Genomic DNA, 57,671 nt, shown 5'->3' on the forward strand with positions numbered 1-57,671 from the left:
CGAGGACAAGTCGACGGTGATGTACCTGTGCTCCATCGAATACACCCCGTCCCTGGACCGCGACATCGACCCACTCGATCCCGACCTGGCCATCAACTGGCCCACGCATGGCCGCGACGGGTCCGCCCTCGAATACCAACTCTCGGACAAGGATCGCGCTGCGCCGTCGTTCGCGTCGCTCAGCGGATCTTGAAGATCACAGCCCGCTGGACGACGAAATTGATGATGGTCGCCGTCCCCTGGGCCACGACGAACGCGATGTTGGAGTACCAGAAACCGTCGGGCAACGCGTCGTACATCAGGCCGTAGATCCCGACCTGGACGGCGAACGTCACCGCGTACAGAATCACGACGGCGACGAACCGTGCCCGTGACGGCTCCGCCTTGAACGTCCAGCGCCTGTTGATCAGGTAGGCCGTCGTGGTGCCCAGGACGAATCCGACTGCCTTCGCAGGAATGACAGCGACCCCGAGCACGAAGTGCAGAAGCAGGTTGACGCCCTGATCGACGACCGCGCTCAGCGCTCCCGTCGCGACGAATCGCACGATCTGCGTCTTCAGATCCAGCGCGTCGTCGGCGATGTTCTCGGTGAGCGGTAGCTCGACCGGAAGCGGGACGTGCGGTTCCTGTTCTGACACGGTGCAGACACTAGTGCCCGCCCTGCGCCTCGCCCCGTACGGTACTCGAGTGCTGATCGCGGACCGTCCGACCACATCCGGCCGTCGCGGCCTGTTCTTCGCACTCGCGGCCCTCGGCGTCGTGCTGTTCGCACTGCGGGGACTGCCAAGACTGCGTGAACCCGGTCTGTTCGCCGAAGACGGTCAGATCTTCCTGGCCGACGCGCACAACCTCGGTCTGCGCGCATTCCTCGAGCCCTACGCCGGCTACCTGCACACGATTCCCCGAATCGTGGCAGCGGCCCTCGAACCGCTACCGATCACCGCGGCGCCGGTGGCGTACCTCCTCGCGGCGATGATTCTGCATCTGGCGATGCTGACCCCGGCGCTGTCACCACGACTGTCCGCGCTGCTGCCGCACGCGTGGCAACGCGCCGGTCTGTTCCTCACCTTGTGCGTGATGCCGGCGGTGTGGGAGGTGTACGGGAACGTCGCGAACGCGATCTTCGTCGCCGGCACCGCGCTGGTGCTGCTCGCGCTCAGCGCAGACCCGAGATCGTCCGCGGGCCGACTCGCCGAGGTCGTCGCCATCGCGCTGCTCGGTCTCAGCGGCCCGCTCGTCGTGCTGTTCCTCCCACTCGTTCTGTGGCGCTGGTGGCGCACCCGGACATCGCACGCCGCGATCGTGAGCGGAACCGCACTGGCTACTGCGCTGGTCCAGCTGACGGTGTATCTCACGTCCGCCCGGTCCACGCCGGGTGGCGGCACGGCCGTGCTGCTCGCCAAGACCGCCGGTGAACGCGTCGGCGGAAGTGCGTTGGCCGGCAAGTCCGACGTGTTCGCCGCTATGCCGCACCCCTGGCTGACCGTCGCCGCATACAGCTGGTTCGCGGTCGTGGTGCTGCTCAGCGTGTGGATCGTTCCCCGGATCGCGATTCCGCTGTGGATCACGGCGGCCGTCCTGCTGGCTGCCGCGGTCAACGCCTACGGACCGGCGATGGTCGCGTCGGGAATCGCCTTCCAGCGGCACGTCACCACACCCCTGGTTATCTGCCTCGTTCTCCTGTGGCTCGTGATCGGACGTGGGCGTGGCCGTGCGGCGACCTCCATCGCGGTTCTCGCCCTCGCGGCGTGCAGCTACGGCGTGGTGCACGACTTCGCTCCGGAGCCCTACCCGTCGCGTCCGGATCTCACGGAACTGCAGCGGTGCGTCTCGACGAACCAGCCCGTGTGTGACCAACCGATCTTCGGACCCGGGTGGACTGTGGAATTACGCAACCCTTAGCCAGGTAGCCTTTACGGCGATGTCCACGACCGAAACTCTCCCCACCTCCACCCGCACTCTGAGCGGCTGGGGACGCACCGCGCCCGCATCGTCCGAGGTGATCACGGCCACTGACGCCGAGATCATCGTCCGGGCGGTGGCGGAGGTCGCCGAGCACAACGCGAGCTCGCCGTCGCATCTGCAGCGCGGAATCATCCCTCGCGGGCTCGGCCGTTCCTACGGGGACAACGCCCAGAACGCGGGCGGTCTCGTCATCGACATGACGGGTCTCAACCGGATCTACAGCATCGACTCCGCCACCCACATCGTCGACGTCGACGGTGGCGTGAGCCTGGATCAACTGATGCGTGCCGCTCTCCCCTTCGGCCTGTGGGTTCCGGTATTGCCCGGCACGCGCCAGGTCACGATCGGCGGTGCCATCGGGTGCGACATCCACGGCAAGAACCACCACAGCGCCGGCAGCTTCGGCAACCACGTGCGGTCCATGGAACTCCTGACGGCCGACGGTACGGTGCGTCATCTGACGCCCGAGTCGCCGCTGTTCTGGGCCACGGTGGGCGGAAACGGCCTGACCGGCATCATCCTGCGGGCGACCATCGAGATGACACCGACCGAGACGGCCTACTTCATCGCCGACGGTGACGTCACCACGACGCTCGACGAGACCATCGCCATTCACAGCGACGGCAGCGAGAACAACTACGACTACTCGAGCGCATGGTTCGACGCGATCTCGGGCCCGCCCAAGCTCGGCCGCGCCGCTCTTTCCCGTGGGTCTCTCGCGACGCTCGACCAGCTTCCGGCGAAGTTGCAGAAGGACCCACTTCGGTTCAGCGCCAAGCCGTTGCTGACCTTCCCCGACGTGTTCCCGAACGGACTCGCCAACAAGTTCACCTTCGGTCCGATCGGCGAACTCTGGTACCGCAAGTCGGGTACCTACCGCGGCAAGGTGCAGAACCTGACGCAGTTCTATCACCCACTCGACATGTTCGGTGAGTGGAACCGCGCCTACGGTCAAGCCGGTTTCTTGCAGTACCAGTTCGTGGTGCCGCCGGAAGCGGTCGAGGAATTCAAGAAGATCATCACCGACATTCAGCGCTCCGGGCACTACTCCTTCCTGAACGTCTTCAAACTGTTCGGGCCGGGAAATCAAGCGCCACTGAGCTTTCCGATGGCCGGCTGGAACGTCTGCGTCGACTTCCCGATCAAGGCAGGGCTGAGCGAGTTCGTCACCGAACTCGACAAGCGGGTACTCGAATTCGGTGGACGCCTATACACGGCCAAGGATTCCCGGACCACCGCCGAGACCTTCCATGCGATGTACCCGCGGATCGACGAGTGGATCGACATCCGCCGATCCGTCGACCCCACAGGCGTTTTCGCCTCCGATATGGCCAGAAGGTTGGAACTGCTGTGACGATAGATGCCGTCGGTAATCCTCAGACGATCCTCGTGCTCGGCGGCACGAGCGAGATCGGTCTCGCGATCACCGAGGAGTACCTGTCGACGGCGCCGGCGCGTGTCGTTCTGGCAGCGCTGCCGAACGACCCCGGTCGCGACAAGGCCGTCGCCCAGCTGAAAGCCAAAGGCGCCAAGGCCGTCGACGTGATCGACTTCGACGCCCTCGACACGAAGTCACACCCCGCCGTCATCGACGAAGCGTGGTCCAAAGGTGACGTCGACGTGGCGATCGTCGCGTTCGCCGTCGACTTCGACCCGGAAGAGCTGTGGCAGAACCAGAACAAGGCCGTGCTGACGGCCAACATCAACTACACCGCCTCGGTCTCGGTGGGCGTGCTGCTCGGCGAGAAGATGAAGGCGCAGCGGTACGGCCGCATCATCGTGATGTCGTCCGTGGCAGGTGAGCGGGTCCGCAGATCCAACTTCGTCTACGGCTCCACCAAGGCCGGACTGGACGGGTTCTACCTCGGACTCGGAGAAGCCTTGCGCGAGTTCGGCCCTCGCGTCACCGTCATCCGTCCCGGCATGGTGCGGACACGGTTCAGCGAGCACGTCAAGGAAGCACCGCTGACGGTGAACAAGGAAGACGTCGCCAAGCTGGCCGTCGCCTCGTCGCGCAAGGGCAAGGACCTCGTGTGGGCACCGGGCCCCTTCCGATTCGTGATGATCGCGCTTCGTCACGTTCCGCGCCCGATCTTCCGCAAACTTCCCATCTGATCGTGCGCGCTGCTCGTTCTGCGCTGATCGAAGCCCTCGCCGCGGCGATCGTGACGATCGTCGTCGTGACGGTCGGCTTGTACGCGTTCTCGCTGGTCCAGTGGCCGTCGTTCAACGGCTCCCACGTCACGCGGGCCATCACGACGGTGGGGCAGGTGGCGTCGTTCGTCGTGATCGGGGTGTCGGTCTGGCTGACGCGGAAGTCCCACAGCTCGGGGTGGGTGGCGAAAACACTGTCCTGGGTGGGGCTCTCGTCGTTCGTCACCGTCACACTCGGCATGCCCCTCGCTGCGACGAAGCTGTATCTGTTCGGCGTTTCGGTTGACCAAGAGTTCCGTACGGAGTATTTGACCCGGCTCACCGATTCCTCTGCGCTGCGCGACATGACGTACGCCGATCTGCCTCCCTACTACCCCGCTGGGTGGTTCTGGATCGGTGGACGCGTGGCGAACCTTCTCGGACTGGACGGGTGGGAAGCCTTCAAGCCCTACGCCATCGGATCGCTCGCCGTCGCCTGCGTCGTGGCTCTGGTGTTGTGGAGTCACCTCGTGCGAAAGGATCTTGCCGTCCTGGCCGCCACCGCAGTGACGGCGCTCGCGCTGGCGTACGCGTCGCCCGAGTCGTACGGCGCCGTGGTGGCGGTGTTCGTTCCGCCGGTATTGATCCTGGCGTGGGGAGGGTTGGCGCGGCCGGGCAGGGGCGGCTGGGCCGCGGTGGTGGGTGTCGGCCTGTTCCTCGGCTTCGCCGCGTGTTTCTACACACTCTATTTCGGCTTCGCCGCGTTCACCGTCACGCTGATGGCTCTCACTGTGGCAACGATGACATACAGCCGAACTCGGAGTTGGCCTTCACTTCTCACTCCGCTGTACAAACTGATCACCATCGCAGCAATCGCCGGCCTGATCGCCCTCGTCGTATGGGCGCCCTATCTGAAAGCCTCGCTGACCGGGACGACCGCGGAATCCGGTACCGCCCTGCACTACCTCCCCGACTCCGGTGCGTCGCTTCCCTTCCCGATGCTGCAGGCATCGCTTCTCGGCGCACTCTGCATGATCGGCGCGATCTGGATCATCGTTCGCCTCAGAGACTCTCGTCGTGCGCAGGCCCTCGGAATCGGTGTGGTGGCGTCGTATCTGTGGGCTCTGTTGTCGATGGCCGTGACAGCCGTCGGAACCACGTTGCTCGGCTTCCGCCTGGAGCCGATCCTGCTGTTGATGCTGGGCGCGGCAGGCGTTTTCGGGTTCGTCGAGGGCGCACGCGCTCTCTATCTGGTCTCCAGTGAATCCTCCCGCGTTCGCACGGCGACCGTGGTGGTCGGGGTGGTCGGCGCACTCGCCTTCGCCCAGGACATCCCGCACGTGTTGCAGAACGAGATCGACGTCGCCTACACCGACACGGACGGCGACGGCGTGCGCGCCGATCAGCGGCCGCCCAGCGCCGTGTCCTACTACGCAGACGTCGACACGGCTCTCCAGACTGCCATTCCACGACGGCGTGACGACACCGTCGTTCTCACCGCCGACACCACCTTCCTGGCCTACTACCCGTACCTCGGGTTCCAGGGACTGACGTCGCACTACGCAAATCCGTTGGCGCAGTTCGATGCTCGGGCCGCAGCCATCGAGGACTGGTCCACGTCCGACAATTCCGCACAGTTGATCGACAAACTCGAGACAACCCCCTGGCGAGCACCCGACGCGTTCCTCTTCCGCCGCGGAGCCGACGGATACACCTTGAGGTTGGCCGAGGACGTGTACCCGAACGACCCCAACGTCCGCCGGTACACCGTCTCGTTTCCCGAATCCTTGTTTGACGACCCACGTTTCACCGTTCAGAACGTCGGACCCTTCGTTCTGATCACCCGAACGTAGCGCTACCGCAGCAGTGCACGCGCAACCAGCGCAACAGTCGCGTCGTCGTCGTGCGCCAGTCGGTCCAACTGTCGCCGCGCATCGGGCCCGGGAATCTCGACGAGCGCCTGCGCCACGCGAATTCGCACCGACGGTTCACGGTGGCGCGCCTCGTCGAACGCCGCCAACATCTCCGCTTTGCAGTCAGGGTCCTGCGACAGCACGCCGAGAATGTCCGATGCCTCGACGTCACTGCGCCCTTCCACCACCATCGTCACCAGAGTCGGCACCGCCGCGTGCACGCCGCGTCGCCCCAACGCCAACGCGGCATGGGCGTTCACCGTCGGATCGTCGTCCGTGAGAGCAGCGTCGAGCACCGCGAGCGCCTCGTCCCCCGGCAACTCCGCGATGGTGAGAATCGCCCGGCGCCGGACGTCGACGTCGTCGGACCCGAGACCGCGGGCCATGACACGAAGGGCGTCACCAGGCGCGCGATCGAGTGCCCATTGCAGCGCCCCCACGACGTTCGCGTTGTTCTCGGTGAGAATGGCTTCGGCCAGGACCTCGGCCGGCGCCTCAGCTTCCAAAGCAGTTCGCTGCCGGATCCCCGAGCTCGGAGAGGACAGCCCCTGCATCAGCTCCACGATCCGCAGGACGCCCTCCCAATCCGTCGGGGACAACGCGTCGACGGTTCTCAAGCGCGTCAGAAGCTCCTGCTCGCGAGCGATACGGTCCTCGGTCCGTCGCACGAGATCGTCGACCAGCGCCGACGGCGCGAAGTTCGGAGCGGCCAACGCATCACCGACCTGTCTGAGCGTCAGTCCGAGAGACCGCAGGCTCTCGACGTGGAAGATGCGCCGGATGTCGTCGTCGGAGTATTCGCGGTACCCACCGACGGTGCGCCCGGTGGGCCTGACCAAGCCTAGCGCGTCGTAATGCCGCAGCATGCGGGTACTGACCCCCGACCTGGCCCCGACCTCCCCGATCAGCACGACCGCAATGCCTCGTCGAGAAGTGAATCGAATCCGGCGTCCGGGTCGCGCAGCAGCATGTGCGTGGCACGTGCATGCGCTCTCGTCTGCGGGTCGTCACTGGTCGTCGCCGTGCTCACGGCCGGCTCGGCAACGTCGCCGAGCGATACCAGCGCCCGGCTCAGACTGCGATGCACCTCTCGGTTTCCGCGACCGAGCTGCGACGCGAGGTCGTCGGCGAGCTGCTGATGGCCTGCGGCGGGAGCCAAGGCCACTGCGGCGCGCCACGCGGCGCGGGCCACCTCGTCGTCCTCGTCGTGCAGCAGCGTCCGTGTGATGGCGGGCCACGCGCTCGTCTCACCGATCTTCGACAGCGAGTGCAGCGCCTGGCTGCGGGCCTGAGCGTGGTGCGATCGGAGTTCCGCGACGAGGAGGGGAACTGTCGTCTCGGTGGGGAACCGCGTCAGCGCCCACGTCAACATGTCGCGCACGAAGAAGTCCGGTTCCGTTCCGCAGCGCTCGACCAGCGGAACCACGATCGCGGGATCGGGATCGGTCCCGGCGGCCAGCGCCGCCCGCAGTCGGACGGACGAATCCGGGGCACTCAACGCCTGCACCAAGGTCACGGTGACCACCTCCTCCCCACGATTGAAAACCTTGACACTGTGTCGAGGTCAAGTGCTCACGTACCCTCGCCGAGATGAGTTCCGGCACCGCCTTGCTACCGAAGACGGGACACGACTCGGTCACGGTCGTCCCGGAGCGGTCGCGAGACTGGTCGGTGGCAGCGGCGTTCACGGTCCTTGCCGTCGCAGTCATGCACAACCAATGGCAGCATCTGGGCGACGGCTACCTCCGCAACAGCGGCCAGGACCAGACCATGTGGGAATGGTTCTTCGCGGTGGCCGCCCACTCGGTGACTCACCTCGACAACCCCGTGTTCAGCAATCTGCAGAACACCCCGCTCGGGGTCAACCTGATGGCGAACACGGCCATGCTGGGCCTGTCCATCCCGCTCGCGCCGATCACACTGCTGTTCGGACCGACCGCGACGTTCACTCTCGCCCTCACCCTCGGCCTCGCGACAACCGCGTTCGGTTGGTACTTCCTGTTCTCGCGCACCGTCGTGCAGTCGCGCGTTGCTGCCGCACTCGGCGGACTGCTGTGCGGCTTCGGGCCGGGCATGATCTCGCACGCCAACGCCCACCCCAATTTCGTGTTTCTCGGTGTGCTGCCTCTGATCACCTTGCTGCTGGTGCGAATCACGCAAGGTCTGCGAATCAAGCGCAACGCCGTCTTCGTCGGCTTGCTCACGGCGTGGCAAGTGATGATGGGCGAGGAACCTCTGCTGATCTTCGCCATCACGCTTGCGGTGTTCGGTGTGGTGTTCTACCTCGGGCATCCTCGCGCGATCGTGCCGGCGATGCGTCGGCTGATCCCCGCCGGTCTGGTGGCCGCAGTCATCACTGCCGCCCTGATCGCGGTGCCGCTGTGGTGGCAGTTCTACGGTCCGCAGAGTTACAAGTTCCTCGACCACAACCTGCGGGCCAACGACCTGAAATCCATCACGTCGCTCCCACCGCAATCCCTGGGTGGACGGATCTGGCCGGGCCCCGACTACTCCATCAACCTCACCGAGCAGAACGCGTACTTCGGAGTCCCGCTCCTCGTGCTGAGCGCCGTCTGCGCGGTCTACCTGTGGCGCAGCTCGGCCGCACGCGCCGCAACGATCACCGCCCTCGTGGTCGGCGTCCTGTCCTTGGGGCCCGTCCTCACCGTCGACGGCGTCGCCACCGACGTCACCCTGCCCGGCAAGAAGCTGCACACGTACCCGTTGCTCGAGTCGGTACTGGAGACGCGCTACGCCCTGGCCGCGGTTCCGGTCCTCGCCTTGCTCGTTGCACTGGCGACCGACCGGGTTCTCCGCCGCGGCGCCGCATCGAAGGCACTGTGGACGGTGGCGCTCCTCGTCGCCCTGGTTCCTCTCGTTCCCGTCCCGCCGCCGGTCGCGGCCAAGGATCCGGCGCCGGCGTTCTTCGCCGACGGGGCGTGGCGTGATTACGTGAGCGACGGAAGCGTCGTCACTGTGCCGCTCCCCGGCACCAGCGACGCGTCTCCCCTGCGTTGGCAGTACGAGTCGAACTTCGATTTCCCCATCGCGGCAGGATATTTCGTCGGCCCCGGCGCCAAGGACCCCGAAGAAGCGAAATACGGTGCCGTCGATCGTCAGACCGCCATTCTCCTCGGAGGTGTGGCCGACTCCGGCGACGTCGTCGCCCCGACCCCCGAGCAAATGGCCACGGCGCGGACGGACCTGGAGTTCTGGAACGCCGACGTCGTCGTTCTGCCGCCGGGCAAGAACGTCGGGGCATTGCGAGAGACGCTGAACGACCTCCTGGGATTCGCCGGAGCGCATGTCGACGGTTCGTGGGTGTGGGACGTGCGCGGTCGCTGACCACCGGTTTTCGCTTCGGTCGATGTCACAACTTCGAGCCGGTACGAGTTGTGGCGTGCCGGGACACTCGCCGACCGATAGCTGGAAACCGATCACGGTCGCATAACATCGGTAATCGTGCCCGACGTCGTGACCTCTCCACCAGCCGTACCCGCTTCTCCTCCATCGGGCCCACGAGCTGCGGATCTGCGCTCGCACTACAAGACCGCACGGATGATCGCTATCGTCACCGGGCTCCTCGGAGTCCTCTTCGCCGTTCTCACGCCCTTCCTGCCCGTCACGCAGACCACCGCGTCCGTCTCGTGGCCGCAGAACGGCCAAATTTCCGACGTCGAAGCCCCTCTGGTCTCGCAGGTACCCGTCGACCTGACGGTGTCCATTCCCTGCACCGCCGTCAACGCTCTGCCGGCGGGCGGCGGGATTCTGCTCTCGACAGCACCTGCTCGTGGTGAAGGCGCGCCGCTCAACGCAATGTTCGTCCGCGTCGGAGCGGACACCGTCGACGTTCTGGACCGCAACGTCGTCGTCGCGTCGGCGCCGCGCAGCCAGGTTGTCGGTGGGCAGTGCAACGCCATCGAATTCTCGTCGACGATCGATCGCACCACCGCCGAATTCGTCGGGCTCACCGACGCCCGGGGCAACCCCAGGTCCGGTCAACTCGACGGTGATCTCCGCCCGCAGGTCGTCGGGGTCTTCAGCGACCTCAGCGGAGCGGCGACGTCGCAGCCCGGCCTGTCCTTCGAGATGACCGTCGACTCCCGTTTCTCGACGAGTCCGACGATCCTCAAGCTGCTCGTGATGATCTTCGCCGTCGTCTTCACTCTCGTCTCGCTCGGCGCCCTGAACCGTCTCGACGGCGTCGACGGCCGCGGACACCGCAACATCTTCCCGTCGAAGTGGTGGAAGTTCACCGGAGTCGACGTCACGGTCCTCGCAACGCTCGTCGGATGGCACTTCGTCGGCGCGAACACCTCGGACGACGGCTACCTGCTGACCATGGCCCGCGCGTCGGAGAAGTCCGGGTACATGGCCAACTACTTCCGGTGGTTCGGAGTGCCCGAGGCTCCGTTCGGCTGGTACTACGACGTGCTGGCCCTGTTCGCGAAGGTCTCCACCGCCAGTCCGTGGATGCGCCTACCCGCCTTGGTCGCCGCCGTCCTGTGTTGGATGGTCATCAGCCGCGAGGTGGTGCCACGTCTGGGCCGGGCCGTGCGCAACAGCAACGTAGCGCTGTGGACCGGCGGGCTCGTGTTCCTCGCGTTCTGGCTGCCCTACAACAACGGACTGCGCCCGGAACCGATCGTCGCGCTCGGTGCGCTGCTGACGTGGTGCTCCATCGAACGAGCCATCGCCACGGGTCGACTGCTTCCGGCTGCGATGGCCGCGATCATCGGCGCCTTCACCCTCGCCGCCGCGCCCACCGGATTGATGTGTGTCGCAGCCATTCTCACGGGAATCCGGCCACTCACCCGCATTGTCGTCAAACGACACCGCCAGGTCGGCACGCTTGCCCTTCTCGCCCCGATCGCGGCCGCGGGCACCCTGGTGTTGATCGTGGTCTACGGCGACCAGACCTGGGCCGCGGTCATGGAATCGACCCGCGTCCGCACACTCGTCGGCCCGAACGAGCCCTGGTACAACGACTTCCTGCGTTACTACTACCTCTTCGTGCAGACGGTCGACGGGTCGCTCTCGCGCCGCTTCGCGTTCCTGACCATGCTGCTGTGCCTGTTCACCACGCTGGTCGTGCTGTTGCGCCGCGGCCATGTTCCCGGAGTTCCGAAGGGTCCGGCGTGGCGCCTCATCGGCGTCGTGTTCGGCACCATCTTCTTCATGATGTTCAACCCCACCAAGTGGACTCACCACTTCGGTGCGTACGCGGGCATCGCCGGGTCACTCGCAGCGTTGACCGCCGTCGCCGTGTCGGCCTCGGCGCTTCGATCACGACGGAACCGCTCGGTGTTCGGCGCCGCTCTCGTTTTCGTTCTCGCACTGTCGTTCTCGGGCATCAACGGGTACTGGTACGTGTCGAGCTACGGCGTCCCCTGGTTCGACAAGGTGGTCTCGGTCAGCGGCCAGCAGTCGAACTCGTACTTCCTGATCCTGTTCGGACTCGTTGTGGCCCTGGGTGCGTGGCAATACCTCCGTGAGGGTTTCGCCCCGCCGCCGCCGCGCGCCGGCACTACCCGCGGGAAGCGCATCCGCAAGTTCGCTGCCGCGCCTCTGACCGTCGTCGCAGGTCTGATGGTTCTGTTCGAAGTGCTGTCGATGGTGAAGGGCGCCGTGTCCCAGTACCCGGCGTACTCGCTGGGTCGCTCGAACGTCCAGTCGCTCATGGGCAACAGTTGCGGTCTCGCGAACGACGTTCTCGTGGAATCGAGTCCGAACGCGGGCATCCTCTCTCCCCTCGTCGACCCGGCGGCGCCGGCCGATCCGACGACCGGCGTACTCGGCGGGTCGTCACCGGTCGGGTTCACCCCCAACGGAATTCCGACGGACCTCAGCGCGGACGCCGTAGAAGTCAAACCCGGACAGGGAAATACAGACCAGCAGAGCGTCGGCGGCAACTTCGAAGAAGGCCAATCGTCGGGTACCGGCGGCGGCGTCGGAGCGGTGGGCGTCAACGGCAGCAACGCTCAGCTTCCGTTCGGCCTCGACCCGGCGACCACACCCGTCCTCGGCTCCTACCAAGAGGGACAACAGGAACCGGCCTATCTCACGTCGAGCTGGTACGGACTACCCGCAGCCAGCGAGCGACAGCCCATCGTCGTCGTCACGGCCGCCGGCCGAATCCTGTCCCGCGACTTGGAAACCGGCGAACTCACCTACGGCCAGTCCCTCGTCGTCGAGTACGGCAAGCGCCAACCCGACGGATCCGTCGTCTCGGAAGGCACCTACCTTCCGAAGGACACCGGGCCCGCCCCGTCGTGGCGAAATCTGCGTATCCCGCGTGACGAAATCGCGCCCGACGCCGACGCCGTCCGCATCGTCGCGAACGACCCCAACCTCACCGGCGACCAGTGGCTCGCCTTCACACCGCCGCGGGCACCGATCGTCGAACCCTTGAACACGGTCATCGGCACCACACAGCCCGTTCTGCTGGACTGGGCTGTGGGACTGCAGTTCCCGTGCCAGCGTCCGTTCGACCACAGCTACGGCGTGGCCGAGATGCCCGGGTACCGCATCCTCCCCGACCGCCCCCTCGCCGTGTCGTCCACCGACACCTGGCAGGCAGCGGAAAACGGTGGGCCGCTGGGCTTCTCGGAGATGCTGGCGTCCTCTACCACCATCCCCACCTACCTGAACCACGACTGGGGACGGGACTGGGGCTCGCTGGAGCGCTACGACCGTTACTACCCGGACGCCTCGGCTGCGACCGTCGACACCGGGACGGCGACGAGGTCCGGGTTGTGGGCGCCGGGGACGCTGCGGAAGTACTAGGTTGCGCTGCACCCGTTCCGACTCAGGGGCACCCTCACACCATTAGATCGACTGAATGTGCCCCTGACTCCGTGACCGTTCCGACTCAGGGGCACCCTCACACTGTCAGATCGACTGAATGTGCCCCTGACTCCGATCGCATTCTGACTCAGGGGCACCCTCACACTGTCAGATCGACTGAATGTGCCCCTGACTCCCCGGCAATGACGCGCATTCGAACATTAGGTCGCGGACGAGACGCCGCGAGCTCGTACGCCGCACGCAGCTCACGAATGACCACATTGGGTGACTGCCGGACTGTCTTCGGCAGATGAGAGACGACAACGATGCCGTGCGATTGCATCCTCGACCGTCGCAGCATCGTTCGCTCGTGATCTGCGACGGAGAGGTGATGAGCGAGCGAGTCGATCTCCCATGCCAACCCGACGTCGTCCAACCATCCATCGGGCCGTGCGATCACATTTCCCGCCGCGTCGAGGACGTCGCGGTTGAGGTGCATCGGGGGTAGGTCGCTCGCCTCGTACAACTCGTGGGCCTCGACCTCGGCCGCGGAATGCGCTCCCTTGCCGAGCTTGTGGAGTTGACGCCGGGGAAGCGCGGTTCCGCGAGTCGTGCACTCGGAGAGCTCGATCGCAAGCTCCTCGATGCTGGTTCCACCGCGCTGGACGGCAGTAACCAGTAGGTCGAGACACAAGCTCTCGTCCTTCGTGCGCCGTACCGCGTCGACGACGCATCGGTGCACGGGTGCGACCTGTAGATACCCGCGTTCGGTCAGCTCCGGCATGCGCCGTGTCCGGTCGACCTCGACGAATCCGTGTGGCTTCCTACGCGTCTCGTGGGGCACGAGGATCGCCACCGACGGCGCAGCAGAGCGGTAGCCGTACGACACCAGTCCGGCCAGTCCGGTCAGGATCGATCCCGGACCACCGTAGGTCAGAGCCCCGATCATCCTTTGCCTGTCCGACGGCGGACCGTTGTGCAGCAATACAATTCCGGGGAGTAGACGCTGCCACGGGCCGTCAGGCAAGCACCGGTTGACGATGGACGATGCACTGACGCCGAGTCCCCGAAGTTCCTTAGGTGTGATCACCCCGTCGACACTGGCGTTTCGAATACTCGCAAGCTCCTCGGCCCATGCTCCCCGTTTCATCCGCCCAGGATTGCAGACCGGGGATCGGTTTATGGTCGCGAGACGGGCACATGTGGATGAATGCGCGCTTGTGGATAAGTCTGCCTGTGACGGTCACGGAGTCAGGGGCACACTCAGTCGATCTGACGGTGTGAGGGTGCCCCTGAGTCGGAACGGTCACGGAGTCAGGGGCACATTCAGTCGATCTGACGGTGTGAGGGTGCCCCTGAGTCGGAACGGTCACGGAGTCAGGGGCACACTCAGTCGGTCTATCGGTGTGAGGGTGCCCCTGAGTCGCGAACGGCACGGCCTAAATCGGAAACAGCGTGTGCTTCCTCGGGTTCGGCTCGACCGCCTTGTCCCGCAACAGGGTGATGGCCCGGCGAATCTCCAACCTCGTCGCCGACGGCTCGATGACCGCGTCGATGTAACCGCGCTCGGCCGCGATCCACGGCGTCGCGATGTGTTCGTTGTAGAAGTCGATGAAACCTTGACGCACGGCGGCGGCGTCGTCACCGGCGTCGGCCAGTTGCTTGCGCGCCATGATGCTGACGGCACCTTCGGCGCCCATGACGGCGATGCGGGCGGTGGGCCAGGCGAGGTTCACGTCGGCACCGAGCTGCTTCGATCCCATGGCTGCGTAGGCGCCGCCGTACGACTTACGTACCACCACAGTGACTTTCGGGACCGACGCGCAGGCGTACGCGAAGATGAAGCGGCCGCCACGCTTGATGACACCCAACTTTTCCTGCTCGAGCCCGGGCAGGAATCCCGGTGTGTCCGCGATGAACACGAGCGGGATGTTGTACGCGTCGCACAGCCTGATCCAGTGAGCGCACTTGTCGGATGCGGCAGCATCGAGCGAACCACTGAGCATCAGTGGCTGGTTGGCGACGACTCCGACCGGGCGACCGTTGACCCGAGCGAATCCGATGATGACGTTGTTGGCCGTCTGCGCGGTGACCTCGTGGAAGTCGCCGTCGTCGAAGATGCGCAGCAGGATGTCGTGCATGTCGTACCCGGCGTTGTCCGAGTCGGGCATGAACGTGTCGAGTTCGAGGTCGTCACTCGTCACGGACGGTTCGATGCCCTCGTTGACGACCGGCGGCTCCGCCGTGCAGTTCGACGGTAGGAACGACAGGTACTTGCGTACCCAATCGAACGCTGCCGCTTCATCTTTCGCGACGTGGTGGATGTTGCCGTTCTCGGCCTGCTGCCGCGCGCTGCCGAGGTCGTGCAGGCTGACGTCCTCACCGGTGACGGACTTGATCAGGTCCGGCCCGGTCACGAACATGTAGGCCTCTTCGGTGGCGACCACGACGTCGGTGTTGATCGGTGCGTACACGGCGCCGCCGGCGCACTTGCCGAGGATCACCGAGATCTGCGGACAGAAACCCGACAGCGGTTCTTGCCGCTTGCCCAGTTCCGCGTACCACGCCAAGGACGTCACTGCATCCTGGACGCGCGCGCCACCCGAGTCGTTGATGCCGATGCAGGGGCAGCCGATGTTCGCGGCGAACTCCATGATGTGCGCGACGCGGCGACCGAACATCTCGCCGACGGTGCCGCCGAAGACGGTCTGGTCGTGAGAGAAGACGGCAACCGGACGACCGTCGATGGTGCCGTGACCGGTGACGACTCCGTCGCCGAACAGGGCGTTCGGATCTCCAGGCGTACGGACCAGGGCGCCGATCTCCACGAAGGAGCCGGGATCGAGGAGCATCGTGATGCGCTCTCGCGCACTGGGAATGCCCTTCTTGGCGCGCTTCGCGACAGCAGCCTCTCCGGCTGGTTCGTGGGCCAGTTCGAGCTTGTCGCGCAGTACCGCCAGCTTGCCGGCAGTCGTCGAGGTCACGGGTGCGACTCTCCTCCTTGCGCCGCCATCGACGCAGTAAGCCCCTGCAGTTTGCCCGCCAGATCGGCCCCCACCTTGGCAATGTACGGCTCGTCGATGATAGCGAGGTGGTCGCCTCCGACGTGGACTATCTCCAGGTTCGGCGCGTACTCACCCCATCCACCGTGCTCGTGACGCTTCCCGAGTCGAGGTTCCAGCGCGATCGCGTCGTCGTGATACTTGTCGGCCAGATACAGCGTGACGTCACCGTCGTACACGGTCGGCGACGCCGTCTGGATAGCCCGATTGTCGAGCCACGACGTGCGCTGGTGCTCGATGATTCCGCTGGGAATCTGCGCACTGCTCAGCTTCACCAGATCCATGATGATGCGAATCTGACCGTCGTCGTCGGCCTTGGCCAGCTTGTCGTACGGCAGCGGGTAGTCCACGTTGTACAACTTCTTGCCGACCTTCGCGTACCGCTTCCACCGCAGCTCGATCTCCTCCGGTGTGTCCGGGATCGGCTCGTACGGCATCACCGTGTCGATCAACCCCACGACTCGAACGTCCGCACCCTGCTCGCGCAGAATCTGCGCGACGGCGTAGGACAGCACGCCGCCGAGCGACCACCCGAACAGCACGTAGGGGCCGTCGCCCTGGATCTCCCGAACGATCGGGACGTAGGCGGCGGCGCGTTCGGCGATCGAACCTTCGATACGTTCGAGCCCGTACATCGGCGTTCCGGCCGGCAGACGACGCAGCAGCGGTTCGTACACGACGCAGGAGCTACCCGCCGGGTGGAACACGAAGACGGGCACCGCATCCGAACCTTCTTCGCGCGTACGGAGCGTGCGTACGACACCCACGACGTCCCCCGCCTCGAGGTGCTGGCGGACCACGTCGGCGAGCGCTTCGATGGTCTCGGAATCCAGGATGTCGTCGAGTGTGATCTCACCCTTCGCCCGCTCGCTGAGCCGCTCGGCCAGCTTCTCCGCGGTCGGATCGTCCAGCACGGGAAGGGTGTTGAAGATTCCCTTTGCCGATTCGCCGGTCACCACAGCCCACGTCGCGAACGTCAGACGCTCGGCCGCGTCTCGCGGCGCAACGTCGGTTCCTGCTGCCTCGCTGAAGGATTGGGCATCGCTGGCGACGGACGGTGCAGCTGCGTCCGCCACGATGGCCTCGGCTTCCGCCGTGGTGTCCAAAACCGCAGTGTTCTCGACCGCATCGCCCTCGAACTGAAATGCCGTGTCCAACTGCGCTTCCGCAGCGGCCTCGGCCTCGGCGTCGAGCTTCTGCTGAGCCGCGAGCGCCTCGACCTCTTCTCGGTTCTCGACCGCGTAGCGGAGATACTTCTCCACTTCCTTCAAACTCGCGTCGCGCACCGCGGCCAGCTGCAACTGCGGGATCTCGAACTCGAACTCCACACGGTTCTTGATGCGGACAGCCATCAAGGAGTCCAGACCGAGCTCGACGAGCGGAATCTCGGCCGGCAGATCCTCCGGCGCGTACCCCATCGACTCGGCGACGATCAGCGCCAGACGGTCCTCGAGGGACTGACTGCCGTTCGGGTCCCAGCGATCGGCGAAGTCGTCGACGACGTCCGGTTCCTGCTCGACCGAATCGGACAGTGCCGAGCTGGACAGACTGGGCGCGGCTGCCTCTGCCGGTGCCGTGGATTCCACTGCCGGACCGGCGGTCACCACCGCGTCGGCGAGAAGTACGAAGTCCGAGCCGGTCCGCGAGTGGACCGTCAACGAGGCACCACCGGGGTGCGGTGTCAGAGTGGTCGTCAAGCTTCCCGACGTGGGCACCGCACCGCGGGTGACAACCGCGCCGACGGTGACATCCGCCAGAACCTGTGCGGCAGCTGCGGATACGAGGGCGTCGATGCTGGTCACCGCACCGGCCTGCGCCTCGAAGACATGTCGACCGTCGGGCAGTGCCACATGGGAGCCCGGCAGCGCCGCGACAGAGGCCGTGATCGCACTGACCGTCGTCTCGATCCAGAAAGGCTTGCGCAAGAACGACGTACGCGGAATGGTTGCGTATGCGCCGTCTCCGAACAGGACCGGGAGCGAGACCGCATGTCCGTGCACGTACAGCTCGGCGAGGGCGGTGAGGAACGTGTCCGGCTCGCTCTCCTTACGCTTGAGCGTGGGCACCAGGGTCGCGTCGGGAACACCCGCGGCCCACGCGGTGGCCGCAATCGACATGAGAGCCACCGGGTTCGGCGACAGCTCGATAAAGGTGGTGTACCCCGAGTCGACGGCGTTGCGCACGGCCTGCGTGAAGTAGACCGAGTGCCGCATGCCCTTGACCCACGAGTCGACGCCGTGAATCGGTTCGTGACCGGCCTTGTAGAACGCGCCCTCGTCCACCGACGAGAACGCTGCGACGCGGAGTTTGGACGGTTCGATACCCATCAACTCGGCCGAAAGTTCACCGAGAAGAGGGTCGACGGCGGAGGTGTGCCCGGCCCCGCGGACATCGAGAACGCGGCCCATCTTGCCGAGCGACTCGGCGTACTCGACCATCGCCTGCACCGGCGCTGCCGGGCCGCCGACGGTCGTATGTGTCGGTGCCGCATACACACTGGGCTCGACGCCGGGGAACCGCTCGGCCAGCTCGACGACCTCGGCCGCCGAGAACTCCACCAGCGCCATGGCTCCAGCCTCGGCGCTGCCGAGACCTTCCTGCCCCTCACCGAGCAGACGCGAACGCGCGCAGATGATCCGCACGGCGTCTTCCAAATTCAGACCACCCGTCGCGTATGCCGCGCCCACCTCGCCCATCGAATGTCCCACTACTGCAGCGGGCTCGGCCCCGTGGGCACGGAGGGTCTCGACGAGCGCGACCTGGATTGCGAAGATTCCGACCTGGGAATTCTCGAATTCGTAGTTCAGCGAGTCGTCGAGGACGATCTCCTTGATGGAGTATCCCGCCTCGTCCTCGATCAACGCGTCGACGCGATCGAATGCGGCAGCGAAGACCGGCTCGGATCCGTAGAACTCCTTCGCCATCTTGCGGTGCTGAGCGCCGAAGCCGGAGAAGACCCAGACCGGTCCGTTGGACGCCGGCGAATCTGCGGACAGCACACCGGGTCCCGGCTTTCCCTGCGCGACGGCACGTAGTCCGGAGACGGCCTCGGCGCGAGTGGACGCGAGCACCACTGCGCGAGAACGCCCGTGGTTGCGCTTGGCGAGCGAGCGACCGACGTCGGCGAGTGGGGTGTTGCTTCCCTCTTCGCTCTCGAGCCAGTCCGCCAGTTCGGCGGCTGCGCGGCGGCGGCGGGACGGCATGGACGCGGAGACGGCGAGCAGCACGATCCGCGGCTCCGGCTCGGGGGCACCCTCGGCCTGTACAGCCGAATTCGACCGGCCTCCGGCCTGTACAGCCGAATTCGACCGGCCTCCGGCCTGCCCGCCGGCGTCAGGGGCGCCCTGAGTCGGTGCAGCATCAGTCGCGGGCGCACCCTCTTCGAGTACCACTACGTCGTTGACCGCCGCTTCGGGATCGACTGCAGCGGGATCGAACTCGATATCGTTGTCGGGAGAGGTCGACGCGGGGGAAGCAGCGGCCGGCACATACTCCGTCACCACCACGTGCGCATTGGTGCCGCCGAAGCCGAAACCGGAGATACCGGCGACGGCCTTGCCGGTGTACCGCGGCCAGGCCGCACCCTCGGAGACGACACTGAGATGGGCGTCGTCGAACGGGATGTACGGGTTGGGGCCGGCATAGTTGAGCGACTTGGGGAGCCGGTCGTTCTGCATCGCGAGGACCACCTTGATCAAACCTGCTGCGCCTGCAGCGGATTCGAGGTGCCCGAAGTTGGTCTTGGCCGATCCGAGCAGTGCGGGCTTGTCCGCGTCCCGGCCGCGACCGACGACGCGGCCGAGTGCATCTGCCTCGATGGGGTCACCGAGGATCGTGCCGGTGCCGTGGGCTTCGATGTAGTCGACCCCGGTGGGGACGATGCCGGCGTCGCGGTACGCCGAACGCAGCACGTCCGCCTGCGCGTCCGGGTTGGGGGCCACGATGCCGTTGGAGCGGCCGTCTTGGTTGACCGCGGATCCGGCGATGACGGCGAGGATCGAATCTCCGTCGCGCTCAGCGTCTTCGAGGCGCTTGAGCACCACGAGACCGCCGCCTTCGGAGCGGATCATGCCGTCGGCGTCGGACGAGAAGGCCTTGATTCGGCCGTCGGGTGCCAGCACCCCGGTCTGTCCGAATCCCAGTGTGGCGAGCGGAGAAAGGAGCATGTTGACGCCACCGGCGAGCGCGACGCTGGACTCTCCGCTGCGCAGGCTCTGCACGGCCTGATGGACGGCGACCAGCGACGACGAGCATGCGGTGTCCAGGGCGATGGACGGGCCGCGGAAGTCGAAGTAGTACGACACTCGACCGGCCACGACGGCCGTCGAGTTGCCGGTCAGCGCGTACGGGTGCGGGTCGGGGTCGCTGACCACGATCATCTGATAGTCGTTGGTCGACGTGCCGATGAAGACACCGACCTGTGTGCCCTTGAGTTCGCTGGCGGGGATGCGCGCGTTCTCCAACGCTTCCCACGTCAGTTCGAGCGCAAGTCGTTGCTGCGGATCGACATTGACAGCTTCGCGCGGGGACATCGCGAAGAATTCGGCGTCGAATCCCTTCACGTCGTCGAGGTAGCCACCGCGGGTGACCGTCGACGCGATGCGCTCCGCCAGCCGGGCGTCGCCGGTGAATTCCGACCACCGCCCTTCGGGCAGATCGGTGATGCCGTCGCGACCGTCGTCGAGCATCTCCCACATCGACTCCGGGGTGTGTCCGGCGCCGGGGAATCGGGTCGACAGGCCGACGATCGCGATGTCGTGCGACCGGTCGGACGGCCCCGACAGGTAGAACGAGTCGTCCGTGGTTCCGGACTCGGACTCCGGCTCGCCCTCGATGATGCGCGTCGCGAGGGAGGCGATGGTCGGGTGCTGGTAGGCCACCGTCGCAGTGAGCGTGACGCCGAGGAGCTCCTCGATCTCGCCGCTGAGCGCGACGGCGTCGCGGGAGCTGAGCCCGAACTCCTCCATCGGTCGATCGTCCGAAATCTGGTCCACCGACTGGTTGGTCGCGTCGGCGACCCAGTTCCGCAGCCACTCACGCAGCTGCGCGACCGTCATGTCCCCGTCCGTCACGTCGCCACGAATACTGTTGTCAGCCACTGAACCCACCCAACCAGTCGGAAAGAAAAAACGTCACTCGTCGATCGCGTCGGGGAACGCAGTTTGCGTGTACCCCCCGCGCAGAGTGCCTTCGATGTACGCCGCCTTGCACGCCCGGCGCGCGATTTTGCCGCTCGAGGTGCGCGGGATGGACCCGGCGGGAACGAGCAGTACGTCCCGCACCGTCACTCCGTGTCGGACCGAGATCGACGCGCGGACAGTGTCCGCGATCGGCGCCGGGTCCGCCTTGCCCGCGCCCGGCGCGCGCTCGGCCACGATGACCAACTGCTCGCTGCCGTCCTCCGGGTCGCGCTGCAGACCACTGCCGCCGTGCTCGAAGACGAACTCGGGCAGCTGGTTCATCGGAACCGAGAAGGCCGCGACGAAACCGGGCCGCAGGGCCGTGGACGACTCCTGAGCGGACGCTTCGAGGTCCTGCGGGTAGTGGTTTCGGCCGTCGACGATCACCAGGTCCTTGACGCGACCGGTGATGTAGATTTCGCCGTCGACGTAGACGCCGTAGTCGCCGGTGCGCATCCAGTCGGCACCCTCGTCGGCACCGTCGGCGTGGCTGCCGGACTCCAGTCGCGACACCAGCTTGTTGTGGAAGGTCTCCGTCGTCTCGTTCTCGCGCCCCCAGTACCCGCGGCCGATGTTCTGCCCGTGCAACCAGATTTCGCCGACGTGAGTGTCCGGCTGTTCGGCGCCCGACTCGGCGTCGACGATGGCCGCCCACTGGCTGCGCGCGACGTAGCCGCACGACACCTGCGGGATGGCACCCTCGGCGCTCTCGTCGACCTGGACCACACGGCCGGAATTGAGTTCGGCGCGGTCGACGTAGATGACCTTCGCCTCGTCGGAATGCTTGGTGGTCGAGACGAACAGCGTGGCCTCGGCCATGCCGTAGGACGGCTTGATCGCGGTCTTCGGGAGCCCGTAAGGACCGAAGGCGTCGTTGAACTTGCGCATCGACGTGGTGGTGACCGGCTCGCTGCCGTTGATCAGACCGATGACGTTCGACAGATCGAGGGTTTCACCGTTCTTCGGCAGACCGCGCTGAGCGGCGTGTTCGAACGCGAAGTTCGGTGCTGCGGCGAACGTGCCCGCACCGTCGGAGACCGCGGCGAGTTCCTTGATCCAGCGGTACGGCCGCTGCACGAACGCGCGCGGGCTCATGATGGTGATGTACTTGCCGCCCAGCGCGGGCAGGATGACCGTCAGCAGTCCCATGTCGTGGAAGAGCGGCAGCCAGGTCACACCGCGCGAATCCTGGGTGATCTCGACGCTGTCGACCATCTGCAGTGCGTTGACGCCGACGGCGCGGTGGGTGATCTCGACACCGGCGGGCGTACGCGTGGACCCCGACGTGTACTGCAGATACGCGATGTCGTCGAGATTCGCGTCGGGCTCGGTCCAGGTCTCTCCGACGCTGTCCGGAACAGCGTCGACGGCGATGATGCGTGGACGCTTGGCGGCCGGGAGCGCGCGGAAGAACTGACGCACACCTGCGGCGGAGTTGGTTCCGGTGAGGATGGCGGACGGCTCGCAGTCGCTCAGCACGGCGTGCAGACGATCGCTGTGACCGGGCTCGTCCGGATCGAACAGCGGCACGGCGATGGTGCCCGCGTAGATCGCCGCGAAGAACGCAACGACGTAGTCCAGGCCCTGGGGAGCGAGGATGGCGACGCGATCGCCCTGGTTCGTCACCTGCCGTAGACGCGCGCCCACCGCTCGCAGCCGAGCACCGAACTGCGCCCAGGTGAGTTCGTGGACCTCACCGTCTCGCTCACGGGAGAAGTCGACGTAGCGGTAGGCCAGCGCGTCGCCGTTCTCCGCGACGTTGCTTTCCACGTGCCGCACCAGTGTCATGCCCTCGGCAATAGTGATGCGGCCGTTTTCGTCGACATAATCGTCGAACGATTTCGTCATTTCATCTCCTCCGAAGCGTCGCGAAGCCACGCCATCGATCTTGTCGGCGTCTGCCTTCGAACTACCTCATACGTTCGAACCGGCATCCGGTCTGCCCACTCACCCATGTCGACCGTCCTCCGGGCTGCCCGGGTGCAATGCGACCGGGGCGCACAAGAGGCTACCTGCGGGTAGCTTGCCCAAACCGCCTGTCGTAAATCGCTGGACAAACCACAAATATGGTACCGACACGCTGTAGTTCATTCGCCGGACAAGAGGGGAATCACCGGAGCGAATGCTTCCATCTGCGTCGGATAGACGCCCACGTACGACATCGAGGTCTTCAACCGGACATTTCGGATCTGCTCGGCGATCTCGTCGAACGTTCCGATCGCGGCGTACGGCGACTCCAGAATGTCGTCCACCGTCAGTTGAGCGTCGACCTCCATGTTCGGCAGCATGCCATTCGCAATGGCTGCGAGCGCCATTTCTGCCGTTTGCTCGCGGTCGTCGGAGACCACCACCATCGAGATGGTCCAGTTCAACTCGATCCGATCGAACCGGTCGCCGGCCGCGGCGCGAATCTGCTCGACGCGTTCGATGCTCTTCGCCATCGTGATCTCGGAGAGCTTGAGCTTGCCGTCCAGCGTGGTGCTCGGAACCAGCGACGCGATGTCCGCGTGCTTGGCCATCAGAGCCATCATCTTGGGTCCGCCGCCGCCGACGGCGATCGGCGGACGAGGGCCTTGCCGAGGCCGAGGGCTACCCTGCAAACCCTTGATCTCGTAGTGCTTGCCTGCGAAGTTGCACTCCTGGCCACGCATCAACGTGTCGAGGATCGTCAGCGATTCGTCCAACTTCTCGACGCGCACCGCCGGGCTCTCGTACGGGAGGCCGCTCTTGACGTACTCCTCTTTCATCCATCCGGCGCCGATACCGAACTCGAGGCGGCCCTTCGACAACTGATCGATGGTGGTCGCGTCCTTGGCCAGAACGGCCGGGTGCCGGAACCCGTTGGCCAGAACGGCGGCGCCGATGCGGATCTTCTCCGTCGACACCGCGAGCGCACCGAGTGCTGCGATCGGTCCGACCTGGTTGCCCAGATGGTCCGGAATCATGAAGCTGTCGTACCCCAGCGACTCCGCGGTCTGCGCGAGCTTGACGAACCGACGCGCGCCGCCCTCGGCGGGGTTGCCTTCGCCGCCGGCCGCGAAGCGGAACTTGCGGAGCGGCGGAGCAGACGAAGCTGCAGCTTCGGCAGAACTCATGTGTGTTCTCTCCTGGGGCCGGGGACGCGGAAGTGGCCCCCAACGGGCCAACGAGCCACTCTAGCGTCTCGATCCGGTAACGCCCGAATGCGCTGGCCTCCGCGCAGCCTGATTCCGGCCGGCCTCCGGCCTTCCCGCACTAGGAATGCGCCGGGACCGGGGCGTTCTCGATCAGGCCGGCAGCCCACTGCTCGGTCCACTGCGTTGCCGTGGTTCCGCTTCCGTCCACCACGTACGACGCGTACTGCGCGTGCACCGGATTGCCGGCCGCACCCACCAGCGCGGCCAAAGATGACGGAATGTTCCTCAGCGACAACGCATCCGATGGCGCGGCGCAGATGAGGTCACCCGGCGCACAGATGGTGTTGGTGCGATCGGCGAGCGACCCGAAGCCGCCCTGGCGCGGACCGCTCATCGTGATGCCGGGCAGGTCGAGTCCTCCGAGCGCCACCTCCGCGCCGGTTCCGTCGACAGCCGGTCCGACGTCGTTTCCACTCGTACCGTCACGGCGCCCGTCGGCGATCAAGGTGACGCCCAGAACTTGATCGGCCGGAACCGGCCCGTTGCCGGCGCCGATCGTCGCGGCAATGTCCCCAGCGATCACGGCGCCCTGTGAGAAGCCCGCCAGGACGTAGTTCGTGAGCGGACAGTCCCGGTACGTGCTCGCCAACGCGTCGGTGGCCTTCGCGGTGCCTTCGGTACGACTGGTGTTGTACGAGGCCTGACCGTCCGGCGGAATCGCGACCGGGTTCGAGAACTGGGCGACGTACGGAACGGTGTAGACGGTCGCGCGGCCCGCGGGGAACTGTCCCTGCAACGGCTTGCTGACGTTCAGCATCAGCGAGGCCGGATTGGCCGTCGGGTTGTACGGATCGTCGGTAGCGCTGGACTCCCACGTCCCGGGAATCGACAACACGAACACGTCGGGGCAGCTCGCGGGCTGCGACTGAGGCTTCTCGGGGCCGGGTGAGGGACCGGGCGCGGGTTCCTTCAGTCGTCCCGCCAGGAGGTACCAGAGCGCGACGATCACGATGATCACCACGACGACGGCAGCGATCAACCCCAGGAACACCTTCAGCGGCGACCTCTTACGACGCGTACCAGTGGCCATCGAAATCAGCTGCAGTACTTCGCCGACGCGGCATCGATGTACGTCTGAGCCGTCGCACCGGCCTGCTCCGCCGTGATCTCGGCCCCGGACGCGGCCGCTTCCGATCCGACGTTGGCGGTCACGAACGTGCTGATCTGATCGTTCGGAACGCCCTGTCGCTTGGCGGCGCAGATGTAGTTGGCGGTCGAGATCGCGATCTCACCGTTGCCCGCAACGGTGACACCCTTGGTCTTCAGTTCGTCGAGGAACGCCTGACCCCGCGCGTCGACGTTGGCCGGCTCGGTGGGCCCGGGGAACCCGCTCGGCACGGGCTCGGCCTGCTCCGGCGCGGTAGCTGCAGCGCCGGGACTTGTCGGTGCCGCCGAGGTGGACGAAGACGCCTGCGGTGTGGAGGACGGAGCCGTCGTCGTCGCCGCCGACGTGGTCGACGAGGTGAAACTCGGAGTGCTGCTCGCGGACGAGTCGTCGCTTCCGCACGCGGCGAGCGTGGCGCCCGCCAGCAGCACGAACGCGCCTGTACTCACCACGCGAACAAACCGGGAACTCACTACGTACACATCCTTCTGCCGGGAGGAACGACGGACACGGGAACGCTAACCGGGCGAGCTGAGAGAACTCTGAGGTCGCCTACGGAAAAATCTGCGCCTGACCGTTCTTCACGGTGATCCAGCCGAACTGGAAGTTCTGCTGCACACCACCGTCGATGGGGAACTGGTCGCTCGTGACGAACCCGAGCCGTCCGCCTTCGTACCCCACGCTCTTCCACGCATCGAAGATCGGACCGTTCTCTATCGCCCAGGCACCCGTGGCCGGGCTCCAGTAGATGTTGCCGCCCTCGAACTGGTTGAAGCGGCCGCCGTCCTTGACGCTGATCTCGCTGGTCTTCGGGAAGCCGAGCGCTCCGTTCTCGAAACCGAGTCCGGCGTACTTGTCCATGATCTTTCCCTGGACGGCGTGGGTGCCGTTCGCCTCGCTGTAGTACATGGCGCCGATCTCGAAGCCCTGCACCGCACCCGGCTTGCTCGGTGTCTGCACCTCGTCGGCTGCCGGGTATCCCAGAGGACCGCCCTCGTAGCCCTGCGCTGCCCATTCGCCGAGGATGGCGCCGCGCACCGCATGAGCCTTCGTCTGCGGAGTCCAATAGATCATGCCGTTCTGGAACGAGTTGAACCGTCCGCGACCGTCGGCGACACCGATCTCGCCACTCGTCGGGAGACCGAGAATGCCGTCCGCAGCCTTGTAACCCTGGTAAACGCCACCGATCGCGCCGGCCACCGGGAATGTCCCCAGGTTCGACGAGAAGATTCGCCCGAACCGGAAGTCCTGAGCGCTGCCGCCGGTGACGGCGTACGAATCCGTCAGGCAGTCGGCGAGCCAGTTGTTCCCGGAATGCACGTCGGCGAACCCGCCGGCGATGGTGCAGGCCGGCTTGTCGGCCGGAACGCCGAGCGCGGAGGCCATCTGCGGCCACGCCTGCTTGAGTTCGAACTGCCAGTACGGCCATGAGTGCGTGCCCGACGGGCGGTAGTTGATCGAGGCGGGGATGCCGAGCTTGTTCAGCTTGGTCGCGAAGGTCTGGGAGGTCAGTCGCGCCAGAATTTCGAGCCCCATGCCGGCGTAGTTGGTGCTGACCCCGGGGATGCCCGAAGGCTGGTCGTACGCCCCGGTCAATCCGCTGCCGCTCGAGACGTACAGGCTGGTGCCCTTGAGCTTCTCGGCGAGGACGTACGGGTCGTGTTGCGCCCATGCGTCCGACGTCGGTGCGCCCCACATCGCGGTGGCGTCGAAACCGCCCGCGTCTTGCATGGCGTAGGCGATGGCCTGCGGCATGCCGAGCGTGGTGGTGGCGAGAATGCCGGAGAACGAGCCCGCGAACTTGAAGAAGCCGGGGTTGCGCGCGGCCAGCGTCATGGCGGCGGTCCCGCCCATCGACAGGCCTGCGACCGCGCGCGTCTGGTTGGTGCGCCAGTCACGTTCGAGAATGGGCGGGAGTTCCTTGGTCAGGAACGTTTCCCACTGGTAGTTCTTGCCGTTGTCCTGATCGGCCCAGTCCGAGTAGAAGCTGGACTGTCCGCCGACGGGAAGGATGACGTTGACGTTCTTGTCGGCGAACCAGGATTCGGCGTCGGTCTCGGCGGTCCAGCCGCTCTCCTGATCGGTGGCGCGCAACCCGTCGAGCATCCACACCGACGGGAACACCGCCTGCGGGTCCTTGTTCCAATCACGCGCGAGAAGCATCTGCACCTGGATCGGAGTGGCCATCGACGGCGAGTCGACCCACAGCGCCACCCGACGATCCGACAACCAGTTGACCGAGGACACGACGGCACCGGACGGTGCCTGCGTGGGGGCCGGCGCCGCAGCTGCGGGAGCGGCGTGCACCGCCGGGGCCGCCGAGGCGACGGCTACGACCGTGCCACCGGCCAGCGGAAGCACCAGCCCGGCAGCGATGGCCGCGAGCACCCGTGTCCGCCCGCTCGAGATTCGGCGACTGTCGGCCTTACGCAGCTGCATCGTCTTCGCCACTCACTCTCTTCGTAAACCTCAACTCTGTTCTTGCTCAAACCACGGGTTCGCACAAGAGATCTCGATTAGTTGTACACGGTGACGAAGAAAGTCTGCGACAGCCACGCTGTTACTGGTGGTGCAATTGTTACTCGGGTCTCAGCGACGCTCAGGCGCCGAGAGCGTCGAGAATCTGACCGCGCGCGCTCCAGAGCTGCGCCTCCCAATTGGGCCAGTTGTGGATACCGGTGGCCGGGAACTCGTAGCGGGCCGGGATACCCAGGGCGGTCATGCGCACCTGGAAGGCACGGGTGTTGGCGAGCGCAATCGCTTCGAGGCCCATTCCGTTGGCCGTGTTGTAGACCCCGATCGGCGAGGTCGGTCGGTCCGTCGGTCCGGGCAACCCGCTGGACGCGGCGATGTAGAGCGAGAGTCCGCGCAGCATCGGAGCGAACACGAACGGGTCGTTGCGAAGCCACGCCGGGTTCCACGGGGGCCCCCACATGGAATCGACGTTGAACCGGCCGGCGTCGAGCATCGCGACCCGGATTGCTTCACGCATGCCGGGTGCAGAGATGTTCAAGTAACCCGAGAGCGAGCCGGCGAACTTGAACTGGTTGCGGTGGTAGGCAGCGAGAGTAAGGGCTGCGCTGCCACCCATCGACAATCCGAGGACGGCGTTGTTCGAGCTCGACACCCCAAATCCTTCGAGATAGTCCGGAAGCTCACGCGTCAGGAACGTCTCCCACTTGTAGGTGATCTTCTGACCGTTGAAGTTCGACGGCGCGTACCAGTCCGTGTAGAAGCTCGACTGGCCACCGACGGGCATCACGAGCGTGACGTCGTCGTTGGAGAACTGCTGCAACGCGTTGGTCTCGAAGGACCAGGCATTGCGATCGTCGCGGGCGCGCAGGCCGTCGAGAAGATAGAGCGCGGAGCTTCCTCCGCGAGCCGCCCACTGGACCTGAACCTTGATCGGTCCCATGGTCGACGGAACGGACAGCTCTTGGTAGCCGCCGGCGGGAGAACGGTGCGCGACCGGCGCAGCCGTCGCGATGGGAGAACCAGCAAGCCCCAGAGCGACCGGGACCACCATCATGGCGGCGAACATGCCCGCCAACCTGCGCTTGCGACCGAACTGCATGGGTGGAGCCCTCGTTTTCCGTGTGCACTGCCGCCGGCCACCAGCCGATCTCAGACAGGACCCTAGAACACGAAAAGGCCCCGAGACAAAACCTTGTGACAGGTTTCGAAACTCGGGGCCGATCGTGGAGATTGTTACTAGCCGATGTTGGCGTACAGATCGTTCTTCATGTTGTAGATCTGGTCCTGCCAGTAGCCCCACATGTGCGTTCCCTGCGCCGGGAAGTTGTAGGTGACGTTGTTGGCACCGATGGACGCCATGCGGACCTGGAACGCGCGACTGTTGGCCAGCGCCAATGCCTCGAGGCCCATACCGGTCGCGGTGTTGAAGTAGTCGATCGGAGTCTGCGGGGTGTTGTAGACACCCGGCAGGCCGCTTGCAGCCGAGACCCACACGCGAGTTCCGTTGTCACGCAGACGCGGCGCGAACACGAACGGGTCGTTGCGCAGCCACGCCGGGTTCCACGGGGGTCCCCACATGGAGTCGACGTTGTAGCCGCCCGAATCGAGCATTGCGACGCGGATCGCCTCGCGCATGCCGGGTGCGGAGATGTTCAGGTAGCCCGAGAGCGATCCCGCGTAGCTGAACTGGTTCGGGTGGTAGGCCGCGAGCGTGAGAGCCGCGCTGCCGCCCATCGAGATGCCGACGACACCGACGCGCGAACGACTGAATCCGAGATCTCCTGCTGCGAGACGATCCGGGAGGTTCTGCGTCAGGAAGGTTTCCCACTTGTAGGTGGTCTTCTGACCGTTGAAGTTCGAGGGTGCGTACCAGTCGGTGTAGAAGCTCGACTGTCCGCCGACCGGCATGACGACGTTGATGCCCTGGCTCGCGAGGAACGGTCCGACGTTGGTCTCGATCTCCCAGCCGTTCAGGTCCGTGCGCGCGCGGAGCCCGTCGAGCAGGTAGACGACCTTGTTTCGGTTGCCGTCGCTGGCGCGCCAGACGCGGCTCTTGATCGGCCCCATCGCCGAATCGGCCCAGACGTCCTGCGCGCCCGGATCGAACGCGGCGTTGGCCGTCGGGCCCACGGCCACAACTGCCAGACCCAGCGGGAGAGCGATGCTCAACCCCAGTGCCATCGCGGCTCTGCGCAGACGACCGATCCGCTTGCGCGGACGGACCTCGCTGACCCCGGTGTCGGTCAGACTGTGCTCTTCGTTCGCTGTGTCCCCGAGGACAGTCACGGACCCGTCACGCATACATTCGGCCTCTCAACTTCGTACGACCGTTCGGCCGTGCGCACTTCGACAATTCATTCCGCAGAACAACGCGGCGCTCACGGTTTCCCCCGAACAACCGGCAGCGAGTCGACGGTGACAACGCCACTCGTCGACCCACATCATTTCCACATATCCCCGCAGACTGTGCCAGCGTTACACAAACGAGACGGAAGAATCCAGACGGCATGGCCCATTCGGTGCAGTCCCGAGACCGAATCGCCACCTCGCCGCCCAGTAACTGTGTTGTGGATCACACCAGCGCCCTCAATCAATTCGTCGTACCGTTCGGCGGCGGTGTCAAATTACATTCCTGTAATTCGTACGCCGGAACTCGGTCGAAACGGAACGCCGCCAAATCGAACGCGTGCTTGAAATTCTGGACGAAACGCGCGCGCGTGAGATCCGAGCGGTAGGACGTCAACAGCTCCTGGATCTGCGGACACGTCAGCGCCGCCTTCGCGTCCGCGACCCATTCCTCGTCGAGGTACGCCGGCATGAAGGGGTGGATGTCGACCATCCCGGTGTCTGCGACCACCCAGTCGGGGTAGAGGCTCTTGTCGTGCCCGATCCGGCCGTCGTCGAGACGCACGGTGTGCGACGCCAACGGGTAGGCCAACCCCATCTGATCGAGCACGCGCACGTCGAGGCCGACGTTCATGCTCGTCATACCGAGGTTGAGGTAGTAGACGATGTGCTCGGCCCCGCCCGGAGGAATCGGCAGTGGCGGCGGCACGACGTCCCAGTACGTATAGGCCGCCGCAGGCAGCAACAGACCACCGTCCGGCGTGTCCTCGATCGTCTGGACCATCGCGCGCATACGGGGGTAGTCCAGGTAGTCGCTGGCCAGGATGGGATGTTCGTGGCCGGTGTTGAGCGCGTAGAAGGCGCGTTCGTCGACGATTCCGGAACGTCCGACGGTGGTGCCTTGCGGCATGCCCAGCGTGTTCGCGGCGAACGCCGCCCAGACCACGACACCGAGCCACAGCAGAAGTCCGACGACACCGGCTCTGGCAAGACGGATGGGCACCACGGATACCGGGAGCAGCAGCAGGAACAACGCGGGGAGAAGCGTCCGACCGTGCATGAAGTCGCCGCCGACTCGGACGGCGTAGACCAGCGATATCAGTCCGGAGACCAGCGCGAACGCGATCACCGCCGCGGGTGTCCGAATCCAGGCGAGGGTCGGTCGAGCGACACGCACTTTTCGGACCAGTAGTGCGGCCCCGACGATCAGGAGCACGAGCGGAACCCACAGCGCATACGGCCCGACGAGATTCCAGAGGTAGGTCAGACCCTGCGCCCACTTCGACCCGCCTGCGTCCTTGGACACGGCGGTGTTCGGGTACGGGAGCGCGTAGTAGCCCATGCGCCAGATCTGATAGCCGACCGGCACGATTCCTGCGGCCGCGACGATCGCCGCCTTCGCGCGCCATCCCGGTGTCGCCACGAAGATCATGAGCAGTGCGATACCGCCGACGATGACCAACTCGGGTCGCACCAGAGGCGACAGACCACCCCAGAAGGCAAGCCACAGTACCGATCTCGTCGACGGCGTGCGGTCGCGCTCGGACCAGCGCACCATCAGCAGCCAGGTGACCGCGAGCCAGAAGATGACGAGGCAGGTCTCGAGGCCGGACGTCGCGAAGTCACGCGCCGGCGGAACGGCGATGTAGACGAGGGCCCCAGCGGGAAGCAGCAGATGCCCCCGTCCTCGGTGGAGTGCGGAGGTGCCGATCATGGCGATCACGACGGCGGCCGTGGTGAGCACCAGCGCGATGGTCAGCACGACGTATTCGAGACGCACGCCGCTGAGCCACCCGAAGAACCAGACGACGTAGGTCCAGGCGGCGCTCGTGTTGGTCTCGACGCGTTCGCCGGCGTTGAAGACCGGCCCGTTGCCGGCCAGAAGATTGCGCACGGTTCGCAGAACGATGAGTCCGTCGTCCGCAACCCAGCGACGGTCCCACGCACCGACGAAGGTGAGGACGCCGGTCACGACGATGCCGAGGGCACCGACGAGCCGGATCACTCGCTCACGGGCAGAACGTGACGGGGGTGAGGCGGGGTGGGGCGTGTCCGTCAGCTCGTCATGCGAGGTAGACAGCGACACCAACCACTCCGATCCACACGATGGCGAGCAGTTGGAGTACCCGGTCGCCGAGGGCGATCTCTTCCGGTTCTCCAGCGACGCCGCCGTCGACATCCACTGCGTACCGCAGAATAGCGATAGTAAACGGAACCATCGAGATGGCGTACGCGCTGTTCCCGCTGATGCGGTCCTGCTCGAACGCCCACAGCCCGTAACAGATCACCAGCGACGTGGCCGCGAGAGTCCAGACGAAGCGCAGGTAGCTGGTGGTGTAGTTCTCCAGCGACTTGCGGATCTTGGCGCCGGTGCGCTCGGCCAACTGCAGTTCCGCGTACCGCTTGCCGGCGGCCATGAACAGGGACCCGAAGGTCATGATGAGCAGGAACCACTGCGAGAGCGGGATGTCCGCCGCCACACCACCGGCGATGGCACGCAGGAGGAACCCCGAGCTGACGATGCAGATGTCGAGCACGGCCTGGTGCTTGAGCCCGAAGCAGTACGCGAGCTGCACACCGATGTAGACGCCCATGACCACGGCGAGGTTCCAGTTCGCGAGGAACGACAGTGCGATCGACCCGACGAGAAGAACGACGGCCATCGCGAACGCCAGCTTGACCGGGAGCACCCCGGCCGCGATCGGCCGGAAGCGTTTGGTCGGGTGCGCGCGGTCGGCTTCGACGTCCATGGCGTCGTTGACGAGGTAGATGCCCGATGCGGCCATACAGAAGACGACGAACGCCAGCGCGACGGGCAGCAGCACGTCTGCCTCGGTGACCTGGCCGGCAGCCAGCGGCGCAACCAGGACCAGCACGTTCTTGACCCACTGGCGGGGCCGGACCGCCTTGACGATGCCGGTGGCCAGGTTCTTCGGGGGCGCACCTTCGACGGCGGGTTCCTCGCTCATGCTGCTCCGTACCTCTTTGATAGTTCCAGTACTGCGGCGGCCGACGCGGCGCCGAGCGCGGATCCGACGAGGACGTCAGACGGATAGTGCACTCCGAGTACGAGACGCGAGAGCATCATCGGCGCGGCGATGGCCACGGTAACGGGCTTTCCGGTGGCTCGTGCGATCAGGACGGCCGCGGCGGTCGTGGACGTGGCGTGCGACGACGGGAAGCTGAACTGACTCGGCGTGCTCACCCCGACCTTCACGGACGGGTCGCTCGGACGGCGCCGGCGCGAGATGCGCTTGACGACGATGGACGCCGCGTGCGCCCCCACGGCCCCGATCCCGACGGCAGCCCAGTCGCGGCGACGAGGTGCGTCGACGGCTGCTCCCACGGCCGAGATCGCCATCCACCCGAGGGCGTGCTCGCCGAAGTGCGACATGCCGCGGGCGAGGGGGGTTGCCCCCGGTAGCGCTCCGACGCTCTTCTGAATCGCCGCGAGCGCCTGGATCTCGAGGCCGGCGGCGGGTTGCTGCCCTTTACGCCTGGTAATCAAAGACACTTTCCCACCGCTTCTGACTCGTGAGTTCGGGGACGGCGAGGCGGTACTGCTCCGCCAGTTCGGGGAATCTGTCGTCGAGCTCCTTGCGAAGCCGAATCGCTTCCGACAGAAGGGCTTTCGCCAGCTTCGGGTCCCTCTTGCGGTAGACGACGCCGCGGCCGTCTGCGGTGGTGACCGTGACGCCGTCGACCTGAGAGAGCAGATACCAGCGTGCGTCGATGGTCGGGACGTTCAGCTGCGGACGCTCGTGATGCTGCGGCTGAGCGGCTTTCGTGTTGTGCAGCAGTCCCTTCGCCAATCGCCTCACCTTCGCTGCGGCGCCGGCGGGCTCACCCACGGCCGGCACACCCGCACCGCTCGGCGGCGGCAGCGCGGTGGACGACCCCACCACGACGGCGTCCGAGAACCGCTTGCGGGTGGTGTGGACGTCACCGAGGGCCGTGGGCAGGATCGAGAAGATGTGCTCCGGGCCCGCAAGGAAATCCCGGATAGCCATGTTCTGAATCGCGACGGTCGAGTACTCGAGGCACAGCAGGTGCTTGATCGTCGCCTTGACCGTGTTGACGACGAGCCCGCGTGCCGGGCCGGGCATGTGCAGAGCCGCGACGACGAGCCGGTTGCGCAGGTGGAAGTACGCCTGCCAGTCGATGGCGTCGTCCTTGTCGCTCCACGCCATGTGCCAGATGGCCGCGCCCGGAAGCGTGACCGTCGGATACCCGGCTTCGCGCGCGCGCAAGCCGTATTCGGCATCGTCCCACTTGATGAACAGTGGAAGCGGCTGACCGATCTCCTCGGCGACGACGCGCGGGATCATGCACATCCACCAGCCGTTGTAGTCGACGTCGATCCGGCGGTGCAGCAACTTCGCTTCTCGCAGAGGCTCTTCCGCGAAGTCGTGGTCGTACTCGACGTTCTGGGCGCCGCCCCACATGAAGATTCCCATGTCGATCTTCTCGCCCATGACGTGAAGATGACTGCGCGCCTGCAGGTTCAGCATCTGACCGCCGACGATGGTCGGGACCTTCGCGAAGCGCGACATCGCGAGTGCACGCAGAATCGAATCGGGTTCGATCTCGATGTCGTCGTCCATGAACAGGATCTGTTCGCAACCGGTGTTGTTCAGTGCCTCGTACATGATGCGGCTGTACCCGCCGCTGCCACCGAGGTTCGCCTGGTCGTGGACGACGAGTCGATCGCCGAGAGCTGCTGCCGCAGAATCGAACCCGGGCTCGTCCCGCACCTTCTTCGTGCCCTGATCGGGAACGATGATGTTCTTGACCACACCGAGCACCAGCGGGTCCGACGCGATGGCCTCGAGGGCCTTGACACAGTCACCCGGCCGGTTGAACGTCGGGATGCCCAGTGCCACATCGGCTCGGCCGGGAGCGTCGGTGGGAGCGAACCATCCCGCACCTTCGACGACGACGTCGGTGTCCGAGGTGACGTCGAACCAGATCCACCCACCGTCCTCGAACGGACCGAGGTCGATCTCGAGTTCGAGCGCTTCGTCGCTCGCCTCACGCCCTTCGACGTGGATACGCGACGCATCCGCCTTGGAACGGTAGACGTCGATGCGGCAACGGCCGGTCACCTCGACGCGCAGGATGACCGAGTTCAGGGTGCTGTAGCGGCGCCAGTAGCTTGCGGGGAAGGCGTTGAAGTACGTGCAGAACGACACTTCGGACTCGGCGCCGATGGCCACCGACGTCCTCGACGTCGAGTGCGCGCGTCGTGCGTTGGTGGTCGCTTCCTCGAGATACAGGGTCCGCACGTCGAGGGGTTCGCCGGCGCGCGGGAGCAGAATGCGCTGCAGAAGCGCCTTTCCGAGATATGGCGACCGGCCTCCGGCCTGCCCGCGCAGCGTATGGCGTGCGTTCACAGGTCGGACCCGGCCGACAACGAAGCGCCCGTGTCGAGATGGGGACGAAGAACGTTGTCGAACGTCGTCAGTGCGCTTGCGATGGCCATGTGCATGTCCAGGTACTGGTACGTACCCAGCCGGCCACCGAACAGCACCTTGTTCTCGGCCGTCTCCTTCTTCGCGCGCTCGCGGTACGCGCTCAGCTTGGCGCGGTCGTCCGGCGTGTTGATCGGGTAGTACGGCTCGTCGCCCGACTCGGCCGCCCGTGAGAACTCCCGCATGATCACGGTCTTGTCGGCCGGATACTCGCGCTCGGGGTGGAAGTGCCGGAACTCGTGAATGCGGGTGAAGGCGACGTCACCGTCGTTGTAGTTCATCACCGGGGTGCCCTGGAAGTCACCCGTCGGCAGCACTTCGGTCTCGAAATCGAGTGTGCGCCAGCCCAGTTCACCTTCGGAGTAGTCGAAGTAGCGGTCGAGCGGACCGGTGTAGATCACCGGGGCGTCCGGATTGGCCGCCACGATCTCGTCCCGCACGTCGAACCAGTCGGTGTTCAGGCGCACCTCGATCTTCTCGTGGCGCGCCATGTTCTCGAGCCACGCGGTGTATCCGTCGACCGGAAGTCCCTCGTAGTCGTCGTTGAAGTAGCGGTTGTCGAAGTTGTAGCGCACCGGAAGCCGGGTGATGTTGCCCGCCGGGAGCTCCTTGGGATCGGTCTGCCACTGCTTGGCGGTGTAGTCACGGACGAACGCCTCGTAGAGCGGGCGCCCGATCAGGGAGATGGCCTTCTCCTCGAGGTTGGTCGCATCCTTCGAGTCGAATTCGCTGGACTGCTCCGCGATGAGTGCGCGCGCATCTTCCGGCGAGTAGTACTTGCCGAAGAATTGGGAGATCAGGCCCAGTCCCATGGGGAACTGGTAGGACTGGCCGCCGTGCAGCGCGTAGACGCGGTGCTGATAGTCGGTGAAGGTGGTGAAGCGGTTGACGTACTCCCACACCTTCTTGTTGGACGTGTGGAAAAGGTGCGCACCGTACTTGTGCACCTCGATTCCCGTCTCGGGCTCCGCTTCGGAGTACGCGTTGCCGCCGAGGTGATGGCGGCGGTCCAGTACGAGAACGCGGAGGCCCAGTTCGGAGGCGGTGCGTTCGGCGATCGTCAGTCCGTAGAAACCGGACCCGACGACGATCACGTCGTACCTACCTGGCTCGAGATCAGTCACGGGCAATCAGGGTATCCGACATCGACGGACGTATCTGTCAGCTGCCTCTTCACCCGGCCGTTCGAACACACCGTCGAACCCTCTACTAATGGTTGAGAGTTGGTGCTTGTGTGACTAATGTGGCGTTCACTGCGTATCACCAACCACTTCAGTCACATCCGTAACTGGGTTCACGACTGCGCAGATGCCGACCAGGGGAGTAAACGCCAGTGCACCGTCGACCGAAACCATCATTGATCTTGGGCGTCGTCGCCGCACTCGCGGTGACCGGCCCGATCGTGGTGTACACCGTGTCCGGCACCAGCTCGGACGTGAAGAAGACCAACGAGAGCACCACCGCGATCCCCACCACCATCGCGAAGATCGCGCTCGCATCGGCGCCGGACATCACCATCTCGCTCAAGGACCTCACCGGGCTGAACCTGCCCGACCTGAACATCGGGAACCTCCGAGACCTGAAGTTGCCGGACACGATCACGATTCCCGCCATCCCCGGCCTGACGCCGCCGAGCACGCCCTCGGCGCAGGCACCAGTTCCGTCGGCTCCGCTCGACAGCATCACCGTTCCGGCCGGTGCGGTCGTGAAGGAGGTGTCGCAGGACACTCCGTTCAGCATGGTCGCGCTGACCACGGACAAGATCGACGACGCCGTTGCGCAGGTGCGGGCCCAGTTGTCGGACGGTTCCTGGGGACCCTGGAACGCGACGACGGCAATCGACACCGGATCCGCCGACGCCTCCGATTCCGACACCCCGGCAACGATCGGTACCGAGCCCATCTTCGTCGGCGCCACGAAGGCGGTGCAGTTCCTGCTGACGCCGAAGACGGCCCCCGTCGATCCCGCCGCAGCGCCGGTGGTTCCTCCCGTGCCCGCAGCGCCTGCCGCCCCCGCGGAATCCACCGTTCCTCCGGTTCCGGCCGAGGCACCGACGGCACAGCCTCTCGGGTACGTCCCGGCGTCCAGTTCGTCACCGCTGCGCACTCAGGACGAGCCGTTGATCGACACCCTCGCTCAGGTCGCCGCCGCAGCCACCGCCGTGCTGATCACGCCGGGTACCTCCGAGACCGACGGCGCACTCGCCGAATCCGCACCGCCCGTCGCAGGCACCGGCCCTGCCGTCATCACCCGCGCTCAGTGGGGCGCCGACGAATCCAAGCGATGCAGCACACCCACCGTCGACGATTTCCTCGGTGGCGCGACGATCCACCACACCGCCGGCAGCAACGACTACTCCAAGGACGAGTCCGCGGGCATCGTGCGTGCGATCTACGCATACCACTCCCAGACCCTGGGTTGGTGCGACATCGGCTACAACGTTCTCGTCGACAAGTACGGCCAGATCTTCGAAGGTCGCGCCGGTGGCCTTGACAAGAACGTCGAAGGTGCGCACGCAGGCGGCTTCAACGAGAACACCATGGGCCTGGCGCTGATGGGTGACTACCAGACCGAGAAGCCCAGCCAGGCGATGCTCGACGCGGCCGGCAAGTTCCTCGGGTGGCGCCTCGGCCTCGCAGGTCTCGATCCCAAGGGCCAGACGACCATGACGTCCGAGGGAACGCGCTACACCCCGATCCCCAAGGGCCAGAGCGTCGACCTGCCGATCATCTTCGCGCACCGCGACGTCGGCAGTACCGAATGCCCTGGCGACGCCGCGTACAGCGACCTGCCTCAGCTACGTGACATCGCGGAAGCGAACCTGAACGGGGCGTCCACTCCGGCCGAGCCCGCGCCGGCGGCACCCGCCGAGCCTGCTGCCCCGGCTGCACCCGTCGATCCGGCGGCACCCGTCGACCCGGCGGCACCCGTGGCGCCGTCCGCACCCGTCGATCCGGTAGGACCGCCGGCCGAGACGCTGGCGTCCGGTGCTGCCCCCGGAGCCGGTGTTCCCGCCCTGATCGACGAATTGGTCCGCCTGACCGACCCGAACCCCGTGGCGGCGAAGTGGTCGTCCATGGGCGGCGAGCAGGGTGCGCTCGGACCGGCGGTGACCGGTGTGTTGCCGGCAGCCGAAGGTGCGCAACGCGCGGACTTCCTCAACGGCACCATCGTCGCCAACCCGACCGGCCAGGCGTTCTCCGTCATCGGCGAGATCTTCAAGCAGTTCATCGCCATGGGCGGCGACGGCGGCTCGATGGGCCTTCCGACGAGCGACGAGTTCAAGATCCCCGGCGGATGGCAGTCGAACTTCGAGAAGGGATCGCTGATCTTCAACGAGGTGACCGGCATCGTCACGACCGTGTTGAAGGCCTACAACGACACCTACAACGAGCAGATGAATGCGGCGCCCGTCGGTTGATCGGCCTTCCGCTGAACGAGTGCGTCAGCGGGATGCGTTGAACCAGCGTTCGAGCACCTTAGCCACGCCGTCCTCCGCATTGCTGGCGGTCACCTCGTCCGCAACGGCGATGGCGTCGGGGTGCGCATTGGCCATCGCGACGCCACGGCCCACGTAGGCGAGCATCGGTACGTCGTTCGGCATGTCCCCGAACGCCACGATGTCCGCGGCGTCGACGCCCAGCCGATCGGCCACGATCTTCAGCCCCGACGCCTTGGTGACACCCGGCGCCGACAGTTCGATCAGACCGTTGTCGGTGGAGAAGGTGATGTCGGCGTTTCCGTGAACGTGCGGAGCGAGTTTGTCGGCCATGTCTCCGCTCGACATCTGCGGGCAGCGAATCAACAACTTCACGGCAGGAGCGGCGAGCACCTCGAGCGCGGACATCTCGGTGTTGTCGGGGTTGAGCCATGCGTGTTGATACCCGGGCGAGCTGACGAACTGAGGAGTGGCGGCGTCGTGCGCGCTCTCCCCCACTCGCTCGGCGGCCAGGCCGCACCCCTGTAGAACTGATTCGGCCACCTCGGCGAGTTCGCCGAGCACGTCGATCCCAAGGGTGATCGCGCTCAGAATGCGGTCGGTGGACGCGTCGTAGATCACGGCGCCGTTGGCGCACACGGACATCGGTGCGTAGCCGAGCTGCTCGACGACCGGGGAGATCCACCGCGGCGGACGCCCCGTGGCCAACACGAAGGTCGCACCGCCGTCGATGACGGCGTGCACTGCGGCCTTTGTCCGGTCGCTCAGGCGCTCGTGGTGGTTCAGCAACGTCCCGTCGACGTCGCTGGCGACGAGGCGGGGAGCTGGGTGCGTTGGGTGGGACATCGCTGTCATTCTGCCCTGCCGCCCCTAGGGTGGCCTCTTGTGGCTCATCTCGAACTGACCGACATCGACTACTTCCTCCCGGACGGGCGGCAATTGTTGAACGGAGTCGGTTTCCGCGTCGGCGACGGTGCCAAGACCGCGTTGATCGGTCCGAACGGAACGGGCAAGACCACTCTCACTCGCATCGTCGCGGGCGACATCACCCCGGACGACGGTTCCGTCACTCGATCCGGGTCCATGGGCATCATGCGTCAGTTCGTCGGGCAGGTGCGCGACGACTGGACAGTCCGGGACCTCCTGCTGTCGGTGGCCGCGCCGGACGTCGCAGATGCGGCGCGGACGCTCGACGCCACGGAGAACGAGCTGATCGAGAAGGACGACGAGAAGACGCAGCTGAAATATGCTCAGGCGCTGGCGGATTGGGGAGACGCGGGCGGGTACGACATGGAACCGTTCTGGGACAAGGTCACCATGGCGGCGCTCGGAATGCCGTTCGATCGCGCTCGGTGGCGACAGGCGTCGACACTGAGCGGCGGTGAACAGAAACGTCTCGTCCTCGAAACGTTGTTCCGGGGATCGGATCAGCTGCTCCTCCTCGACGAGCCCGACAACTATCTCGACGTTCCGGGAAAACGATGGCTGGAGAAGACCATTCGTGAGTCGGACAAGTCGGTGCTCTTCATCAGCCACGACCGCGAGTTGCTGGCGAACGCAGCCGAGCGCATCGTGACCCTCGAACCAGGGATCAGCGGTGCCACGGCGTGGGTGCACGGCGCCGGCTTCGCGACCTACCGCGACGCCCGTGCCGATCGAAACGCCCGCCTCGACGAACTGCGCCGACGCTGGGACGAGGAGCGAATCAAGCTGCGGGCACTCGTTCTGAGGCTGCGCGAGAAAGCGAAGTTCAACGACGGAATTGCGTCGCGATATCAAGCGGCACAGACCAGGCTCGCGAAGTTCGAAGAGGCCGGACCACCCGAGGCGGTTCCCGTTCGGCAGAAGGTGACGGTTCGACTCGGCGGTGGTCGGACGGCGAAACGCGCACTGGTATGCAACTCGCTCGAACTGACCGGGTTGATGAAGCCGTTCGACACCGAATTCTTCTACGGCGACCGAGTGGCCGTGCTGGGCTCCAACGGTTCCGGCAAGTCGCACTTCCTTCGCTTGCTCGCTCGCGGCGGGACGGATCCGGAGAACGAGCACAAGCCGGTGCAGGAACTGGTCATCGATCCGGTGCCGCATACCGGCAGTGCCGTGCTGGGCGCGCGCGTACGTCCCGGCTTCTTCGCCCAGACGCACACCCGCCCGGACTTGACCGGAAACACCCTCCTCGACATTTTGCACATGGGAAACGAACACCGAAACGGGATGGGCCGTGAGGGTGCGTCGCGCGCTCTCGATCGCTACGGGCTCTCGCGCGCAGCCGAACAGAAGTACGACGACCTGTCCGGTGGGCAACAGGCACGGCTACAGATCCTGCTGCTCGAACTATCAGGCGCAACAATGCTTCTGCTCGACGAACCGACGGACAACCTGGATCTCGAATCGGCGGACTCGCTCGAGGAAGCGATTGCCGAATTCGACGGAACGGTTGTTTCCGTGACTCACGATCGGTGGTTCGCGCGCAGCTTCGATCGGTTCGTCGTCTTCGGATCGGACGGGCGGGTGTACGAGTCGAGCGAGCCGGTCTGGGAAGAGAAGCGGGTCGATCGGGCGCGGTAATTCGGCTCGTTGTCCGGGCTTCGGGAAGCATTTCAAGATCATTTACTTGAATTTTCGGATTTTTATGTACGAACGGTCGGTTTTCAACTAACGTCAGCGCTCTGAGAAACGCGGCCGAACTTTCGGTCGGGCAGCGGTCGGATTTCCCCGTGTCGGGACGGGCGAAATCGTGGTGCTGCCTGAGCACGGTTCGCAATGCGCTTCATCCTTTTACACCCTGGGGCCAACGATGGAGCTCTTCCCGACCACCCGACCGATCCCGACGACGGTCGTTCCAATCCCTGCGCGCAACGGAAAGACTCGCGTTCCGGAGCATCGACGCGCCCGAATGATCGTGGCGGGTACTCCGGTCGATCTGTGCGGCACACCCTATGTGCTTTCGACTGCGGCACAACGGTTGACGTCGGGCAAAGCACTTGCCATCGGCTCGGTCAATCTGGACCACATTCATCATTTCGGCGGTATCGAACGCACTCGGCACAACCTCGTGACCGAGTCGAACACGATGGAGTGGCTGCTTCTGGCCGACGGAATGCCCATCGTGGACCGGGGAAACGAGTTGACGGGCACCCATTGGCCGCGCCTCACCGGCGCCGACTTGTTGCCCGAGATCCTGCATCTCGCGCACACGACGGATCGTTCCGTCGGATTTCTCGGCGGGACGCCCCTGGTTCACGAGCTGCTCCGGCGGCGACTGATGCGGAACTATCCGGGCCTGCGTGTGTCCGGGTACTGGTCGCCCGACCGGTCCGTTGTCGACAGTGACGAACTCAGCCACGCGGTGGCCGACGACATTCGCGACGCCGGAACCGACGTGCTCGTGGTCAGCCTCGGAAAACCTCGGCAGGAACTGTGGATCGACCGGCACGGTGACACGACGCAGAGTCGGCTCTTCCTCGCCTTCGGGGCAGCCACCGATTTTCTGGCCGGCCGCGTCGAACGTGCGCCGTCATGGATGAGCGAGCATGGTTTCGAGTGGCTGTACCGTCTCGCGAAAGAGCCTCAGCGACTTACTCATCGCTACTTGATCGAGGGTCCGGAGGCCTGGGTGCGGCTGCGCGGCGCGTACCTCGTCTCGGACAGCAATCACCCGGCTCACGGCCGTGCCGGCACGCCGCAGGTGCTCGAGTGAGCAAGCCGTACGGTGTGGCAGTCATCGGGGCGGGCTATTGGGGACCGAACCTGGCGCGGAACTTTCGGGGCTCGAGTGCGTGGGACCTCGTTGCGGTGTGCGACACGGATGCCGTTCGAGCGCAACGCGTCGTCGGTCCGCGTTCGACCGTCGAGGTCGAGACCGATGTGCATCGCCTGCTCGCACGCAGCGACATCGATGCCGTCGCGATCGCCACGCCGGCCGCGACCCATGCCCCGATCGCGCTCGCCGCTCTCGCTGCCGGAAAGCACGTCGTAGTCGAAAAGCCGTTGGCTCCAACGTCGGTGGACGCGTCCAAGATGGTCCGAGCGGCTCGTGACGCCGAGCTGATCCTGATGATCGACCACACCTACTGCTACACACCGGCCGTGACCTACATTCGCGACGTGATCGCGTCCGGTCTCCTCGGTCGTCTCCTGTACGTGGAGTCGACGCGCATCAATCTGGGCTTGATTCAGCCCGACGTGGACGTGCTGTGGGATCTGGCGCCGCACGACCTGTCGATTCTCGACTTCATTCTTCCCGGTGGTCTGACTCCGACACGGGTGTCCGCGACGGGGTCGGATCCGCTCGGCGCCGGCCGGGCGTGTGTCGGTCATCTGACTCTGTCGCTTCCGGGGGGCGGTGACGCGCACATCAATGTGAACTGGTTGTCGCCGACCAAGATTCGACAGATGGTGATCGGCGGAAGCCATCGAACCCTCGTCTGGGACGATCTGGACCCGCTGCGTCGAGTGTCGGTTCACGATCGCGGAGTCGACCTGGGTTCGCCCGACGCCGACGAGCGACACGCCTCCGCCGTGTCCTACCGGCTCGGCGACATCACGGTTCCCGCGCTGTCGGAGAAGGAAGCGCTCGGTTCCATGGTGGAGGAGTTCGCGGCGGCCATCCGCGGTGATCGACCCTCGAGGACGGACGGCATCGCGGGTCTGCGGGTTCTGTCGGTACTCGAGGCGGCCGACCACAGCATGGCAGCGAACGGTTCACCCATCCGTCCACGGTTCGTGGACACGACCACCGGAGACCTCGAGTGACGGAACTGAGCGGGGCCACGGCCCTGGTCACGGGTGGTGCGGGCACCATCGGATCGACCATCGTCGATCAGCTGCTCGACGCGCAGTGCGGTCGAATCATCGTTCTGGACAACCTGGTTCGAGGCCGGCGTGCCAATCTCGAGGCCGCACTGACCGATTCGCGGGTCGAACTCGTCGTCGGAGACATCCGGGACATCGACACCGTGCACCGACTGACCCGCGGCGTGGACGTGCTGTTTCACCAGGCGGCCATCCGCATCACCCAGTGCGCCGAGGAACCGCGACTCGCGCTCGACGTGCTCGTCGACGGAACCTTCACGGTGCTCGAAGCGGCCGCGGCAAACCATGTGGGCAAAGTGATTTCCGCATCGTCCGCATCCGTGTACGGCCTGGCGGAACAGTTTCCGACCACCGAGCGACACCACCACCACAACAACGACACCTTCTACGGCGCGGCCAAGAGTTTCGGCGAGGGGATGCTCCGGAGCTTCCGCGCGATGTACGGCATGGACTTCGTTGCCCTGCGGTACTTCAACGTCTACGGACCACGGATGGACGTTCACGGTCTCTACACCGAGGTCCTCGTGCGATGGATGGAGCGGATCGCGGACGGCAAGCCGCCCCTCATCTTCGGCGACGGTTCCCAGACCATGGACTTCGCGTTCACCGAGGACATCGCGCGGGCCAATGTCGCAGCAGCCGCATCCGACGTCACGGACGGTGTGTACAACATCGGCAGCGGCACAGAGACGAGCCTCCGCGAACTGGCCGAAGCGCTTCTGCGCGTTATGGATTCGAACCTACCCATCGAGTACGGACCGGAGCGTTCGGTGAATGCGGTGACGCGCAGACTCGCCGACGTCAGCGCCGCCCGGGACGAACTCGGGTACACGGCGCGGGTGGGTCTCGACGACGGTCTGCGTCGTCTGGTGGAGTGGTGGAGTCCGCAGCGCGACGAGATCCGCGCCGGTGGCACCGCGGTAGCGGCCCGATGAAGCGCATCAATGTCATGCAACCCTGGATGGGAGCGGAAGAGATCGCCGCTGTGACCGAGGTGATCGAGTCCGGCTGGGTGGCTCAGGGGCCGCGCGTGACGATGTTCGAGGATGCGTTCGCCGCACGCATGGAGACGAAACACGCTGTTGCGGTGACGAGTTGCACCACGGCATTACATCTGGCCCTCGTCGTGGCAGGTGTCGGTCCCGGTGACGACGTCGTGGTGCCGTCCTTCTCGTTCATCGCGACGGCGAATGCCGTTCGGTACGTCGGGGCGCGGCCGGTGTTCGCCGACGTGGACCCGGTGACGGGCAACGTCGACCTCGACACGGTCAAAACGGTGATCACCCCGGCGACGACGGCGGTGATCGTCGTGGATCAGGCCGGTGTGCCCGTCGACCTGGACCCAATCAACGATCTCGCTCGATCGCTGTCGATCGCGGTGATCGAAGACGCGGCATGCGGAGCCGGATCGAGCTATCGCGGCCGACCGGTGGGGGCCGGTGCGGATGTCACGGCGTGGTCCTTCCACCCGCGCAAGATCCTCACAACCGGTGAAGGGGGAATGCTCACCACGAACAACGGAGCGTGGGCCAACCGCCTCCGAAGTCTTCGCGAGCACGGGACCAGCGCAGGGGCGGCCGAGCGCCACGCGAGTTCGGTCCCGGTGGCCGAGCGGTACACCGAGGTCGCCTTCAACTACCGCATGACCGATCTACAGGCGGCGATCGGCCTCGTGCAGTTGGGACGGCTCGACGTCGTCGTGGAGCGAAGACGTGAACTGGCTCAACGCTATTCCGACAAGCTGGCGGGCGTTACCGGTGTGCGCTGCGTCGCGGACCCGCCGCACGGCACGGCCAACTTTCAGTCGTTCTGGATCGAACTCACCGACCGCTACCCGTGCACCCGCGACGAGCTTCTGGGCCGACTGGCCGACGCATCCGTCTCGGCGCGGCGCGGGATCATGGCAGCGCACCGCGAGCCCGCGTATGCAGTCGGCAACGCGTCGTGGGGCGACCTCTCGGTCACCGAACGGCTGACCGACACCACCCTGGTGCTACCGCTGTTCCACACCATGACCACCGCAGATCAGGACAGGGTCATCGACGTGGTGAGGGCGAGCTCGTGACCACTCGCCTCGTTCTCGTCGCAGCGTCCGGCCTGGCGCGCGAGGCCGCAGCCGCCGTCCCCCCGGGCATGCAGGTAGTGGGCTGCCTGGACGACGACCTCGAGGCCACCAGCGATGTCGTGATACTCGGAACAATCGATGCCGCCGCGCAATTCGACGATTGCATGTTCCTCGTCTGCGCGGGGTCCGGTGCGGTGCGTCAGTCCATCGTGGATCGGATGGGTGTCGGACCCGAGCGATTCGCGACGGTGGTCCACCCCAGCGTCGACATCCCCGCCGGCTGCACTCTCGGGAGCGGATGCGTCGTACTGGCGCACTCGGTCCTCACGGCTGACGTCACCGTCGGATCGCACTGCGTTCTCATGCCGCACGTGACCTTGACCCACGACGTCGTGGTCGGTGACTTCGTGACACTGTGCGCCGGCGTGAGTCTGGGCGGTGGTGTCGCGGTCGGTGACGGGGCGTACGTGGGGATGAATGCTGCGGTGCGGCAGGGGGTTCGAGTCGGTTCGGATTCTCTGGTCGGAATGGGTGCCGTCGTGCTACAGGGGGTTCCGGACGGGCAGACGTGGGTGGGCTCGCCCGCCGGCCCGATTCGACGACCGCACAGCGGTGTCGCATGAGAGTCCCCTTCGTCGACCTTGCCGCGCAGCAGGCAGAGATTCACGACGACCTTCTCCCGGAGATCGAGAAAGTCCTGCGCACGGCGGCATTCATCGGTGGACGCGCGGTTTCGGACTTCGAAGCCCAGTACGCCGACTACGTCGGAGTTCGCCACTGCATCGGGGTCGCCAACGGCACGGACGCAGTGGAATTGGCGTTGCGAGCGTGTGGGGTCGAACGGGGCGACGAAGTCGTGCTCCCGGCGAACACCTTCATCGCGACTGCGGAAGCAGTGTCACGGATCGGTGCCGTGCCGGTACTCGTCGACGTCGTGCCCGACACCCTGCTGATCGACCCGCAGCAGGTGGACAAAGCCCTGACCCCGCGAACTGCTGCCGTCGTACCGGTTCACCTGTTCGGCCAGATCGCTCCCATGGACGCGATCGCGTCGATCTGCGACGGTGCCGACGTCGCGGTGATCGAGGATGCAGCCCAGTCGCAAGGCGCACGGCAAGGTGGGCAGAGCGCCGGGTCGTTCGGTCGCGCCGCGGCGACGAGCTTCTATCCCGGGAAGAACCTCGGCGCGGCGGGTGACGCCGGGGCCGTGACGACCGACGATCCCGCTGTCGCGGAGCGTGTTCGAGTCATCGCAGCGCACGGTAGTGCGACGAAGTACGTGCACGACGTCGTCGGCTTCAACTCTCGTCTCGATGCACTTCAGGCCGTGGTGCTGTCCGCCAAGCTGCGCCGGCTCGACGACTGGAACACGCGTCGCCGAGAAGCGGCCGCACGCTACGACACTCTTCTGAGCGACGTTCCGGGCATACGACTTCCGATCTCGGACGAGACGAACGTCGACGTGTGGCATCTGTACGTCGTGCGGGTGGCCGATCGCGACGCCGTGGCGGACACGCTGGCCGCCGAAGGCGTCGCTACCGGCATTCACTACCCGACGCCTGTCCACCTCACCGGTGCGTACCGACACCTCGGCTACCGGTCCGGCGATTTCCCGGTCACCGAGACCGCGGCCTCGGAAATGCTGTCCCTGCCGATGTTCCCGCACATCACAGCGGCACAGCAGGAGCACGTGGCGGACACGGTGCGTAGAACGCTTCGGGTGTGAAGACTGCACCTCCCCGCACCGACGACCTCGGTACTCGAGCGGGCCGAGCGCTCGGTTGGAGTCTGGCCAACACCGCACTCGCACGCCTGGGTACCGTCGGAATAGGTATTGCTCTGGCACGACTGTTGGGGCCGACGGCTTTCGGCACCTTCGCCGTGGCCACGGTGGCGCTTCTCGCGGTCCTGAGTTTCAACGAGCTGGGCATTTCGTTGGCCATCGTGCGATGGCCCGGCGATCCCCACACGATCGCGCCTACGGTCGCCACGCTGTCGGTCGCCACCAGCAGCATTCTCTTCGTCGGAACATGGTTCACCGCACCGGTGTTCGCTACCGCGATGGGTGAACCGTCGGCGACGCCGGTGGTGCGGCTCATGTGTGTCTGCATCGTGTTGAACGGACTCGTGGCTGCACCGGCCGCGCTGATGCAGCGCGAGTTCATGCAGAAGCAACGGATGATCATCGACCAACTCGGAGTCTGGGTCGGCGCAGGCGTCTCCATCGCTCTCGCAGTCATGGGTACGGGCGCGATGAGCCTTGCGGTGGGTCGCATCGCGGCCAGCGTGTTGTCGGCGGTGCTGTTCGTTCACTTCGCCCCCAATCACCTTCGCTTCGGATTCGAGCCCGCACTTCTTCGGCCGCTGCTACGTTTCGGGCTTCCGCTGGCCGGAGCTTCGGCGGTGGTCTTCGTCGCGTCGTACGCGGATCAGATCGTGGCCGGCAGTGCGCTCGGGGCAACAGAACTCGGCTTCTACGTTCTTGCGTTCAACCTCGCGTCGTGGCCCATCGCGCTGTTCTCCGGCCCGCTCCGATCGGTGGCCCCGGCAATGCTGGCCCGTCTTCAGGACAGACCGGCGGAGATGACCGACGTCTTCCTGGGTCTGGCGGGAGTACTTGCAGCCGTATCGCTTCCGGTGTGCGCAGTGGTCGCTGCAGCGGCTCGACCCATTGTCGCCTTCGTGTACGGAGACGAATGGGCCCGATCCGCAGACGTGCTGACGTGGCTTGCGGCTGCAGCGGGCGCTCGGATTCTGTTCGAACTCGTCTACGACTATCTCGTCGTGACCAGGCGATCATCGACCATCCTCGTAGTTCAGGTGGCGTGGACCGTCGCGCTCGTCCCCGCGCTCGTGATCGCGTCCCACTACGGCGGACTGGCCGGCATCGCCCTTGCGCAGTTCGTGGTGGCCTTGCTCGTCGCGCTCCCTCTCTACCTGCTTGCATTGCGATCGGTCGGTTCGTCTACCTCCAGACTTGCTCGGCGGCTTCTCGTTCCGGCCGGCGCGTCGTGTTTTCTTGCACTCGGAGTCGCGGCCACCACCTCGCAGATCGGCAACTCTTTCGTGGCGTGCGCGGTTGCCGGGTCGCTCTGCGCCGCGACGGTCGCGGCTCTCGGTTTCTCCGACCGCGCAGCGATAGCGCGCCTGCGTTCGGCCCGAATCGGCGACGCATCATGAGAATCCTGGTGTACCCGCACGATCTGGCGCTCGGGGGAAGCCAGATCAACGCGATCGAACTCGCTGCCGCTGTGAAGGCGGAGGGACACGAGGTGATCGTGTACGGAAATCGAGGGCCGCTGGTGGGGATGATCGCCGACCTCGGCGTCGAGTTCGTCGCATCGCCGATACCGCGCCGACGACCGTCGCCGCGAGTCGTGGCCGACTTGCGGAGGACGTTGATCGACAACCGAATCGACATCGCACACGGGTACGAGTGGCCGCCTGCTCTGGAGATTGCACTCGCTACCCGCGGCACCGCGGCGACGCCGGTGACGACTGTCATGTCGATGGCTGTCGCGCCGTTTCTGCCGCGAACCACCGATTTGGTGGTCGGCACCCGCCAGATCGCCGACGACGAAGGGCGCCGCGGACGCAGGCTCGTGTCCGTGATCGAACCACCCGTCGATCTCACGACGAACGCTGCTTCCGCTGTCGATCCGTCCGAGTTCGTCCACACCCGAGGTCTGGACCCTTCGGCGTCGACCGTCGTCACGGTGACACGACTCGCACGCGAGCTGAAGTTGGAGGGGACGCTGGTTGCGATGGACGTGATCGGTGAACTGGCCCGCACCCGCCGCGTGCAACTCGTGGTGGTCGGCGACGGACCAGCGCGCGCCGAGGTGGACCGACGCGCTCGACTGGTGAACGACAGGGTGGGCCGCACGGTCGTCATCGTCACAGGCCAACTCGACGACCCACGTGCCGCGTACGCCTGCGCCGACGTCGTTATCGGAATGGGCGGTTCGGCTCTGCGGGCCATGGCTTTCTCGAAACCCGTCGTCGTGCAGGGTGAATCGGGGTTCTGGTGCGCTCTGCGGCCCGACACGGTGGAGCAGTTCCTGTGGGCGGGGTGGTACGGGACAGGGACCGACCGGGCCGACGGGCATCGTGAGCTGACCCGACACCTGGTGCCGCTCCTGGACGACGCGCATTCTCGGGAGCGACTCGGAGCGTTCTCGTACGACACTGTGCGCACACGCTTCTCGCTCGCGGACGCGGGTGCGGAACAGATTCGCATCTACGAGGCCGCGATCGCACGCCGGCACGCACGAGGTCGACGGGACGCGGACCTCGTGAACACCTCCGCCCGATACGGACGACACTTCGTCGGGCAGTACCTTGCTCGACTCACCGGCACCCGTGCTACCGAAGATTTCAACAGCGCACGGTCGATCGCGCGAGGGCGATCGTGAACCGGCAGCCGGTCCTCGTGTACGTCTCCGGCGAGGGCTGGGACGACATCGCGGGCACCAATCGCCATCTGGCGGAGGCGCTTGCGCGAATTCGGCCCGTCCTGTGGGTCGATCCGGCCGTGTCCGTAGCCGGTCGTATCCGGCAACGGAGAGCCGGTGTCCGCCCGACGCCGACCGGGCTGAGCAACCCCGCGCCCGGACTGACCCGGCTTCATGTCGCCGGACCACCGGGGCTCACCCGACCGATCCTCTCCACCCTGTCCGAGCGCCATGTCGCAACCGAGATCGACCTGGCGCTCCGTCGGTTGGACGCGTTCTGCGACGGTGTCGTCCTCACCAGTCCGATTCTTCGATTTCCACCGGTGCTGGACAGACGACGTCTGCTGTACGTGACCGACGACTGGATGTCGGGTGCTCACATGATGGGTTTCGACACTGCGATGGTCCGCAGAGCCATGTCGCACAATGCTTTCAACGCTCAGGCGGTAGCAGCGGTGACACCCTCGTTGGCGGCCAAGGTAGCCGAGCTCATCGTGCCCGCACCGACGGTCCAGGTGCTTCCGAACGGATGCGAGCCCATGACCGACAACCATCGCATCCCCGTGGACCTACCGCCGGGTCCCTTGGTCGCTCTGGTCGGCCAGCTCAACGAGCGCCTGGACTACGACGTGCTCGAGCGAGTCGCGCACTCCGGTGTCACCGTCGTGATGATCGGGCCGCGCACCGAGCGGACCCGCGCCGTTTCCCGACGCCTCGACACTCTGTTCGCGATGCCGACGGTTCACTGGGTCGGTTCGGTCCCGGCCGCAGACCTCCCGTCCTATCTGGACAGGATGACCTTGGGGATCACACCGTACGCGGACAACGACTTCAACCGTTCGAGCTTTCCGCTCAAAACCCTGGAGTACCTCTCGCACGGGCTACCCGTGGTCGCCACCGATCTGCCCGCAGCGCGGTGGTTGGGTACGCCGCACATCGACATTGCGACATCACCGGCCGAATTCGCCGAGCTCGTCGTCCGTCGAGTCGCGTCGGCCCCGGATCGCCACGAAATCGATCGGAAACGTTTCGCGCGCTTGCATTCCTGGGACGAACGAGCCGCCTCGCTGCTGAAACTGATCGACCCGCGTGAACCACGACGTCGACCGGTCACGCCTGAGGGCCGCGCGGATCTACCGACGGTCGATTCGGCACTGGGTGTTGCGGTGGCCACACAGGAGGAAGCTGACCGTTCTCACGCCTGACCGGAGTCCGTAAGCCATTGCGTGGGGCCAATTCTCGATGCGGAGGTCGACCGTTGATGCGTGGGGCGGCATACGCGTCGGCGTGCACCGGCCGCGGCGGCGGTTCCGCCGCTGTGGGTCGCGGCGGCGGCGGTTCCTCCGCCGTGGGTCGCGGATTGCGTCGCCGGTCCACGAAGTCGGCAAGGCTGACCGCACCGAAAAGTAATACCAGTGAACCCATTCCGACGACCACAGCGTTGCGCAACCGACTCGAGATACGCTCCGACGCGCTCGTCGGCGTGTCGATCGCCTGGACCGAGATCAGGAATCGCTCGGAACCTCCCGCGACCACCTGCACCTCACGGATCTGCTCCTGCAGGTCCTTTCCGAGTTGCACGGCCGTGGCAACGGCAACCTCGGCCGTCGCCGAACTCGCCGTGATCGTCAGGATCTGCGCGCTCGTGGCGAGCCCGGTGCCGACCGTGAAGTCCGTGGACAGTCCTGCAGCCTGAAGTGACTCCGTCACCTCCGCGGACTGGAGACGGGTACGTGCCGCCTGCAGGGCGAGCGTCGGATCCGCCGAGCGGAGATACGGATTGTCCGACTCGAAGGCGAGGTCCGGATTGGCTTCCACCTCCTGCGGGGAAGGAACCTGCGGGGTGATCATCGCGTAGGTCGACGAGGCCTCGTACGACCGAGGGCCGAAGAACAATGCGACGACGAAAGCCACGAACGTGAGGACGACGAACGGCGCGGCGATCATTTTGTGCCGCCAAAGCACTCGCAAGACAGCCATCGGATCCATTGCCGTTACCTTTCGACCGTGCGAACCGACGACGGAGCTCCACGCCCCGGCTCGGCTCTCGACATGATCCACACTGCGCCGGACAGGCCGACGAACAGTGGAACCACCAACTTGAAAACAGGGAACGACAGCGAGTCGAACGTCGCCGATCCGATCAGGGCAACGGCCATCGCCGACGCGATCGACGCGGCCAGCAAGCGCAGAACCGGCTCTTTCACCCAGACTGCACACGCCAAGGACGCCACGAGAGGAATTGCGAAGAACAGCACGAGAGCAACGAGACCGATCAAACCCATTTCGACCGACGTTTGTAGATATTGATTGTCGAGGATGCCGCGGGCATCGGATTGTATGAAAGTTGCCGGGCCCATTCCGAGAACGGGCCGTTCGAGAACCAGAGCTTGGACTCTGGGATAGTTGTTCACCCGATTGGCGATCGACGGATCGGTGTCACTGCTCGAGCTGAACAGCGCTGCCATGGTGGCTATCAGTCCCGGCACCGCGAGAAACACCGTGACGAGCGCTCCCGGAACTGCGATCGACGACCACTTGCGAGCCTGCGGCGGCAGGAACGGGATCGTGACCACACCGGCGATCACCAGTCCGATCACCGCCGAACGGGACACCGTCATCACACAGGCGAAAGCAATGAGTGCACATTGAATCCAGTGCGAGACGGCGCGTCCCCGGTTGTCGTACAACGCGCGCCACACCGCCAGCGGAAGAACCATGGACATGACCATGCCGAGTTCGATGGGACTGAACGTATTTCCCGCTACGCGCAGGAGAAGTCCGCGGTTCTGGAACGTGGTGGCCCCACCGTTGTCGGACATTCCGATCATGACGGCACGGACATAGTCCAGCGGATCCGATCCGACGACGAACTGATACAGCGACACGACAGCACACACCGTCGCACCGAGAACGACGCATCGCACCAAAACCATTGCGGCGTGTCGGGTTCGCACCGTTTCGGCGGTGACCAGCACCAACGCTGTCCACCCCATCAACATCAGCAGCCAACGGTCCGCGGCCGCCCGTCCGACTGCGTCGGCCGGGCCGGCGGCCATGTTGACGTAGGACGCTACCGACGCGATCCAGAACAGTGCGAGACCTACCCGCGCAGGGTTACGAAATCGAACCGGATCGTGCAAACCCCACACAGCCGACACGGCCCACAACGCAAAAAGCGCAATTGCTGCCATCATCGCGAGATAGCCGTTCGCGCCGAACGGCCCCACGATCATGTCCGCCGGCAGGACGAATGTCAGTACAGGGACCGCTTTGAGCAACCAGGGCACTGCCACCTGGTCGATCGCTGCCGAGGTCGGTGAATCGCGGGTGGATTGGACCTCGAAATGACGTAACTCGTTGCTCATGATCCGATTCGGAATTCTCGTTCGATAATCAAGCGCTCGGAACCCGCGCAACGCCCCCGCGATGACGGCTGATTCGTCGAAAGCATACCGCCGAACAGGAAGCGGTGGGTGATAACCGTCCACTAGTATGCACGGATGGACACCGAGGGGTCGAATCCATGATTCCCCGCGTTCGTTCCGTCGAAATCCTGCTCGTCACCGTTTTCCTGGTGGTCGCCGGCGGGGCTTGTTCCAGTGACGGCGTGAACTCGCCGAAACCGCGTACCGAAGGGGAAACGACTCCTGCGCTCAGACCCGTCGACGGTGGTCCGGACTATTACGCGCAATTCACGAATTCCCTCCCCACCACACCCGACTTCTTTCCCATCGCCTTGTGGGCCGAGTCCGTCGTCGACGACACCGGTTGGCCCACCGACGTAGCCGTCGGCGCCAACACTTACTTGCAGCCGACACCGAACTCGGATCTCGACATCGTGGCCGAGCAGGGCCTGCACGCAATCACGAGTTGGGCGCCCGCAGATGCGCCGTCTGCGGCCTACTTCCTCGGTGACGAAATCGATATGTGGGCGGGCCCGGGGTCCGCGGCCTGGTCCGGAAACGATCCAGGGGCCGGGCCAGTCTGTTCCCCCGAGAAATCCCAGTGCGGGTACACCGTGCTCGACGCCGAGACCGCGACCGTTCCCCCCGGGCGCATGTCCATGGCCAATTACGGTAAGGGAGTTGCCTTCTGGGAATCCGACACGGACGCAGCCCGTTTCGTGAACAGTCAGGACGTGGTGTCGATCGACGTCTACTGGTTCACCGACCCGAATGTCTGCGGCGCCTCGGAGGGCGGTGCGCTCATCGGGTCCGGGAAGCCGATACCAACCGAGCGGTGTCGCCTCGCTGCGAACTACGGGCGCACGCTGCAGCGTGTGCGGTCTCTGATCGAACCTGCGGGGAGCACGCCGGTGTGGGGCTTCGTCGAGGTCGGACATCCGTTCACCGAGTCGGCTGCCCCCACGATCACCGTCCCGGAAATCAGGGCCGCGGTGTGGAGCAATCTGATCAACGGAGCGCGAGGGATCAGCTACTTCGTCCACAACTTCGCCGGTGACTGCATGACACAACACGCGATCAGGGACTGCGGTCCCGAACTGCAGCAGGGCGTGACGGCGATCAACGATCAGATACGACGACTCTCGCCCGTGCTGAACGCTCCGTTCGTCGACGGCGTGGTCTCCGGGACCGACAATGTCGATCTTGCTTCCAAGACGTACGACGGCTCCCTCTACGTTCTCGCCGGTGCGTCGGTGTCCGACCCGGGCACGGCAGAGATCACCGTGGGGTGCGATGCGTCCGACGCAGAGGTGGTGGACGAGAACCGTCGGATTCCGATCGCGGACGGTCGATTCGTGGACGACTTCGCCGACGCGAACGCAGTCCATGTCTACAGAATCAACGGGTCCGCCGAGTGCATTCCGGAGTGGTCGTGACATCCCTCGACATCCTCACTCCGTCGTACCGACCCGACTTCGAGCTGTTCGAGGACCTGCACAACTCCGTCCTTCGATTCACGGACTCCGCACGACATCGGGTCGTGGTGCCGAGCGGCGACCTCGAGCTCTTCCGATCGATCCGATCACCTCGTCTCGACGTGACGAGTGTCGATGCCTTTCTTCCGCGAACGATGTTCTCGGTTCGGCCCGCCACGCGGTGGACCTCGAAAGTCGGACCACTGGAGAAGATCTCGAAGATTCACGCGATCGACGCACGACAACCGTGGCCACCGCTGCGCGGATGGATCCTGCAACAGATCGTGAAACTGGCGGCTGCCGCGGCAAGCACGGCCGACACCGTGCTGATAATCGATTCGGACGTCAGTCTGATCGCGGAGCTGAGTCACCGAGATGTGCGCCGGGGGTCTGCGACCCGCTTCTACGCGGACCCCGCGGGGGTCACACTCGCCATGACCGAACACCAGCGGTGGCACGACAATGCTCGCCGGCTTCTCGGACTGCAGGCCACGCAGCCACACGTCCGACCCGATTACATCGCCGGGTTCATCACCTGGGAGCCGGCCGTCGTACGCGACATGCTCGCGCACGTGTCCTCGGTGGCCGGTAAGACCTGGCTGCGCGCCGTGAGCGGCTCGCTCCACTTCTCGGAATGCACGCTGTACGGGACGTACATGGACCACATCGCCGACGAGGCCCGCCGCGCCTACACCCGCCCCACCACTCGGTGCGCCAGCCATTGGGACCCGGTGAGTCTGACTGCGTCGTCGGCGGAACACCTGATCGACGACATCGACTCGAACGACGTCGCTCTCCAGATCCAGTCCACGTCGCGAACACCGATCGACCTTCGGCGAACGCTGATCGCGGATGCCATCGCCCGGCGTCGGTGAAGTCGGTCTACGTTCCGGATTCCATTCCGGAAACCTCACAGGTCACGTCTTCCGAAATCGTTGTTCGGAGGAAAGCAGGGTGCTGGAGTAGCGAACTCCAGCTTTAAACTTGCAATGTCGCCGCGGACCGGAACCGCCGCCGAACCCGAATTCCGGCCGACAGTCGGTATCAGGAATCATCTCCGAATTGACGTTTGCAGCAACCAGTTTCGGAGCTAGTGTGTGGCTCAGACCATTCGCGCGCTATTTCGCTACGCCTGCGAAATACATTGCCGGAAGAAGTTCTCATGACTCGCGCACATATTCTCCATCGCCGTTCGAGGAGCTTTTCTCGGCGAATTCTGTTGCGGCTCGGACTACTCGGCGTCGTCTGCCTTCTCGCCTCGTCGTGCGGGCTGATCGGCCAGATGCCGACGCGTCCGCCCACCCGGACCACGACGCCGGTGCCTACCACCACCGCCCGGCCACCCACGACCACGACTCCCCCTCCGACCACCGCCGCGCCCACCACACCGCCGATCACGACGACGACCGCGCCGCCGGTGACGGGAACCGGCACCCTGCGCCCGGTGGACGGCGGTCCCGCCTTCTATTCTCGTTTCACCGGTGCTCTGCCGACGTCGCCCACGTTCTTTCCCATCGCCCTGTGGCAGGAATCGGTGGTGGACGACACCGGCTGGCCCGTCGACAAGGCAGCCGGGATCAACACCTATCTCGAACCGACCGCGAACACGGACATCCCCCGCATCACCGCCAACGGGATGTACGCGATCACCAGCTTCGCCGGTGCGAACACACCCACCGCAGGCTATTTCACGACAGACGAAGCGGACATGTGGGCGGGTCCCGGTTCGTCACCGTGGACCGGGAACTACCCGGGTCAGGGAGACATCTGTCGACCCGCGAACAGTCAGTGTGGATACACGGTCATGAGTGCAGCACGTAGCAAGGTTCCGGCGGGCCGCATGGTGGTGTCGAACTACGGGAAGGGTGTCGCGTACTGGGAAACCAACACGCAGGCAGCTCAATTCGTGAACAACTACCAGGACGTGGTGTCGACCGACATCTACTGGTTCACCGACCCGAACGTGTGCAACCAGTACGAGGGCGGCAACCTGATCAACGGTGGGGCATCCGCTGTACCCGCGGCACAATGCCGCCTGGCCACCAACTACGGGAAGGTGGTTCAGCGGGTTCGCTCGCTTGTCACTCCTGCTGCGTCCAAACCGGTGTGGGCATTCATCGAACTCGGCCACCCGTTCACCGAGTCCTATGCACCGACCATCACCGCTCCTCAGATCAAGGCCGCGGTGTGGAGCAGCCTGATCAACGGGGCTCGCGGCATCGAGTACTTCAACCACAATTTCGGGGGAAACTGCCAGACGCAGCACATCATTCGAGATTGTGGGGCCCCCCTTCGATCGGCTGTGACGGCCATCAATCAGCAGGTGTCACGATTGGCTCCAGTGCTGAACGCCCCGTTCGTCGACGGCTTGGTCTCGCACTCGGCGGGTATCGATCTGTCGGCC

The 57,671-nt window shown here is 65.5% G+C and carries 42 protein-coding genes (1 of these 42 running past the window's edge); 21 read left to right on the top strand and 21 right to left on the bottom strand.

The genetic code is table 11. The features are described 5' to 3' along the window. On the top strand, positions 1 to 193 hold a 193-nt coding region (locus tag IEW02_RS00005; protein WP_188542682.1), incomplete at its 5' end, for a dTDP-4-dehydrorhamnose 3,5-epimerase family protein. Here the strand turns inward: IEW02_RS00005 and IEW02_RS00010 are convergent. After that, the gene (locus IEW02_RS00010; RefSeq protein ID WP_229745694.1) at positions 180 to 638 is read right to left on the bottom strand and encodes a GtrA family protein; all 459 of its coding nucleotides are present in this window, start codon (positions 636 to 638) and stop codon (positions 180 to 182) included. The two genes, IEW02_RS00005 and IEW02_RS00010, sit on opposite strands and share 14 nt — an antisense overlap. A gap of 49 nt (positions 639 to 687) precedes the next feature. Here IEW02_RS00010 and IEW02_RS00015 point away from each other — a divergent pair, with 49 nt between their 5' ends. The 4 genes from IEW02_RS00015 to IEW02_RS00030 are packed head-to-tail and all read left to right on the top strand — an operon-like array spanning position 688 to position 5,951. After that, a complete protein-coding gene (locus IEW02_RS00015; protein ID WP_188542683.1) occupies positions 688 to 1,902 on the top strand; it encodes a hypothetical protein in 1,215 nt (404 codons plus the stop codon). 19 nt (positions 1,903 to 1,921) lie between these two features. Further along, complete coding sequence (dprE1, locus tag IEW02_RS00020; RefSeq protein WP_188542684.1) at positions 1,922 to 3,319, top strand: decaprenylphosphoryl-beta-D-ribose oxidase; 1,398 nt, start codon at positions 1,922 to 1,924, stop codon at positions 3,317 to 3,319. Next, positions 3,316 to 4,080: a decaprenylphospho-beta-D-erythro-pentofuranosid-2-ulose 2-reductase gene (gene dprE2 / locus IEW02_RS00025; protein ID WP_188542685.1), complete on the top strand. Its 765-nt coding sequence runs from the start codon at positions 3,316 to 3,318 to the stop codon at positions 4,078 to 4,080. The genes dprE1 and dprE2 overlap by 4 nt, the downstream gene beginning before the upstream one ends. 2 nt (positions 4,081 to 4,082) lie before the next feature. After that, on the top strand, positions 4,083 to 5,951 hold the full coding sequence (locus IEW02_RS00030; protein WP_188542686.1) for a galactan 5-O-arabinofuranosyltransferase: 1,869 nt from the start codon (positions 4,083 to 4,085) through the stop codon (positions 5,949 to 5,951). A gap of 2 nt (positions 5,952 to 5,953) precedes the next feature. On the opposite strand, the gene IEW02_RS00035 is transcribed toward IEW02_RS00030, so the two are convergent. Next, positions 5,954 to 6,922, bottom strand: coding sequence for a HEAT repeat domain-containing protein (locus tag IEW02_RS00035; RefSeq protein ID WP_188542687.1), 969 nt, complete (start codon positions 6,920 to 6,922; stop codon positions 5,954 to 5,956). Then, positions 6,916 to 7,527 (bottom strand): HEAT repeat domain-containing protein, encoded by a 612-nt coding sequence (locus IEW02_RS00040; protein ID WP_229745696.1) that lies wholly within the window; start codon positions 7,525 to 7,527, stop codon positions 6,916 to 6,918. Before IEW02_RS00040 ends, IEW02_RS00035 begins: the two co-directional genes overlap by 7 nt. 74 nt (positions 7,528 to 7,601) lie before the next feature. Between IEW02_RS00040 and IEW02_RS00045 the strand changes: the two genes are divergently transcribed. Continuing rightward, complete coding sequence (locus IEW02_RS00045; protein ID WP_188542689.1) at positions 7,602 to 9,356, top strand: glycosyltransferase family protein; 1,755 nt, start codon at positions 7,602 to 7,604, stop codon at positions 9,354 to 9,356. A gap of 117 nt (positions 9,357 to 9,473) precedes the next feature. Beyond that, positions 9,474 to 12,797, top strand: a complete 3,324-nt coding sequence (locus IEW02_RS00050; RefSeq protein WP_188542690.1) for an arabinosyltransferase domain-containing protein — start codon at positions 9,474 to 9,476, stop codon at positions 12,795 to 12,797. Positions 12,798 to 12,957: 160 nt separating this feature from the next. Here the strand turns inward: IEW02_RS00050 and IEW02_RS00055 are convergent, their stop codons facing one another. The 15 genes from IEW02_RS00055 to glf form a co-directional block, all read right to left on the bottom strand. Then, on the bottom strand, positions 12,958 to 13,887 hold the full coding sequence (locus tag IEW02_RS00055; protein WP_229745697.1) for a hypothetical protein: 930 nt from the start codon (positions 13,885 to 13,887) through the stop codon (positions 12,958 to 12,960). Between the two features lie 349 nt (positions 13,888 to 14,236). Further along, positions 14,237 to 15,781, bottom strand: coding sequence for an acyl-CoA carboxylase subunit beta (locus IEW02_RS00060; RefSeq protein WP_188542692.1), 1,545 nt, complete (start codon positions 15,779 to 15,781; stop codon positions 14,237 to 14,239). After that, positions 15,778 to 20,916: a polyketide synthase Pks13 gene (pks13, locus tag IEW02_RS00065; protein WP_188543899.1), complete on the bottom strand. Its 5,139-nt coding sequence runs from the start codon at positions 20,914 to 20,916 to the stop codon at positions 15,778 to 15,780. Before pks13 ends, IEW02_RS00060 begins: the two co-directional genes overlap by 4 nt. A gap of 75 nt (positions 20,917 to 20,991) precedes the next feature. Continuing rightward, entirely contained in the window at positions 20,992 to 22,887 is a 1,896-nt protein-coding gene (gene fadD32 / locus IEW02_RS00070; protein WP_188542693.1) for a long-chain-fatty-acid--AMP ligase FadD32, read from the bottom strand. Positions 22,888 to 23,126: 239 nt separating this feature from the next. Further along, on the bottom strand, positions 23,127 to 24,134 hold the full coding sequence (locus IEW02_RS00075; RefSeq protein ID WP_188542694.1) for an LLM class F420-dependent oxidoreductase: 1,008 nt from the start codon (positions 24,132 to 24,134) through the stop codon (positions 23,127 to 23,129). Between the two features lie 139 nt (positions 24,135 to 24,273). Continuing rightward, the gene (locus tag IEW02_RS00080; RefSeq protein ID WP_188542695.1) at positions 24,274 to 25,245 is read right to left on the bottom strand and encodes a cutinase family protein; all 972 of its coding nucleotides are present in this window, start codon (positions 25,243 to 25,245) and stop codon (positions 24,274 to 24,276) included. A 5-nt stretch (positions 25,246 to 25,250) separates the two neighbouring features. After that, on the bottom strand, positions 25,251 to 25,793 hold the full coding sequence (locus tag IEW02_RS00085; RefSeq protein WP_229745698.1) for a DUF732 domain-containing protein: 543 nt from the start codon (positions 25,791 to 25,793) through the stop codon (positions 25,251 to 25,253). A gap of 79 nt (positions 25,794 to 25,872) precedes the next feature. Then, a complete protein-coding gene (locus tag IEW02_RS00090) occupies positions 25,873 to 27,759 on the bottom strand; it encodes an alpha/beta hydrolase-fold protein (protein WP_188543901.1) in 1,887 nt (628 codons plus the stop codon). Positions 27,760 to 27,919: 160 nt separating this feature from the next. After that, entirely contained in the window at positions 27,920 to 28,894 is a 975-nt protein-coding gene (locus tag IEW02_RS00095) for an alpha/beta hydrolase (protein ID WP_188542696.1), read from the bottom strand. Positions 28,895 to 29,031: 137 nt separating this feature from the next. After that, complete coding sequence (locus tag IEW02_RS00100; protein ID WP_188543902.1) at positions 29,032 to 29,976, bottom strand: alpha/beta hydrolase; 945 nt, start codon at positions 29,974 to 29,976, stop codon at positions 29,032 to 29,034. A gap of 409 nt (positions 29,977 to 30,385) precedes the next feature. Next, on the bottom strand, positions 30,386 to 32,227 hold the full coding sequence (locus IEW02_RS00105) for an arabinofuranosyltransferase AftB family protein (RefSeq protein WP_371829894.1): 1,842 nt from the start codon (positions 32,225 to 32,227) through the stop codon (positions 30,386 to 30,388). Next, positions 32,205 to 33,110, bottom strand: a complete 906-nt coding sequence (locus tag IEW02_RS00110; RefSeq protein WP_188542697.1) for a decaprenyl-phosphate phosphoribosyltransferase — start codon at positions 33,108 to 33,110, stop codon at positions 32,205 to 32,207. Before IEW02_RS00110 ends, IEW02_RS00105 begins: the two co-directional genes overlap by 23 nt. Further along, positions 33,107 to 33,604 (bottom strand): phosphatase PAP2 family protein, encoded by a 498-nt coding sequence (locus IEW02_RS00115; RefSeq protein WP_229745817.1) that lies wholly within the window; start codon positions 33,602 to 33,604, stop codon positions 33,107 to 33,109. Before IEW02_RS00115 ends, IEW02_RS00110 begins: the two co-directional genes overlap by 4 nt. A gap of 28 nt (positions 33,605 to 33,632) precedes the next feature. Next, complete coding sequence (locus IEW02_RS00120; RefSeq protein ID WP_188542698.1) at positions 33,633 to 35,534, bottom strand: glycosyltransferase; 1,902 nt, start codon at positions 35,532 to 35,534, stop codon at positions 33,633 to 33,635. Further along, positions 35,531 to 36,736, bottom strand: coding sequence for a UDP-galactopyranose mutase (gene glf, locus IEW02_RS00125; protein ID WP_229745699.1), 1,206 nt, complete (start codon positions 36,734 to 36,736; stop codon positions 35,531 to 35,533). Before glf ends, IEW02_RS00120 begins: the two co-directional genes overlap by 4 nt. A gap of 239 nt (positions 36,737 to 36,975) precedes the next feature. Between glf and IEW02_RS00130 the strand changes: the two genes are divergently transcribed. Further along, positions 36,976 to 39,033, top strand: coding sequence for an N-acetylmuramoyl-L-alanine amidase (locus tag IEW02_RS00130; protein WP_229745700.1), 2,058 nt, complete (start codon positions 36,976 to 36,978; stop codon positions 39,031 to 39,033). Between the two features lie 24 nt (positions 39,034 to 39,057). On the opposite strand, the gene IEW02_RS00135 is transcribed toward IEW02_RS00130, so the two are convergent. Next, positions 39,058 to 39,906 carry an HAD family hydrolase gene (locus IEW02_RS00135; protein ID WP_188542701.1) on the bottom strand — a complete coding sequence of 283 codons (849 nt, stop codon included), beginning with the start codon at positions 39,904 to 39,906 and terminating at the stop codon, positions 39,058 to 39,060. A gap of 30 nt (positions 39,907 to 39,936) precedes the next feature. On the opposite strand from IEW02_RS00135, the gene IEW02_RS00140 reads away from it, so the two are divergent. From IEW02_RS00140 to IEW02_RS00185, 10 genes are all read left to right on the top strand, one after another. Beyond that, positions 39,937 to 41,619, top strand: coding sequence for an ABC-F family ATP-binding cassette domain-containing protein (locus IEW02_RS00140; protein WP_188542702.1), 1,683 nt, complete (start codon positions 39,937 to 39,939; stop codon positions 41,617 to 41,619). 229 nt (positions 41,620 to 41,848) lie between these two features. Then, a complete protein-coding gene (locus IEW02_RS00145) occupies positions 41,849 to 42,751 on the top strand; it encodes a WecB/TagA/CpsF family glycosyltransferase (protein WP_188542703.1) in 903 nt (300 codons plus the stop codon). Continuing rightward, positions 42,748 to 43,806, top strand: a complete 1,059-nt coding sequence (locus tag IEW02_RS00150) for a Gfo/Idh/MocA family protein (protein ID WP_188544090.1) — start codon at positions 42,748 to 42,750, stop codon at positions 43,804 to 43,806. The genes IEW02_RS00145 and IEW02_RS00150 overlap by 4 nt, the downstream gene beginning before the upstream one ends. After that, positions 43,803 to 44,801: an NAD-dependent epimerase/dehydratase family protein gene (locus IEW02_RS00155; RefSeq protein ID WP_188542704.1), complete on the top strand. Its 999-nt coding sequence runs from the start codon at positions 43,803 to 43,805 to the stop codon at positions 44,799 to 44,801. Before IEW02_RS00150 ends, IEW02_RS00155 begins: the two co-directional genes overlap by 4 nt. Beyond that, on the top strand, positions 44,798 to 45,931 hold the full coding sequence (locus IEW02_RS00160; protein WP_188542705.1) for a DegT/DnrJ/EryC1/StrS family aminotransferase: 1,134 nt from the start codon (positions 44,798 to 44,800) through the stop codon (positions 45,929 to 45,931). Before IEW02_RS00155 ends, IEW02_RS00160 begins: the two co-directional genes overlap by 4 nt. After that, positions 45,928 to 46,554 (top strand): NeuD/PglB/VioB family sugar acetyltransferase, encoded by a 627-nt coding sequence (locus IEW02_RS00165; protein ID WP_188542706.1) that lies wholly within the window; start codon positions 45,928 to 45,930, stop codon positions 46,552 to 46,554. Before IEW02_RS00160 ends, IEW02_RS00165 begins: the two co-directional genes overlap by 4 nt. Further along, positions 46,551 to 47,657 carry a DegT/DnrJ/EryC1/StrS family aminotransferase gene (locus IEW02_RS00170; RefSeq protein WP_188542707.1) on the top strand — a complete coding sequence of 369 codons (1,107 nt, stop codon included), beginning with the start codon at positions 46,551 to 46,553 and terminating at the stop codon, positions 47,655 to 47,657. The genes IEW02_RS00165 and IEW02_RS00170 overlap by 4 nt, the downstream gene beginning before the upstream one ends. Continuing rightward, positions 47,654 to 49,111 (top strand): oligosaccharide flippase family protein, encoded by a 1,458-nt coding sequence (locus tag IEW02_RS00175; protein ID WP_188542708.1) that lies wholly within the window; start codon positions 47,654 to 47,656, stop codon positions 49,109 to 49,111. Before IEW02_RS00170 ends, IEW02_RS00175 begins: the two co-directional genes overlap by 4 nt. After that, entirely contained in the window at positions 49,108 to 50,346 is a 1,239-nt protein-coding gene (locus IEW02_RS00180) for a glycosyltransferase (protein WP_188542709.1), read from the top strand. The genes IEW02_RS00175 and IEW02_RS00180 overlap by 4 nt, the downstream gene beginning before the upstream one ends. After that, positions 50,343 to 51,590 carry a glycosyltransferase gene (locus IEW02_RS00185; RefSeq protein WP_188542710.1) on the top strand — a complete coding sequence of 416 codons (1,248 nt, stop codon included), beginning with the start codon at positions 50,343 to 50,345 and terminating at the stop codon, positions 51,588 to 51,590. Before IEW02_RS00180 ends, IEW02_RS00185 begins: the two co-directional genes overlap by 4 nt. Here the strand turns inward: IEW02_RS00185 and IEW02_RS00190 are convergent. After that, a complete protein-coding gene (locus IEW02_RS00190) occupies positions 51,496 to 52,374 on the bottom strand; it encodes a YveK family protein (RefSeq protein WP_188542711.1) in 879 nt (292 codons plus the stop codon). The genes IEW02_RS00185 and IEW02_RS00190 overlap by 95 nt on opposite strands. Positions 52,375 to 52,379: 5 nt before the next feature. Then, positions 52,380 to 53,753, bottom strand: a complete 1,374-nt coding sequence (locus IEW02_RS00195) for an O-antigen ligase family protein (protein ID WP_188542712.1) — start codon at positions 53,751 to 53,753, stop codon at positions 52,380 to 52,382. Positions 53,754 to 53,911: 158 nt separating this feature from the next. On the opposite strand from IEW02_RS00195, the gene IEW02_RS00200 reads away from it, so the two are divergent. The 3 genes from IEW02_RS00200 to IEW02_RS00210 form a co-directional block, all read left to right on the top strand. Beyond that, entirely contained in the window at positions 53,912 to 55,228 is a 1,317-nt protein-coding gene (locus IEW02_RS00200; RefSeq protein ID WP_188542713.1) for a hypothetical protein, read from the top strand. Beyond that, the gene (locus IEW02_RS00205; RefSeq protein WP_188542714.1) at positions 55,225 to 56,142 is read left to right on the top strand and encodes a DUF6492 family protein; all 918 of its coding nucleotides are present in this window, start codon (positions 55,225 to 55,227) and stop codon (positions 56,140 to 56,142) included. The genes IEW02_RS00200 and IEW02_RS00205 overlap by 4 nt, the downstream gene beginning before the upstream one ends. A 287-nt stretch (positions 56,143 to 56,429) precedes the next feature. Beyond that, positions 56,430 to 57,671 carry the 5' portion of a hypothetical protein gene (locus tag IEW02_RS00210; protein WP_188542715.1) on the top strand. The gene runs 219 nt beyond the window's last position, so the window shows 1,242 of its 1,461 coding nt (coding positions 1–1,242); it begins with the start codon at positions 56,430 to 56,432; the stop codon falls past the right edge of the window.

Origin of the sequence: Rhodococcoides trifolii (assembly GCF_014635345.1) — a bacterium.
Taxonomy (GTDB): domain Bacteria; phylum Actinomycetota; class Actinomycetes; order Mycobacteriales; family Mycobacteriaceae; genus Rhodococcoides; species Rhodococcoides trifolii.

What these genes read in the sequence shown, in the direction of transcription:
- dprE1 (WP_188542684.1), top strand. Translation starts at nt 1,922, where the DNA reads ATGTCCACGACCGAAACTCTCCCCACCTCCACCCGCACTCTGAGCGGC.
- IEW02_RS00045 (WP_188542689.1), top strand. Translation starts at nt 7,602, where the DNA reads ATGAGTTCCGGCACCGCCTTGCTACCGAAGACGGGACACGACTCGGTC.
- pks13 (WP_188543899.1), bottom strand. Translation starts at nt 20,916, where the DNA reads ATGACGGTCGCGCAGCTGCGTGAGTGGCTGCGGAACTGGGTCGCCGAC.
- fadD32 (WP_188542693.1), bottom strand. Translation starts at nt 22,887, where the DNA reads ATGACGAAATCGTTCGACGATTATGTCGACGAAAACGGCCGCATCACT.
- IEW02_RS00075 (WP_188542694.1), bottom strand. Translation starts at nt 24,134, where the DNA reads ATGAGTTCTGCCGAAGCTGCAGCTTCGTCTGCTCCGCCGCTCCGCAAG.
- IEW02_RS00080 (WP_188542695.1), bottom strand. Translation starts at nt 25,245, where the DNA reads ATGGCCACTGGTACGCGTCGTAAGAGGTCGCCGCTGAAGGTGTTCCTG.
- IEW02_RS00090 (WP_188543901.1), bottom strand. Translation starts at nt 27,759, where the DNA reads ATGCAGCTGCGTAAGGCCGACAGTCGCCGAATCTCGAGCGGGCGGACA.
- IEW02_RS00095 (WP_188542696.1), bottom strand. Translation starts at nt 28,894, where the DNA reads ATGCAGTTCGGTCGCAAGCGCAGGTTGGCGGGCATGTTCGCCGCCATG.
- IEW02_RS00100 (WP_188543902.1), bottom strand. Translation starts at nt 29,976, where the DNA reads ATGGCACTGGGGTTGAGCATCGCTCTCCCGCTGGGTCTGGCAGTTGTG.
- IEW02_RS00110 (WP_188542697.1), bottom strand. Translation starts at nt 33,110, where the DNA reads ATGAGCGAGGAACCCGCCGTCGAAGGTGCGCCCCCGAAGAACCTGGCC.
- IEW02_RS00135 (WP_188542701.1), bottom strand. Translation starts at nt 39,906, where the DNA reads ATGACAGCGATGTCCCACCCAACGCACCCAGCTCCCCGCCTCGTCGCC.
- IEW02_RS00145 (WP_188542703.1), top strand. Translation starts at nt 41,849, where the DNA reads ATGGAGCTCTTCCCGACCACCCGACCGATCCCGACGACGGTCGTTCCA.
- IEW02_RS00160 (WP_188542705.1), top strand. Translation starts at nt 44,798, where the DNA reads ATGAAGCGCATCAATGTCATGCAACCCTGGATGGGAGCGGAAGAGATC.
- IEW02_RS00170 (WP_188542707.1), top strand. Translation starts at nt 46,551, where the DNA reads ATGAGAGTCCCCTTCGTCGACCTTGCCGCGCAGCAGGCAGAGATTCAC.
- IEW02_RS00180 (WP_188542709.1), top strand. Translation starts at nt 49,108, where the DNA reads ATGAGAATCCTGGTGTACCCGCACGATCTGGCGCTCGGGGGAAGCCAG.
- IEW02_RS00190 (WP_188542711.1), bottom strand. Translation starts at nt 52,374, where the DNA reads ATGGATCCGATGGCTGTCTTGCGAGTGCTTTGGCGGCACAAAATGATC.
- IEW02_RS00195 (WP_188542712.1), bottom strand. Translation starts at nt 53,753, where the DNA reads ATGAGCAACGAGTTACGTCATTTCGAGGTCCAATCCACCCGCGATTCA.
- IEW02_RS00200 (WP_188542713.1), top strand. Translation starts at nt 53,912, where the DNA reads ATGATTCCCCGCGTTCGTTCCGTCGAAATCCTGCTCGTCACCGTTTTC.